Annotated in this window: 37 protein-coding genes, 3 tRNA genes and 2 pseudogenes; 29 read left to right on the forward strand and 13 right to left on the reverse strand. The window is 67.6% G+C overall.

Annotated features, from left to right (window positions below; genetic code table 11):
- The 3 genes and pseudogenes from V6M37_RS13275 to V6M37_RS13285 form a co-directional block, all read left to right on the forward strand.
- Positions 1–219, forward strand: a pseudogene (locus V6M37_RS13275) (NAD(P)(+) transhydrogenase (Re/Si-specific) subunit alpha); the annotation flags it as partial.
- A 15-nt stretch (positions 220–234) separates the two neighbouring features.
- On the forward strand, positions 235–537 hold the full coding sequence (locus V6M37_RS13280) for an NAD(P) transhydrogenase subunit alpha (protein WP_332674023.1): 303 nt from the start codon (positions 235–237) through the stop codon (positions 535–537).
- Entirely contained in the window at positions 534–1,907 is a 1,374-nt protein-coding gene (locus V6M37_RS13285) for an NAD(P)(+) transhydrogenase (Re/Si-specific) subunit beta (protein WP_332674024.1), read from the forward strand. Before V6M37_RS13280 ends, V6M37_RS13285 begins: the two co-directional genes overlap by 4 nt.
- 73 nt (positions 1,908–1,980) lie before the next feature.
- Here V6M37_RS13285 and V6M37_RS13290 read toward each other — a convergent pair whose 3' ends face one another.
- The 4 genes from V6M37_RS13290 to V6M37_RS13305 all read right to left on the reverse strand — a co-directional run bounded on the left by V6M37_RS13290 (position 1,981) and on the right by V6M37_RS13305 (position 7,252).
- Positions 1,981–3,855: an EAL domain-containing protein gene (locus V6M37_RS13290; RefSeq protein ID WP_332674026.1), complete on the reverse strand. Its 1,875-nt coding sequence runs from the start codon at positions 3,853–3,855 to the stop codon at positions 1,981–1,983.
- Between the two features lie 99 nt (positions 3,856–3,954).
- A complete protein-coding gene (locus tag V6M37_RS13295) occupies positions 3,955–5,430 on the reverse strand; it encodes a DEAD/DEAH box helicase (protein WP_332674028.1) in 1,476 nt (491 codons plus the stop codon).
- Between the two features lie 216 nt (positions 5,431–5,646).
- The gene (rlmM, locus tag V6M37_RS13300) at positions 5,647–6,753 is read right to left on the reverse strand and encodes a 23S rRNA (cytidine(2498)-2'-O)-methyltransferase RlmM (protein WP_332674030.1); all 1,107 of its coding nucleotides are present in this window, start codon (positions 6,751–6,753) and stop codon (positions 5,647–5,649) included.
- Between the two features lie 94 nt (positions 6,754–6,847).
- A complete protein-coding gene (locus tag V6M37_RS13305) occupies positions 6,848–7,252 on the reverse strand; it encodes a hypothetical protein (RefSeq protein ID WP_332674031.1) in 405 nt (134 codons plus the stop codon).
- A 230-nt stretch (positions 7,253–7,482) separates the two neighbouring features.
- Here V6M37_RS13305 and V6M37_RS13310 point away from each other — a divergent pair, with 230 nt between their 5' ends.
- The 4 genes from V6M37_RS13310 to V6M37_RS13325 all read left to right on the forward strand — a co-directional run bounded on the left by V6M37_RS13310 (position 7,483) and on the right by V6M37_RS13325 (position 10,714).
- Positions 7,483–8,793 (forward strand): extracellular solute-binding protein, encoded by a 1,311-nt coding sequence (locus V6M37_RS13310; protein WP_332674032.1) that lies wholly within the window; start codon positions 7,483–7,485, stop codon positions 8,791–8,793.
- Between the two features lie 9 nt (positions 8,794–8,802).
- Complete coding sequence (ugpQ, locus tag V6M37_RS13315; RefSeq protein ID WP_332674033.1) at positions 8,803–9,543, forward strand: glycerophosphodiester phosphodiesterase; 741 nt, start codon at positions 8,803–8,805, stop codon at positions 9,541–9,543.
- Positions 9,544–9,654: 111 nt separating this feature from the next.
- Complete coding sequence (locus V6M37_RS13320) at positions 9,655–10,623, forward strand: polyprenyl synthetase family protein (protein WP_442881016.1); 969 nt, start codon at positions 9,655–9,657, stop codon at positions 10,621–10,623.
- 14 nt (positions 10,624–10,637) lie between these two features.
- A tRNA-Pro gene (locus V6M37_RS13325) sits at positions 10,638–10,714 on the forward strand.
- Between the two features lie 447 nt (positions 10,715–11,161).
- Here V6M37_RS13325 and V6M37_RS13330 read toward each other — a convergent pair.
- The 4 genes from V6M37_RS13330 to V6M37_RS13345 form a co-directional block, all read right to left on the reverse strand.
- A tRNA-Met gene (locus tag V6M37_RS13330) sits at positions 11,162–11,238 on the reverse strand.
- 173 nt (positions 11,239–11,411) lie between these two features.
- Positions 11,412–13,589: a malate synthase G gene (locus V6M37_RS13335; RefSeq protein ID WP_332674036.1), complete on the reverse strand. Its 2,178-nt coding sequence runs from the start codon at positions 13,587–13,589 to the stop codon at positions 11,412–11,414.
- A 13-nt stretch (positions 13,590–13,602) separates the two neighbouring features.
- On the reverse strand, positions 13,603–14,379 hold the full coding sequence (locus tag V6M37_RS13340) for a sulfite exporter TauE/SafE family protein (RefSeq protein WP_332674038.1): 777 nt from the start codon (positions 14,377–14,379) through the stop codon (positions 13,603–13,605).
- Entirely contained in the window at positions 14,376–15,080 is a 705-nt protein-coding gene (locus tag V6M37_RS13345; RefSeq protein ID WP_332674039.1) for a haloacid dehalogenase type II, read from the reverse strand. Before V6M37_RS13345 ends, V6M37_RS13340 begins: the two co-directional genes overlap by 4 nt.
- A 164-nt stretch (positions 15,081–15,244) precedes the next feature.
- Between V6M37_RS13345 and V6M37_RS13350 the strand changes: the two genes are divergently transcribed.
- Positions 15,245–16,147 (forward strand): LysR family transcriptional regulator, encoded by a 903-nt coding sequence (locus V6M37_RS13350; RefSeq protein ID WP_332674041.1) that lies wholly within the window; start codon positions 15,245–15,247, stop codon positions 16,145–16,147.
- Between the two features lie 124 nt (positions 16,148–16,271).
- Positions 16,272–16,347 (forward strand) — tRNA-Thr (locus V6M37_RS13355).
- A gap of 701 nt (positions 16,348–17,048) precedes the next feature.
- On the opposite strand, the pseudogene V6M37_RS13360 reads toward V6M37_RS13355, so the two are convergent.
- Positions 17,049–17,297, reverse strand: a pseudogene (locus V6M37_RS13360) (transposase); the annotation flags it as partial.
- A gap of 391 nt (positions 17,298–17,688) precedes the next feature.
- On the opposite strand from V6M37_RS13360, the gene V6M37_RS13365 reads away from it, so the two are divergent.
- Positions 17,689–20,559: an HD domain-containing phosphohydrolase gene (locus tag V6M37_RS13365; RefSeq protein ID WP_332674043.1), complete on the forward strand. Its 2,871-nt coding sequence runs from the start codon at positions 17,689–17,691 to the stop codon at positions 20,557–20,559.
- Positions 20,560–21,335: 776 nt separating this feature from the next.
- Here V6M37_RS13365 and V6M37_RS13370 read toward each other — a convergent pair.
- On the reverse strand, positions 21,336–22,616 hold the full coding sequence (locus V6M37_RS13370) for a DUF1615 family protein (protein ID WP_332674045.1): 1,281 nt from the start codon (positions 22,614–22,616) through the stop codon (positions 21,336–21,338).
- A 296-nt stretch (positions 22,617–22,912) separates the two neighbouring features.
- Between V6M37_RS13370 and V6M37_RS13375 the strand changes: the two genes are divergently transcribed.
- The 10 genes from V6M37_RS13375 to gstA all read left to right on the forward strand — a co-directional run bounded on the left by V6M37_RS13375 (position 22,913) and on the right by gstA (position 36,291).
- Positions 22,913–23,410 (forward strand): Dps family protein, encoded by a 498-nt coding sequence (locus V6M37_RS13375; protein WP_332674047.1) that lies wholly within the window; start codon positions 22,913–22,915, stop codon positions 23,408–23,410.
- 216 nt (positions 23,411–23,626) lie between these two features.
- Complete coding sequence (locus tag V6M37_RS13380) at positions 23,627–24,091, forward strand: chemotaxis protein CheW (protein WP_332674049.1); 465 nt, start codon at positions 23,627–23,629, stop codon at positions 24,089–24,091.
- Entirely contained in the window at positions 24,088–25,539 is a 1,452-nt protein-coding gene (locus V6M37_RS13385) for a CheR family methyltransferase (RefSeq protein WP_332674051.1), read from the forward strand. Before V6M37_RS13380 ends, V6M37_RS13385 begins: the two co-directional genes overlap by 4 nt.
- Positions 25,536–26,138: a chemotaxis protein CheW gene (locus V6M37_RS13390; RefSeq protein ID WP_332674053.1), complete on the forward strand. Its 603-nt coding sequence runs from the start codon at positions 25,536–25,538 to the stop codon at positions 26,136–26,138. The genes V6M37_RS13385 and V6M37_RS13390 overlap by 4 nt, the downstream gene beginning before the upstream one ends.
- Before the next feature lie 109 nt (positions 26,139–26,247).
- Positions 26,248–27,999 carry a methyl-accepting chemotaxis protein gene (locus tag V6M37_RS13395; protein WP_332674054.1) on the forward strand — a complete coding sequence of 584 codons (1,752 nt, stop codon included), beginning with the start codon at positions 26,248–26,250 and terminating at the stop codon, positions 27,997–27,999.
- Between the two features lie 13 nt (positions 28,000–28,012).
- Positions 28,013–30,487 (forward strand): hybrid sensor histidine kinase/response regulator, encoded by a 2,475-nt coding sequence (locus tag V6M37_RS13400; protein WP_332674056.1) that lies wholly within the window; start codon positions 28,013–28,015, stop codon positions 30,485–30,487.
- Positions 30,484–31,566: a chemotaxis-specific protein-glutamate methyltransferase CheB gene (cheB, locus tag V6M37_RS13405; RefSeq protein ID WP_332674058.1), complete on the forward strand. Its 1,083-nt coding sequence runs from the start codon at positions 30,484–30,486 to the stop codon at positions 31,564–31,566. Before V6M37_RS13400 ends, cheB begins: the two co-directional genes overlap by 4 nt.
- Before the next feature lie 27 nt (positions 31,567–31,593).
- Positions 31,594–34,605: an EAL domain-containing protein gene (locus V6M37_RS13410; protein ID WP_332674059.1), complete on the forward strand. Its 3,012-nt coding sequence runs from the start codon at positions 31,594–31,596 to the stop codon at positions 34,603–34,605.
- A 92-nt stretch (positions 34,606–34,697) separates the two neighbouring features.
- A complete protein-coding gene (gene nudC, locus V6M37_RS13415; protein ID WP_332674060.1) occupies positions 34,698–35,513 on the forward strand; it encodes an NAD(+) diphosphatase in 816 nt (271 codons plus the stop codon).
- A gap of 169 nt (positions 35,514–35,682) precedes the next feature.
- The gene (gene gstA / locus V6M37_RS13420) at positions 35,683–36,291 is read left to right on the forward strand and encodes a glutathione transferase GstA (protein ID WP_332674063.1); all 609 of its coding nucleotides are present in this window, start codon (positions 35,683–35,685) and stop codon (positions 36,289–36,291) included.
- A gap of 60 nt (positions 36,292–36,351) precedes the next feature.
- Here the strand turns inward: gstA and V6M37_RS13425 are convergent, their stop codons facing one another.
- From V6M37_RS13425 to flgA, 3 genes are all read right to left on the reverse strand, one after another.
- Positions 36,352–36,825, reverse strand: a complete 474-nt coding sequence (locus V6M37_RS13425) for a flagella synthesis protein FlgN (RefSeq protein WP_332674065.1) — start codon at positions 36,823–36,825, stop codon at positions 36,352–36,354.
- Positions 36,822–37,124, reverse strand: coding sequence for a flagellar biosynthesis anti-sigma factor FlgM (gene flgM / locus V6M37_RS13430; protein WP_332674067.1), 303 nt, complete (start codon positions 37,122–37,124; stop codon positions 36,822–36,824). Before flgM ends, V6M37_RS13425 begins: the two co-directional genes overlap by 4 nt.
- Positions 37,125–37,456: 332 nt before the next feature.
- A complete protein-coding gene (gene flgA / locus V6M37_RS13435; RefSeq protein WP_332674068.1) occupies positions 37,457–38,170 on the reverse strand; it encodes a flagellar basal body P-ring formation chaperone FlgA in 714 nt (237 codons plus the stop codon).
- 263 nt (positions 38,171–38,433) lie between these two features.
- Between flgA and flgB the strand changes: the two genes are divergently transcribed.
- The 9 genes from flgB to V6M37_RS13480 all read left to right on the forward strand — a co-directional run.
- Positions 38,434–38,838 (forward strand): flagellar basal body rod protein FlgB, encoded by a 405-nt coding sequence (gene flgB, locus V6M37_RS13440; protein ID WP_332674070.1) that lies wholly within the window; start codon positions 38,434–38,436, stop codon positions 38,836–38,838.
- 16 nt (positions 38,839–38,854) lie between these two features.
- Complete coding sequence (gene flgC / locus V6M37_RS13445) at positions 38,855–39,259, forward strand: flagellar basal body rod protein FlgC (RefSeq protein WP_332674072.1); 405 nt, start codon at positions 38,855–38,857, stop codon at positions 39,257–39,259.
- Between the two features lie 14 nt (positions 39,260–39,273).
- Positions 39,274–39,951 (forward strand): flagellar hook assembly protein FlgD, encoded by a 678-nt coding sequence (locus V6M37_RS13450; RefSeq protein ID WP_332674074.1) that lies wholly within the window; start codon positions 39,274–39,276, stop codon positions 39,949–39,951.
- A 25-nt stretch (positions 39,952–39,976) separates the two neighbouring features.
- Entirely contained in the window at positions 39,977–41,239 is a 1,263-nt protein-coding gene (flgE, locus tag V6M37_RS13455; protein WP_332674076.1) for a flagellar hook protein FlgE, read from the forward strand.
- Between the two features lie 61 nt (positions 41,240–41,300).
- On the forward strand, positions 41,301–42,041 hold the full coding sequence (gene flgF / locus V6M37_RS13460; RefSeq protein WP_332674078.1) for a flagellar basal-body rod protein FlgF: 741 nt from the start codon (positions 41,301–41,303) through the stop codon (positions 42,039–42,041).
- Positions 42,042–42,172: 131 nt separating this feature from the next.
- Positions 42,173–42,955: a flagellar basal-body rod protein FlgG gene (flgG, locus tag V6M37_RS13465; protein WP_312656807.1), complete on the forward strand. Its 783-nt coding sequence runs from the start codon at positions 42,173–42,175 to the stop codon at positions 42,953–42,955.
- An 8-nt stretch (positions 42,956–42,963) separates the two neighbouring features.
- Complete coding sequence (locus V6M37_RS13470) at positions 42,964–43,638, forward strand: flagellar basal body L-ring protein FlgH (RefSeq protein ID WP_332674084.1); 675 nt, start codon at positions 42,964–42,966, stop codon at positions 43,636–43,638.
- A 66-nt stretch (positions 43,639–43,704) separates the two neighbouring features.
- The gene (locus V6M37_RS13475) at positions 43,705–44,802 is read left to right on the forward strand and encodes a flagellar basal body P-ring protein FlgI (RefSeq protein ID WP_332674088.1); all 1,098 of its coding nucleotides are present in this window, start codon (positions 43,705–43,707) and stop codon (positions 44,800–44,802) included.
- A 1-nt stretch (position 44,803) separates the two neighbouring features.
- Positions 44,804–45,045, forward strand: a 242-nt coding sequence (locus V6M37_RS13480) for a rod-binding protein (protein WP_332674086.1), incomplete at its 3' end; no start/stop codon positions are given.

The following is a 45,045-nucleotide window of genomic DNA, read 5'->3' on the forward strand; positions in this document are numbered from 1 at the left end:
ATCAACGACGTGCTCGTCATCGGCCCGACCCACATCCCGAGCCGCATGCCCGTCCACGCGTCCGAAATGATCGCGAAGAACCTGTTCAACTTCCTGTCCCCGTTCATCAAGGACGGCGCGCTCGCGCTCGACTGGGAAGACGAAGTGCTCGCGGGCGCCTGCCTCACCCACCAGGGCGAAGTCAGGCACGCGGGCGTCAAGCAGGTACTCGGACTTTAATCGGAGCACGCAATCATGGATGGCATAACGGCGCTTTACGTTTTCATGCTGGCCGCGTTCACCGGTTACGAGGTGATCTCGCGCGTGCCGGTGATTCTTCACACCCCGCTGATGTCGGGGTCCAACTTCGTCCACGGCGTCGTGCTCGTCGGCGCGATGGTCGTGCTCGGTCATGCGGATCCAGAGGATCCGGTGCAGCTCGCGATCGGCTTCGTCGCGGTGTTCCTCGGCGCGGCGAACGCGGCCGGCGGCTACGTCGTCACCGAACGCATGCTCGCGATGTTCAAGTCCGATCGCAAGGCCGGAGGTGCGCAATGAACACGCTGATCCAGTTGGCGTACTTCGGCGTCGCGGTGGTCTTCATCCTCGGCCTGAAGGCGATGAGCTCGCCGGTCACGGCGCGCAAGGGCATCGTCTGGGCGGGTTACGCGATGATCGCGGCGACCCTCGTGACGTTCTACACGCCCGGCATGCAGAACTTCGGGCTGATGATCACCGCGATCGTGCTCGGCGGGGGTGTGGCGTGGTGGTCCGGCAGGGCCGTCAAGATGACCGACATGCCGCAGATGGTCGCGATTTACAACGGCATGGGCGGCGGCGCGGCGGCGGCGATCGCGGCGCTCGAGTTCGCGCGCGGCGGCATGCACAGCCCCGGCGTCGCCACACTCGCGGTGCTCGGCGCGCTGATCGGCTCGGTCGCGTTCTCGGGTTCGTGCATCGCGTTCGCGAAGCTGCAGGGCATCATGACGAAGGCGTGGCGGCTGCCGCAGCAGAACGTCGTGAACATCGTGCTTGCGGTGCTGACCGTGCTGCTCGGCCTCGCAATCATCGTCAGCGAGACGCCGCCGTCGGCGCTCGTCATCCTGTTCTTCGTGCTCGCGCTCGCGCTCGGCGTGATCCTGACGAGCCCCATCGGCGGCGCCGACATGCCGGTCGTGATCTCGCTGCTGAACGCCTTCACCGGTCTCGCGGTCGGCTTCGAAGGCTACGTGCTCGGCAACCCGGCGCTGATCGTCGCCGGTATCGTCGTCGGCGCGTCCGGCACGCTGCTCACGCAGCTGATGGCGAAAGCGATGAACCGGCCGATCAGGAACGTGATCTTCACGCCGATCACCGGCGAGGCGGCCGGCGGCGGCGAGGCGATCGAGGGCACGATGAAGGAGTTCTCGGCGCTCGATGCGGCGTCCGTGATGCGCTACGCGTCCAAGGTCATCATCGTGCCGGGCTACGGCATGGCGGTCGCGGGCGCGCAGCACAAGGTGTGGGAGATGGCGCAGCTGCTCGAAGAAGGCGGGGTCGAAGTCGTGTTCGCGATCCATCCGGTCGCCGGGCGGATGCCGGGCCACATGAACGTGCTGCTCGCGGAGGCGGGCGTGCCCTACGACAAGATCTTCGACCTCGAGGAGATCAACGCCGACTTCCCGCAGGCGGACGTCGCGCTCGTCATCGGCGCGAACGACGTCGTCAATCCGGTCGCGCGCACCGACAAGTCAAGCCCGATCTTCGGCATGCCGATCCTCAACGTCGACATGGCGCAGAACGTCATCGTCGTCAAACGCGGCAAGGGCGCAGGCTACTCCGGCATCGAGAACGCGCTGTTCTACAAGGACAATTGCCGGATGCTGTATGGCAGTGCGCAACAGGCGATCGGCCAAGTCATCACGCACGTGAAAGCCCTCGAGGTCTGAGGAAACCCACGCTTTCGCCCGCCTCCGGAAGGGGGCGGGCGACGACATCGGCCGAGCGAGATTGCGCGTGCTTTCAGCGGCCCTTGCGGTCCCGCTGCTGCGCGAGGTAATCGCGAAATTCGTCCGCTTTCATGGGCCGGCCGAATAGCGGACCCTGTTGGAGGCGGCAGCCGAGCGCCGACAGGAAGGCTTGCTGCGGCCGACTTTCGACGCCGCGGGCGAGGACGTCGAGCCCGAGGACGCCGGCCATGCTGGCGATCGCTTCGACAATCGCTTCGCTATCTTCCCGCGTCCCGACCTCCTTCACTAGCGCGGGGTCGAGCTTCAGCGCCTGCACCGGATAACGCTTGAGGCGCGGAATCGACGCGAGCCCGCGTCCGAAATCATCGATCGCAAGCCGCACTCCGAGGTCGTGCAATGCGTTCAGGGTGGCGAGAACCTTGCCGTTCTCTTCGTTCAGCACCCGTTCGTCGAGATCGAGTTCGAGTCGCGTCGCGGGCAGCCCGGAAGTCGTGAGCGCATGGCGCACGCGCTCGGCGAGATCGCCGCGCGTCAGCTGTTCGATCGCGATATTGACGGTGACGCGAGTCGCGTCGGCGCCGTCAGGCCACGCGGTCGCGCGGGCACATGCAGCGTGCAGCACCCAGTCCCCCATCTGGTCGAGAAGGCCCGTCGCACTCGCGATGCCGACGAAACGCTGGAACGGAATCAGCCCGAGCTCCGGGTGATTCCATCGCAACAGCGCTTCGCCACTACACACCTTGTCGTCGCGGGCATCGACGAGCGGCTGGAAATGGACGTCGAGCTGGTCGAGGTCGACCGCATGCCGCATCGGGTGGTCGAACGCCGGCCGCGGCATGTCGGGAAGGTCGTGCATCAAGACGACCGCGCCGGGGCGGCTCGCCGACTCGATCGGGTAAGTCAGCACTTCGGCTTGGAAGCTGCTTCCATCCTTGCGACGGTGCCGCCACACGCCCGACTCGACGGCCGCGCGACCCGCGTCCGGATCGGCGCGGAGATCGGCGATCCGCATTCCACACAGAGCCGCTTGCGAGTAACCGTAAGCCGCGGCCGCGGCCTTGTTGGCCGCGAAGATCCGCAGGTCCGCGCCTTGGCACAGAAGCGTCGGCAGCGGGCTGTCGGCGAACATGCGTTCGAGGGAGTCGTCGCTCGCCGCGTCCGCGGCCGGTCGCGACTTCGCTCCCTTCTGTTTCGGCGCGACGCTCGGCGAGGGCGGCAGAATCAGCAGGCGCCAATCGGGTCGCGGGCCGGGGAGCACGCGGGCGGTAACGATGCCGGCGCCTTTCGGCTTCGTCAGCCGGGCGAGCGATGCTTCGCCGGGACCCGGCCAGACGATGCCGACACGGGATTCGAGCGCCTGACCGACCAGGTCCGAGCGGTCCACATCGAGCGTCTTCAGCGCGGCAGCGTTGGCTGCCGCGACTTTGCCGTTGTCGTCGATGACGATGACCGGTTGATCGAGCGCCGCGGCAAGGCGCGGCCACAGCATGTCGGACGACGTCTCCTCGGCCGACCGTTCGGCCGGGCCTGTCGAGCGGTCGCTCAGGATCAGCGCGTGGATGCCGGGACGAACGCGCGGAGCAGCGATGAAATTCAGCTCGCGGTCACCGCCGTCCGGTAACGCGAAGCGAAGGTTGCCCCGGCTTTCGCCGTTGATGAAGAGTCGCGCGCGCGCTTCGAGGAATTCACGCTCGGACGGGAACAGCCCGGCCAGCGGGCGGCCGGCGATCTGGCGGTAATCCCGGCCGAGCAGCCGGCAGGCCGCGGAATTCACCTCGAGGACGAGCTCATCGCCGGTGATGATCAGGCCTTCGTCGAACAGCTCGAGCAGCGCGAGGTAAAGCCCCGTCTCCGCCCCTTCGGAGACGTCGGGGACGAAAGGTGTTCCGGAGTCTTCGCTGCCCGGAGGGCGACGGCCTGTGTTCATCTCGACGGACATTCCACGCATTCTGAAAACTTGTCAACGCACGCTCAGAATACTTGAAGCCGCACGGCCGTATCCCCGGAAAAGCCGGGGTCGGCAGGCCTATTTCCGGCCTAGACCGCCGAGCAGCACCGCGATCGGTCGGGGGTTGCGGCGCGGCGCGCCGGACGGGAAACCGGTGCTCGCATCTGCGGCCGAAGGAGCTTCGCCGCCCGGGTGCGCCGGTTCGTACGGCTTGCTGTAGTCGAATCCGTCGCTCGCAATCGTCGACTTGGATCCGCGCCGGCGGCTTTCGGCCGGACGCGCTGTGGCTGCGGCTCTCGCCAGCCGCGCGGGCGCCGCCTCGCGCGCCGTTTCCTTCGCGATTTCGCCGGGACGCGCTGACCCGCTGCCCTTCGCATGCTTGCGACGGGCGCCGGCTTCGAAAAAGTCTGGCTCGGGCTCGAAGCCCGGCACCACTTCCTGCGGAATCTGCAGCTTGATGAGCTTCTCGATTTCCGCGAGGTGATGCTTTTCCTCGGCCGAGACGAGGGAAACCGCGTTGCCCTGCCGACCAGCGCGGCCGGTGCGACCAATGCGGTGCACGTAATCCTCGGCGGTGTGGGGCAATTCGAAGTTGATTACCGACGGCAGGTCGTCGATATCGAGACCGCGTGCGGCGACGTCGGTGGCGACCAGCACCCGCAGTTTGCCCGATTTGAACGCTTCGAGCGTCTCGGTCCGCTGCGCCTGGCCCTTGTCGCCGTGAATCGCATCCGCCGCGATGCCGTGGCGTTCGAGAAAGTGCGACAGGCGGCCGCAGGCGAGTTTGGTTGCGACGAAAACGAGCGCCTGCGTGTCCGGCTCGTGCCGCAACAGATGCGCGAGCAGGTTGCGCTTGAGTCCGGCGGAGACTGGATGCACCCGGTGCGTGATCGTTTCGGACACCATGTTGCGGCGCGCGACTTCGATCAGCTGGGGCTCTTTCAGCATCTGGTCCGCGAGCTTCTTGATCTCGTCGGAGAAGGTCGCCGAGAACAGCAGGCTCTGGCGCGCCGCCGGGAGCAGCTCGAGGATGCGGCGGATGTCCGGGATGAAGCCCATGTCGAGCATGCGATCGGCTTCGTCGAGGACGAGCATCTCGACCTGCCCGAGCTGGATCGTCTTCTGCTGCACGTGGTCGAGCAGCCGCCCCGGCGTCGCGACGACGATTTCGCAGCCGTTGCGCAGGTCCTGGATCTGCGGCTTCATGTCCACGCCGCCGTAGATGCAGGTCGAGCGCAGCGGAACGTGCTTGCTGTAAGTCTTGACCGATTCGTATACCTGCATCGCGAGCTCGCGCGTCGGCGCGAGAATCAGCGCGCGCACCGGATGACGGGCAGGGCTCGTCGAAGTGCTCGCGTGGCGCGCGAGGCGTTGCAGCAGCGGCAGCGTGAAGCCGGCGGTCTTGCCGGTCCCGGTCTGCGCGCCGCCCAAGACGTCGCGTCCGGAGAGCACGACGGGGATCGCCTGCTGCTGGATCGGGGTGGGGGTGGTGTAACCGGTTTCGGCTACCGCGCGTAACAGCTCGGGAATCAACCCGAGGTCGGCGAAGCTCATAGGCGCCTTTCTTCCGTGGAGGCCTGCCGCGCGACGCGCGCCGCCTGGAGAGGCGATTGGATGAACGATGACCGGAACGCTTCGGTTCCGGGAGGGCTCGCGCCAACCGGCAGGCCGGGTGCTTTAAAGGCGATGATTATACATCGCGTACGCGCCGTATTTGACAATGAACTCGCGTGCGGTTAGGAATGTGGGGTTCCGCAAGCACTTTCAGCGTCATCCGACCGCGTTCTTCAGCGCCAGATACCCGGTAATCTCCTCCCGGTCGTGGTAGAGATGCTTGAAGCGCAGCTCGAACTGCCCCTGCTGCGCGAGCCGTTTCGTGATCAGCGCGCGACATTGCTCGACGGCCTCCAGACGCTTCTTCATCGGCAGCTTGAGGTTGAAGATCGTTCGGCGGCAGCGCCCGGTGGCGATCCACTCGGCGACGAGCGCCGCGATGCGCGTCGGCTGCTCGACCATGTCGCAGACCATCCACTCGACGGGGCGGGGCGGCCGCCACGTGAAGCCGTCCGCGCGCACGTGCTCCACCATCTCGGTCGCCATCACCGATGGTGCCATGGGCCCGTTGTCGATCGCGGTGACGCGCAGGCCGCGGTGTGCGAGCTGCCACGTCCACCCGCCCGGCGCGGCGCCGAGGTCCACCGCGCGCAAGCCGGGACGTAGGCTCGCGTTCCGTTCGTCCTCGGTCAGCAGCGTGAAGATCGCTTCGGCGAGCTTCAGCGTCGAGCGGCTCGCCGCTTCGCGCAGCATCCGCAGGCGCGGAATGCCCATCGGCCACAGCGCGGCCCTGCCGGGGAGGGCTGCGCACAGCCACGCCGTCGTCGCGTCGGGAAAGAGGACATGCAGCTCGGGCAGGCCTTTCGCATGCTCGCGAAACACTCCGGTCTTTTCGAGCTCGCGCTGCAGCGGCCCGGCGAACCGGCGGCAGAATCCCGATTGCTGCTTCGCCGCGTCGGTATCCGGTGTCTCGAGCATCAGTTCGGCAAAGCGCTGGCTTCCCGCGCGCGCCGCCGTCACGATGGGTGTCGCCCGGTCCCGTTCCGGCAAGTCGTCGACCCGGGCGAACCAAGGCAGCAACTGGCGCGCGAAAATCAGGCTGCGCCAGTCGCAGCGTTCCGCGAGATCGGCGAACGGTACCGGTTCCTGCGTTTCGAACGTCACGAAGGCCGTGTCCGGTCGGGCGCGAACGAAGCCGATCAATCCGAGTTCGGCGGCGAACTCGTCGAGTTCGGCTGCGGTTTCCTTTTCGAAACCGGCGCGGCAAAGGGCCAGCAGGCCGTACGCGGCGAGGCCGAGACGATTGGGAGGCGCGAAACTCATCGGTGGGAACTCATGCGGTGGCTACCGTGGGGTTGGGTCGCGGCGGATGATAAGCCTCGCCCGATTCGCGGCAAAGTTTCGGCGCGGGGGGGGCTCACGGGGCGGTACGGGATCGGCGGGAGGACGTGTCTTTCACGGCTGGACCCGACACGTTGGTGTCCCGGGCGTCCGCCACATCGGCGGAGGGTGAGGTTGTCGTCGCGGTTTGCGCCGACTGACTCAACCCGGACGGCACCGTCTGCATATTGTTCTGCATCATGTAGTCGTTCATCTCCCGCCACCCAGAGAAAACGGCCGCTTTCTGCGCTTTCGCGTTCAGCAGGTAACAATCCTCCAACGCGCGCCCGGAATGCCTGCAGGCGCCGCCGATCGCCTTGCCTTCGGCCTCCATGGTTGCGGCTTCCCTCTGCGGATCCGGCAGCTCGAGCAGAGCGCCCAACTGGTCGCAGCCGGCAAGCAGGAGTAGCAGAAGCAACGGAGTCAGGCGGGTGGCGGGCATGGGGGCGTTGGCACGGCAGGGGCTTGGCTTGGACCGGTTAACGTCACGATCGGCGGAATCTTGACGGAATCTTCCGAAATCACCATCCCGATTCGGCTATATCCCGCGGCGCAACTGGCGCGGGCAAAAAATGCTGCCGCAGAACCGGTCGGGTGCGCTTATTTTGCCGCGCGCTGCATCTATACTTCGCTCGCTGAGGGCCGCTTGGTGCGGTCTGCAAAGGAAATGGAATGCGATCGGTAACTGGAACGATAGGTAAATGGGCCGCGGTGCTGCTGTGCGGAAGCGGGATTCTCGTCGCGTCGGCGGCTAGCCACGCGCAAACGGCGGCGCGCACAGCGACGGCTGCGAACTCCGCGAAGGAAATCCGGCTGGTCCACGGGTTCGCAGGCGAGCGCGAAGAGGCCCTGCGGCAACTCGCGGCGCGCTTCAACGAGCAAACCAAGGACTACCAGCTCAGCGTCGAGGCGGGAAGCTGGAGCGACGAAAACGTCCCGCACCTGCTGATCCTGCAAGACGAGGACATGGAGCGGTTTCTGACGGGTAAGCCACGCTACAAGGCGGTGTCCGCGGTGATGCGTGAAGGCGGTGCGCCGCTGCAGGCGTTGAAGGCGCCCGCAATGATGCCGCGCTCGCTGCTCGATGCGAAGGGACAGCTGCTTGCGCTTCCGGTCGGACTGTCGACCCCGGTGCTGTACATCAACCGCGCCGAATTCGCCCGCGCCGGGCTCGACCCGAACACGTCGCTGAAGACCTGGTTCGATCTCCAGCAGGCGCTCGGCCGACTCTTCGACGCGGGCTCGACCTGTCCGTACACCGTCTCGCAGCCCGGCCGCGTGATGGTCGAGAATACGAGCGCGTGGCACAACGAGCCGGTTTCCGCGCGCGAGGGCAAGGGCGAGCGGCCGTCCTTCAACGGCATGCTACAGGTCAAGCATGTCGCGATGATGGCGAGCTGGCACCGTGCGCGTTACCTGCGGATTTTCGACGGCGAAAGCGAGGCCGAGCAGAAATTCGCATCGGGCGAGTGCGCGGTGATCGCGGCCCCGTCAGCGAGCTGGACCGATTTCCGGCGCAAGGCCGGGTTCGAAGTCGGCATCGCTTCGCTGCCGTATCACGACGATTTCTCGGGCGCGCCGCAGAACACCCTTGCCGACGGCTCCGCGCTGTGGGTTGCGGCGGGCAAGAAGCCGGCGGAATACAAGGCCATCGCGCGGTTCATCGCCTTCTGGCTGCAGCCCGAGAACCAGGTCGCGTGGCAGCGCGAGTCGGGTTATCTTCCGCTCAATCGGTCCGGCGTCTTCGCTGCTCAGAGCGACACGCTGGGGCCGGACCTCGAAAACGTGAAGGTTGCCGTCGCGCAGTTGAACAATAAGCCGGTGACGCTCGATTCGGGCGCATCGTCCGTCCTCGGGCGGGCGCGCATGCTCAGCATCGTCGACGAAGAACTCAGGGCCGTCTGGGCCGACCGCAAGCCAGCCAAGGAAGCCCTCGACAACGCGGTTACGCGCGTGCGAGCCCTGGTGCCGGGCGTTCGCTGAGTCACGGCGATGGCGCGGTGGCCCCTCGCCCCGGTGCTCGCTCACCGGTGCGGCGGCGCGCTGGCGCCGGAAAACACGTTGGCGGGTCTTGCGGCCGCCGCTGCGCTGGGTTGTGGCGGGGTCGAATTCGACGTGATGCTCAGCGGCAGCGGCTCGCCGGTGCTGATTCATGACGAGACGCTCGAACGGACCACCGACGGGCGGGGCTGCGTCCCGGAGACTTCGGACGACCGGCTGAGACAACTCGACGCGGGGCGGTGGTTCGGGGAGCAATTCGCCGGCGAGCGGATACCGATGCTGGACGAAACGGCGCGCCGCTGCATTGCGCTGGGACTGTCGGCGAATCTCGAAATCAAGCCTTCCCCTGGCACCGACGAAGTAACGGGACGGGTCGTTGCGAACGCCGCGTGGTCTCTGTGGGCGAGTGCCGATGTTCCGCCGCTGCTGTCGTCCTTCTCGGTGGAGGCATTGAGCGCTGCCGCGAAGGCCGCGCCCGGTCTGCAACGTGGCTTGCTCGTCGAACAACTCCCCGCCGGCTGGCTGGAACGCTGCAGCAGCGTCGGGGCCGTCGCGCTGCACGCCGATGCGCGGTATCTAAGCCACGATGCCGTCCTGGAGGTGCGTGGCTCAGGCTTGCGGCTGGCGGCCTATACGGTGAACGACCCGGTCCGGGCGCGGGAACTCTTCGGCTGGGGCGTGGACTGCGTGATCACCGATCGCCCCGATCTCGTGCGAGCCCCGGATTCATGATCGCATGTGCGGACCGGGTGCCCCAAAAATCCGGACGGCTATCCGGGGCGCTTTCCTTGACGGCGCGCCGGCCGCCCCCCTAACATCCGCCTTTTTCCGGTGAGCGCGCCCTTGTCCCCCCAGCAGCTCTACGCACCGATAGTCGCCGACATGCAGGCGGTCGATGCGGTCATCCGTCAGCGTCTGCACTCTGACGTCGTCCTTATCCGCCAGGTTGCGGAATACATCGTTCAGAGCGGCGGCAAGCGGCTGCGACCGGCACTGGTGTTGTTCTCCGCGGGCGCGCTGGGTTACCAAGGACGCCACCATCATGAACTTGCGGCGGTGGTCGAGTTCATTCACACGGCAACCCTGCTGCATGACGACGTCGTCGACGAGTCCGAACTGCGCCGCGGCAACAAGACGGCTAACGCGCTGTTCGGCAATGCGGCGTCGGTTCTCGTCGGCGACTTCCTCTACACGCGTGCGTTCCAGATGATGGTCGGTGTCGACAACATGCGAGTGATGCGGGTGCTGGCCGACGCGACGAACGTCATCGCCGAAGGCGAGGTGTTGCAACTGCTCAATTGCCATAACGCCGACGTCGAAATCGAGGACTACCTGCGCGTGATCCGGTACAAGACCGCGAAGCTCTTCGAAGCTGCGACCCGTCTCGGCGCGATTCTCGGCGGCGCCGGTCCCGAACTCGAAGAAAAGCTTGCGGCCTTCGGCATGCATCTCGGGACCGCGTTCCAGCTCATCGACGACGTGCTCGACTACTCGTCCGACGAAGCGGCGACCGGCAAACATCTTGGCGACGATCTGGCCGAGGGCAAGCCGACGCTGCCGCTGATTCACGTGATGAAGCATGGCAGTGTCGAGCAAGCCACGATCGTGCGCAGCGCGATCGAGAGCGGTGGCCGGGACGATTTCCAACGCGTCCTCCATGCGATCCGCGAAACCGGCGCGCTCGACGAGGCGCGTCGCTACGCCCGGACCGAAGCCGCGCTCGCAACCGCGGCGTTGGATGCGGTCCCCCCTTCCATTTTCAAAGAGTCACTGCTACAATTATCGGACTTTGCAGTTGAACGAGATTATTGATTCTGCGGAGACGTCGGGGAATAGCTCAGCCTGGTAGAGCACTGCGTTCGGGACGCAGGGGCCGGAGGTTCGAATCCTCTTTCCCCGACCATAGATTCGTCAAAAAAGCCGCTCACTGGAGCGGCTTTTTTGTTTTGCGCCCAGCACGGGCGCGCTCTTGGAGGTGGAAGTCCTTCCATAAGCTGAACACGGAGAATGAAGCGAAGCGCAACTGTATGAGGGGGTCGAAGGCTCTAAAGGCGGCGAGCGCCGTCCCCGCCGATATCCGCGCCACGTGTCCTGCTGTCGGATGTGAGCCCTGGGGTTTTTGTCCTCGGGGTTAAGAAACGCTGGCGAGTGGGCAGGGTCGGCGCCGCGCCGACTATTGCCGACCCGATTGTCGTCTCGGTTTTCGGGGCGTGTGGATGTCTTACGGGTGTGTTGCGTTTTGCGCGTGCATTGAACCCGGCCGTGGGTTCCCGTTGGCGGTAATGTGCCGTCGGGATGTATCCCGGGCAAAACAAAAGGGCCTGCACGATGTGCAGGCCCTTAATGTATTTGGTTGCGGGGGTAGGATTTGAACCTACGACCTTCGGGTTATGAGCCCGACGAGCTGCCAGACTGCTCCACCCCGCGTCGGAGAAACAGAACTATAGCCCCATCGATCTTCCCGGTCAAGGACTTTGACGAACTTTCGCCTGATGGGTTCGACGTTTTGCGAAAGCACACGGCGCGGCCGGGGGCGCGACGCGGATGGCGGTGACGGGTGAGAGCGGCGGGTTGTCGGTTCGCTCCCACCCGTCGCCCTCTTACGCGCGTGCTTTCGCGATCTGGCGCCACCGATGCAGCAGCGGCTCGGTATAGCCGCTCGGTTGCGCGCAGCCCTTGAAGATCAGGTCCTTCGCGGCCTGGAATGCGACCGACTTGTCGAAGTCCGCGGCCATTGGCCGGTACAGCGGATCGTCGGCGTTCTGCTGGTCGACGATCGCCGCCATGCGCTTCAGCGTCTCCATAACCTGCGCTTCGTTCGTAACGCCGTGGCGCAGCCAGTTCGCGATGTGCTGGCTCGAGATGCGCAGCGTCGCGCGGTCCTCCATCAGGCCGATGTTGTTGATATCCGGCACCTTCGAGCAACCGACGCCCTGGTCGACCCAGCGCACGACATAGCCGAGGATGCCCTGCGCATTGTTGTCGAGCTCCTGCTGGATCGCTTCCGCGCTCCAGTCCGCCTTCGGCGCGACCGGGATCGTCAACAGGTCGTTCATCAGCTTGCCACGCTCGGCGTCGAGGCTGATCTTTTCCATCTCCTGCTGCACGGCCTGGACATCGACCTGGTGATAGTGCAGGGCGTGCAGCGTCGCACCGGTCGGCGAGGGCACCCACGCGGTCGTCGCGCCGGCTTTCGGGTGGCCGATCTTCTGCTTCAGCATTTCGGCCATCAGATCCGGCATCGCCCACATGCCCTTGCCGATCTGCGCCTTGCCGCGCAGGCCGCAGGCGAGGCCGATCAGCACGTTCTGGCGCTCGTAGGCCTGGATCCACGCGGAGGCCTTCATGTCGCCCTTGCGGATCATCGGGCCGGCTTCCATCGACGTGTGCATCTCGTCGCCGGTGCGGTCGAGGAAGCCGGTGTTGATGAACGCGACGCGCGATTCGGCGGCCTTGATGCAGGCCTGCAGGTTCACCGACGTGCGGCGTTCCTCGTCCATGATGCCCATCTTGACGGTGTTCGCCGGCAGGCCGAGCAGCTGTTCCACGCGGCCGAAGAGCTCGCTCGCGAACGCGACTTCCGCCGGGCCGTGCATCTTCGGCTTGACGATATAGACACTGCCGGTGCGCGAGTTGCCCTTGCGCTGGAGGTCGCGCAGCGCGATCAGCACGGAAACGACGCCGTCCATGATTCCTTCGGGAATCTCCGAGCCGTCGGCGAGCAGGATCGCGGGGTTCGTCATCAGGTGGCCGACGTTGCGGATGAACAGCAGTGAGCGGCCGTGCAGGCGCAGCGTGCCGCCGTTCGGCGCGGTGTACTCGCGGTCCGGGTTCATCCGGCGCTCGACGGTCTTGCCGCCCTTCTCGAAAGTCTCGACGAGCTCGCCGGTCATCAGGCCGAGCCAGCTGCGATAGGCGAGGACCTTGTCCTCGGCGTCGACGGCGGCGACCGAATCTTCGCAGTCCATGATCGTTGACACCGCCGCCTCGACGACGACATCCTTGATGCCGGCGGCGTCGGTCTTGCCGATCGGGTGGTTGCGGTCGAACTGGATTTCGAAGTGCAGGCCGTTGTTCTTCAGCAGCACTGCGGAGGGGGCATCGGGCACGCCCTGATACCCGACGAATTTCGCCCGATCCGCGAGGCCGGTCTGGCTTCCGTCCTGCAGCGTGACGACGAGTTTACCGCCGCTCACCGCGTAGGCTTTCGCGCCGTCGTGGCTGCCTTGCGCGAGTGGCGCGGCCTGGTTCAGCACGTTGCGCGCGAACGCGATGACGCGTGCGCCGCGAACCGGGTTATAGCTCGCGCCGATCTCCGCGCCGCCATCGGTCGGGATCGCATCGGTGCCGTACAGCGCGTCGTACAGGCTGCCCCAGCGCGCGTTCGCTGCGTTCAGTGCGTAGCGCGCGTTCATGATCGGCACGACGAGCTGCGGGCCGGCCTGTTCGCTGATCTCGATATCGACGTTGGAGGTGGTGACCTTGAACGGGGCCGGCACCGGCTGCAGGTAGCCGATCGACTCGAGGAAGGCGCGGTACGCGGGCATGTCCTGGACCGGGCCGGGGTGCACGCGATGCCAGTTGTCGATTTCCGCTTGCAGGCGGTCACGCTCGGCGAGCAGCGCGTGGTTTTTCACGGCGAGTTCGTTCGCCAGGTCGCTGAAGCCTTTCCAGAACGCCGCGCCGTCGACCCCGGTACCGGGCAGGGCCTCGTTCTCGATGAAGCGTTGCAGCGACGCGTCCACCTGGAGCTGATTGCATTGGATTCGTTCGGTCATGATGTCTCGCCCTTTATTGCAGGTAGGTCGTGAAGAAATAGTAGATGGTCAGGGTCGTGCCGACCGCGATGATGAAGCGCCGCAGCCACGCCGCCGGGACTTTTCTCGCCCCGATCGCGCCCCAGTAGCCCCCGACCGCCGCGGTCGTGAGCATGACGAGCGTGTGCGGCCAGCTCACCGCGCCGGCGACGACGAAGGTGACGACGGCGACGCTGTAGATGACTGCAGACAGCCAGTTCTTCAGCGCGTTGATGTCGTGGATGTCGCGATGCCCCTGGATGGCGAGCGCCGCGATCATCACGATGCCCATGCCCGCACCGAAGAAGCCACCGTAGATCGAGACGCCGAGCTGGAACAGCAGGCCGCCGGCACTTGCATGCGACGGGCCGGCTTGCGCCCGCTGGCGCATGCGCGCGAGCAGCGCGGAAATGCGGCCGCTCCCCGCGAACATCACGGTGGCAACCAGCAGCAGCCACGGGATCAGCATCGAGAACGTGTCGTCGCGCGTCGACAGCAGCAGCAATCCGCCGGCGACGCCGCCGACGAGCGCGACGGCCGTCAGCGCCGGCAACCCGACCCTGAAACGCGCGAGCTCGCGCCGGTAGGCGTAGGCGCCGGACAGGCTGGCCGGCCACAGCGCGACCGCGTTGCTCGCGTTGGCGACCACCGGCGGCACGCCGATCGCGAGCAAGGCCGGAAACGAGAAGAACGTGCCCCCGCCGGCGACCGAGTTCATCGCGCCGGCCATCGCGGCGCCAACGCCGATGATCAGGATCTCGTTCAGGGTCATGTTCGGGCTCCGGGGCGGTAGCGCGACTCGACGAATTCGATGATCTCGGTCAGCCGCTGGCCGGTCGCAGAAGGCTCGACGCCGAGCTCCTCGAGCGGCAGCCCGGCCCGGTTGATCCAGAACGTCGTATAGCCGAACCACGTCGCGCCGGCCGCATCCCAGCCGTTCGACGACACGAACAGGATCTCGCGAGCGGTGCAGCCGAATGCGTCGGCGCCGAGCTGGTAAGCGGCCGCGGACGTCTTGTATTGCCGCACGGAGTCGACCGACAGCACGTGGTCGAACAGCCCGTTCATCCCGGCGCTCTTGATCGCGACGTCGAGCATTTCGGGCGTGCCGTTCGACAGGACGGCCATCGGAATACCGAGTTCGCGCAACGCCCTGAGCGCGCCGAGGTTCTCCGGGAAGGGCGACAGGCACGCGTACTGGTTCATCAGTTGGCGGTGCTGCGCTTCGGTCATCGCGATGTCGAGCTTTTTGCCCGCGAAAACGAGCGCGTCCGCGGTCACGTCGAGGAAGGGCCGATAGCGGCCGGACAGCGTACGCAGGAAGCTGTATTCGATCTGCTTCAGGCGCCACAGCGCGGCGAGCGCATCGCCTTTGCCCGGGAACAACTGCTCGGCGAGCGCGCAGACGGAATAGACGTCGAACAACGTGCCATAGGCATCAAAGGCGATCGCGCGGATGGGTTCGTTCTTCATCAGGTCCCTTCAGCGGCGCCTTTGCAGCCGGCGAGGACCGGCTGCGGGCGTATTGGTGGTCGGGCAGTGTCTCCTCCGCCCTTCAGTTGCCGACGAGTCTATTGATATCATCCAGAAGACAGAAGACCTGCTCCGGTCAATTTATCTTTTACTAGAAGTACGAAATGGACGCGTTCAAGCAAGTCGAGAGCTTCGTCAGCGTCGCGAGTCGAGGGAGCCTTTCGGCGGCCGCCCGCGCGGAAGGGGTGACGCCGGCCGTCGTCGGGCGACGGCTCGACGCGCTCGAGCAACGCCTCGGCGTCAAGCTGCTGACCCGCACGACGCGCAGTATTTCGCTGACCTTCGAAGGCGCCGCGTTTCTCGAGGATTGCCAACGCATCCTCAACGACCTCGCGAACGCCGAGGCCTCGGTGAGCCTGGGAGGCGTGAAGGCCAGCGGACACCTGCGCATTTCCGCGCCCGCGGGCTTCGGCCGGATTCACGTCGCGCCGCTGGTCCGGGACTTCCTCGACATGAATCCGGACGTCTCGTGCAGCCTCGACCTGACGGACCGCCTCGTCGATCTGGTGAACGAGGGCATCGACTGTGCGATCCGCATCGGCGAGCTGCCCGATTCCAGCCTCGTTTCGATCCGGCTCGCGGATAACCGGCGCGTCGTCGTCGCCAGCCCCGCCTATTTCGCGCGGCATCCGCTGCCCGTGACCCCGCAGGATCTTGCGGCGCACAACTGCCTCCCGCTCGGACAGCAGCGCGGGTGGGTGTTCCGCGACGAGGAGGGTGAAGTTGCAACGGTGAAAGTCGGCGGCCGGCTGGAATGCAACGACGGCGCGGTGCTGCACGAATGGGCGCTCGCCGGCCAGGGGCTCGCGTGGCGGTCGCTGTGGGAAGTCGAAGCGGACTTGCGCGCCGGCCGGCTCGTCTCCGTGCTCGACGACTTCGCCGCTCCGGTGACCGGGATCTATGCGGTGTTTCCCCAGCGCAAGCACCTCGCGCTGCGCGTTCGCTTGCTGATCGATCATCTGAAGAACCATTACGGCCGGCCGGATTACTGGCGTCCGAGGAGCTGAAGCGCGATGTCGCCGGCCTTTCCGTCGTTCGGGTCAGCGGCGGGCGCCGATCCAACCGGAAGTTCAGTGATGTGCAAGCAACAGTTGAACCGGGCGCGGGGCTGAGGTATATTTCGCGGCCTTAGCTGCTGTAGCTCAGTCGGTAGAGCAACTGATTCGTAATCAGTAGGTCACCAGTTCGATTCCGGTCAGCAGCACCAGATAAAACAAGGGCTTGCAGCGATGCAAGCCCTTGTCGCTTATAGGCTGGGTTACGCCGGGGTTACATTCCCTCTCGCTTAGGTCGTAGGATCACGCTGCCGCCGCAGCAGACAAAGCTCATTCGAGCGGAAAAACTGTCGCCGGCGTCGGGCTGCGCGCTAGCGACGACTCTCGGGATCCGCGTACAACTACGAGATATGGGCGTACGGGCTCGATCAGCGCAATGACTCGCGTACCGCTCGGCAGAGTCACAATCGGCAAGGAGTCCAACTCGCCGCCGCTGGTGTCACGATCGGTTCGCTTTTGTCGTCGCACATGAGCGATGCGCTCCTTGATTCCGCGAGGCGCGCCGTTCAACATACGACCTCCCAGTCGGCGCCTTGGTCCATGATTGCTCGTCGGCACCTCGACAAGAATGCGCAAGGTGGATCAGCGAGCCCTTCGATGCTCTGCAATCCCGTCATGCCTGTATCGGCGGGAAGGCAACGACCGCGATCGTGCGGACGGGCGGTATCGAGCGCGGGCTTGAGGAGCGTTGCGTCGAGCTCAGCTTAGCAGGGTGGTGAGAAACTCGTGATTCCTTCCCGAATTTGCCCTTCCGCTCTTTTTTTCCCGGCGCCGAAAGCGCGCCGTTGCCCGTGTTACCGGGCGTTTTCGTCCCGCTTTCCTGTCGTTGGGCAGCCGACAGGCGGATCAATCCCTACGCGGCCTTCGGCCACATCAGGTTGAGCAGGCGCGTCAGGTTGTAGGCGGCAAAGGCGAACACCGCTTGCCGCGACAGCTTCGCCAATCCCTTGTGGCGGGTCTTGCGCAGCCCACCGATGGTCTTGATCCAGCCGAACGCCTCTTCGATCATCTTTCGGCGACGCAGACTCATCGCATAGCCCTTGCCGCGCGCCGTGCGCCCATCGACCGCACTGCCCATGCTCTTTCGCGCCACGTGGGCGCGCAGCCCCAGGCGCTCGAGGCCGCCAACGAATTTGGCTCACGTAGCTGAACATCGACGCTTGGGGATCTTCTTCGCCCCGCATGGTTTGGGAGGAAAAGTAGGTGCCGGAAATCAGCCCGTAGTGTGCCTCAGAATCCAGCCGCCGCAAGGGGCTTGGGGTTTCTCACCGTCCTGCTAGCGTGGCCGCATCGGCTGCAGTGCCGGTTCCGGCCGCCGCGGCGTTCGGACGCGCACCGCTTGTCGCCGGCACACGAACGACTAAGCTGGGAAGCGAGGCGCGCGTCGCCTCGATCGGGCGCGCCTGCCCCGACTGTCGAGGCGAGATCCCGCCATGAACAATCGTCGCTGTTATCCCCTTCGTCACCACATCGCCACCGCGTTCACCGTGCTCGTGCTCGCCGTCGGCGGCGTCACCGCCTGGGTGTCGTACTCGCGTGGCTCGCGCATTCTCGAAGCCTCGGCGGTGGAGCTGGCCATGCGCAGCACGGGCGAGGCTGGCGGCGAGCTCGAGCGCGTCCTCGCGCCTGCGCGCAGCGCCGTTCGCCTGCTCGCGCTGCAGCCGGTGGCCAGCGCCGGGACGCTCGCCGAGCGCATGGAAGGGCTGGCGTTCTTCGCCGAGGCGCTGCGCCTCACCGACACCATCTCCGCCTACTACGTGGGGTATCCGGACGGCGACTTCTTCCTCGTGCGCCGCATCGCCGCCGGCGCCGAGGCCCAGTTCGACGCGCCGCGCGGAACCCGCTTCGTGGTGCAGAGCATCGAACGCGGCGGCGGCGCGGCCGAGTCGCGCTTCATCTTTCTGGACGAGGCGCTCGCCCGGCTCGGCGCCGCACCGCGGCCCCAGGCCCTCGCCTTCGATCCGCGCGTTCGGCCCTGGTACGAGGCCGCCATGAACGCGGACGGCGTCGCCCGCACCGATCCCTACGTGTTCTTCACCACCGGCAAGATCGGCAACACCGTTGCCGTGCGTACCGCCGACGGACGCGCCGTGGTGGCGGCCGACGTGGAGCTCGACACCCTCTCGGCGGTGCTCGCCCGGCAGCGGATCACGCCGGGCACCCGCCTCGTCCTCTTCGACGACGGCCGCCGCCTGATGGGCAGCGGCGACCCCGATACGGAGGTGATCGTGCGCGAGGCGGACGGAAGCCTACGCCCGGCGGTGCTCGCCGAGCTCGGTCAGCCCAGCCTCGCCGCGCTGGCCGGCATCGATGTCGCCCGCCTGGGCACGCACGCCGAGCCCGCGGTAGAGCGGGTGCGGATCGCGGGAGAGGACCTCATGCTCACGCTCGCCCGCCTGCGCGTCGACGACCGCCGGCCGGCCTTTCTCGGTCTCGCGATCCCTACCGACGAGTTGCTCGGCGAGGCGCGCGCGCTGCGCAACCAGGCGCTGGCCGCCGCCGCCGCCCTGCTCGCGCTCGCCGTGCCGCTCGCGCTGTGGCTCGCCTACGTCATCGCGCGCCCGCTCGCGCGGCTTGCCGGCGAGGCCGAGGCGGTGCGCCGCTTCGAGTTCGACCGACCGATCGCGGTGCGCTCCTGGATCCGCGAGGTCGACGAGCTCGCGCTCACCCTCGACCAGATGAAGGACACCCTGGCGCGCTTCCTGCGGATCACCGCCGAAGTCGCTGCCGAGGCCGATTTCGAGCGCCTGCTGCCGCAGCTGCTCGACGAGACCGCGCGCGCGGTCGGCGCGGACAGCGGCGTGCTCTACCTCGTCGGCAACGACCCCGACCGCCTGTGCCCCGCCGCCGGCCTGCATCTGGGCGCGCGCGTGGACGTTGACGCCACGGCGGAGGTCGCGCTCGACGCGGCGGCGCCGTTCGAGCTCGCCACCGCGATCCGCGAACGCCGGCCGGTGACCCGGCCCCTGCGCGAGGGCGAGTGGGAGCATGCGGTGCCGGCCGGCGGCGCACCCGCCGGCGAGCTCGTCATCGCGCTGCCGCTCTTCAGCCGCGAACAGGCGCTGGTCGGCGCGCTGGTGCTGCTGACCCGCGGCGGCGCCGACCCCGCCCGCCTCGCCTTCATCGGCGCGCTGTCCGGCTTCGCCGCGGTGTCGCTCGAGACGCGCGGCCTGATCCGCGCCCAGAAGGCGCTCTTCGATGCCTTCCTGCGCCTGCTCGCCGGCGCCATCGACGCCAAGAGCCCCTACACCGGCGGTCACTGCGCGCGCGTGCCGGAGCTCGCCACGATGCTCGCCGAGGCGGCGTGCGAGGCGACCGAAGGACCGTATCGCGATTTCCAGCTCGACGCCGACGAGCGCGAAGCGGTGCATATCGCCGCCTGGCTGCACGACTGCGGCAAGGTCACCACGCCCGAATACGTCGTCGACAAGGCCACCAAGCTCGAGAACCTCTACGATCGCATCCACGAGGTGCGGATGCGCTTCGAGGTCGCCAAGCGCGAAGCGGAAGTCGCCTGCTGGCGGGCGATCGCCGAGGGCGAGGCGCGCGCGACGGCGCTCACGCGCCTGGAGGCGGCATGGCGCGAGCTCGACGACGATTTCGCCTTCGTCGCCCGCTGCAACGTCGGCGGCGAGTCGATGACCACCGCCGAGCACGAGCGCCTGCACGCGATCGGCCGGCGCACCTGGACACGCACCATCGACGACCGCCTCGGCGTCGGCCACGACGAGCTGGCGCGCATGAACGCCGTCGCGCGGGCGCCCCTGCCGGTGGCCGAGCCGTTGCTCGCCGACAAGCCCGAGCACCGCATTCCCCGGCGCGAATCGGAGCGCTTCGGCGAAGGTAACCCGTGGGGTTTCCGCATGAAAATCCCGGCGCTGCTCTACGACCGCGGCGAACTCCACAACCTCACCGTCGGCCGCGGCACCCTCACCGAGGAAGAGCGCTACAAGATCAACGAGCACATCATCCAGACCATCGTCATGCTCAGCGCGCTCCCCTTCCCGCGCCACCTGACCGCCGTGCCCGAATATGCCGGCGGCCACCACGAGACCATGGACGGCACCGGCTACCCGCGCCGGCTCACCGGCGAGATGATGAGTCCGGCGGCGCGCATGCTGGCAATCGCCGACATCTTCGAGGCGCTCACCGCGATCGACCGCCCCTACAAGCCGGGCAAGACCCTGAGCGAGACGCTGACGATCATGGCCCGCATGCGCAACGAGCGCCATATCGACCCCGAGCTTTTCGAGCTCTTCCTGCGCGCGGGCGTCTTCCGCCGCTACGCCGAGCGCTTCATGCAGCCCGAGCAGATCGACGAGGTGGACATCGAGCGCTATCTCGGCGGCGCGGCCGCGGTCTAGGGGAAGCCGCGTAAAGGTTGGCTGGGCCGGACCTTTGCGAAGGCCCCGCTGGGGCGCAGTACTGCCTTGGCGGACCGAGCGAAAGGTTCGGCCGCATTACGAAATACGTGATTGCTGGAACGTGAGCGCTTGAAATGTCGGTGTCAGCAACGGGTGAAATATGACTTTTTATGCCTCCAGCGCGCTGTTTGTTTTAGTTCTACTGGGCGCGCTCATGAAGCTAGGGCCGCGACATCGGCGCCAGCGGGTCGACGAGTATGTCCACCGGTACGTGTGCCTGACCATTTCTCTACCGTACGGTGACGAGGATGCCGGCCGGACATCAGGCGGTCGCGATCGACGGGCCGGGCGTCAAGAGGAGTAATGCCCCTGGGTTGTGGGATCAAAGTCAGTCAGCTTTACGGCGTTGGCGTGAGGGGCCCGACGTACGCTAGTGCGAGGCTTGTCCAGTTCACTGGTTTTGTCGGTTTTTAAGGTTTATATCGGTCGGTCCCGAAAACTGTTCCGAAGGGCGACGGATATGCACTTCAGCAGTTTCTCCGCATATCCGCTGTGCTTTTGGCCCCGGACGCCATGAGGCGCTCGCCGCCGCGGCGAATTCGCGTTGCGGGACGGGCATCGGGAGCGCGTCGGTGGCCGATCGAGCCGCCGGACCGTGGCGTTCTCCATTGCGTCCGGCAACAACCCTCTCAGGATTTGCGCTGGGCCATCTTCCCGCGTCGATTCCGCTCGATCGGCGGCCGTTTCCGTTCGTCGTTCCGGAGCCGCCGCCGCTTTCAGTTCGTCGTTCCGGCGCCGCGCGCGGCGCGTGTCATGCAGTTGCCGTATCGCATGTTCACCCGCTTCGCGAACCACTCGGTCGTGAGTTTGCGCTGGATCTTCGGGCTTTTCAGGTCGATGCGCGGCATCGCTTCGCGGGGCGCGCGCCCGCCCGACGTTCGGTCGGCGAGCGAGAAGACGCGCTGATACACCGGCGTGCGTGCGAAGGCGTCCGTTTTTTCCTGGCGCAGGCCGGCATTGATGTCGTCGGCGTCGAGTTTCAGGCGCTTCGATAGCGCGAGGACGGCCTTCTGTGTCGCGCTTGGGTTGGCCGATGGTCTGCCGTTGTCGTAGCGCAGCAGGTCGCCGTCGAGGACGAGCGGCTTCTTCGTGAGGCGGGCGACCGCTCGCTGGAACGCGGCGTTGCGGCTGCTGTAGTGGCCGGCGTTGAAGTCGGCAAAGCGGTAGAGCGGGGTGCTGTACGGGGCCGGGTAGTCGAGGAGGTGCGCGACGCCGAAATAGACGCCTCCGCGCCGCGTGAAGACCGCGCGCCGGACGTCCCCATCGACGACGGTCCGGGAGGACGTTTCGCGCGCGTGGGCTTCGGCGAAGGCGATGCTCACTTGCATCGGGCCGCCTGTGCGCACCGGGTTGTAGCCGCTCAGGAGGAGGCTGCCGCCGGGCAACTCGGCGATCATGTCGTCGTACAGCGCGCTCATCTGCCGTTCGGTTCGCAGCGTGTCGAGGCGCCGCTTGTAGGTCTGCCCATTCGGCGAGGTTTTCGACAGCGCCGCGTCGAGCGCGAGTTTCGGGATGCCGTAGCGTTGCCGCCGGGTTTCGATTTCACGCCATGCGATCCGCGACAGGCCGGGAACGACGGGGTCGGCCTCGAAGCCGGATTCCTGCTCGATGACGCCGATGACCGCGCAGAAGTTGCGGTCGGTGGGCGCGAGGCGCAGCGCGGTGAATGCGGCGGCGATGTCGCCCGCCCAAGCCTTGCGATCGCGTGTGAGGGTCGGCGGCAGGAGTTCGAGTACTCGGGTCTGTCCCTGGGGCGGGTGCGGGCGCATGAGCGGAGGCGCCGCTTGGCCCGGCTCCGGTAGCGGTGCCGGAGCCGGAACGTCGGGACGAAAGATTCCGGCGGGCGGGGAGGCGGGCTGCCGATCGAGGATGTCGGGCGTCTTCGTCTCGACGGGGGCCGGCGCTTGGGTGGCGACAGGTTCGGGCTGCGTCGCGCAGCCCGCGAGCAATGCGCCGGTGACGAGCGCGGCCGTTCCGCTTCGCAGTACGTTCTTCATTTCATCGATGGCTAACCGGAGTTCGCGGTGGTCCCGCGGGGGAGGACTTTACCGGAAGCGCCCGGACGCGTTGCAGTCTCCGGACACAGTTCGATCATCCCGCGGGCCGCGTCGTCCGGCCTCCTGCTTGCGCAGCGGCCTCGGCGGCGCTTTCCCGGGGAACGGTGACGCGGTCGCGTCGGGCGGAAGATCTGTGCCAGAATCCCCTCGCAGTTGGCATGAGCCGGGTGATACGAACCTAGACATCAGCGGGATCGCCGGACGTGCCCGAACCGATTTTTCATCAGGAGCGCAGCATGGCAAACAAGAATCAGAACGAACGCGCGGCGATCGACATCGGCTTGTCCGAGGACGATCGCCTGAAGATCTCCCAGGGTCTGTCCGGCCTGCTGGCCGACAGCTACACGCTTTACCTGATGACCCACAACTTCCACTGGAACGTGAAGGGTCCGATGTTCAACACGCTTCACGTGATGTTCATGCAGCAATACACCGAGCAGTGGGGCGCGCTCGATCTGATCGCCGAACGCATCCGCGCGCTCGGGCATCCCGCTCCGGGCACGTATAAGGAGTTCGTGCAGCTTGCGACGATCAGGGAAGTCGAGGGCGTGCCGAAGGCGCTTGAGATGGTCCGCTATCTCGTCGACGCACAGGAAGCGGCGGCGCGCACCGCCCGCGGCCTGTTCCCGCTCGTCGACGCGGCCAACGACCAGCCGACCGCCGACTTGCTGACGCAGCGGCTCGAAGTGCACGAAAAGACGGCGTGGATGCTGCGCAGCCTGCTCGAGGAGTGATCTGTCCACGGCCGCGGCCGGGAGCGCGGATCGCCGTCGCTAGCGTGCGCCGGCGGTGCCGATGAAAATCGGAGCCCCGTTTGTCATCGGGGCCGTGATGCCCCCGGGTTTACCCGGAGCGCCGCCCGCGCCGCGGCGCAGATGCAAGAAAACGCTGGCAAGCGGGCCGGCGGCGGTTCTATGCTTGCTGTACGTGTTCTCCACGATGGTTAAGTGATGGATACCGTTACGGTCTTTACCGTGTGCGATCGACGGTTCGGACTGCCTCCGGGTAGCGTCGAGCGCGTCCTGCGCGCAGTCGCCGTCACGCCGTTGCCGAACGCGCCCGGCGTCGTCCGCGGCGTCATCGACCTTCACGGCGAAATCGTCCCGGTCGTTGACCTGCGCTTGCGCTACGGTCTGCCGACCCGGGATATCGCCCTCGACGACCGTTTGCTTGTCGCCCGTACGCCGACCCGCACGGTCGCGATACTCGTCGAAGAGGTCGCGGGAGTCGTCGAACTCGACCGGAGCGACGTCGTCGAGGTGGGCGCCATCGTGCCGGGGACCGCACACCTGAGGGCGGTCGCGAGGCTTCCCGACGGGATCGTCCTGATCCAGGATCTCGATGCCTTCCTGTCCTTCGACGAAGAGCGTTTGCTCGACGACGCGCTCGCGGCCCGCGTAGCAAGCACGGGATGAGCGCGAAGATTCCCGAAGCGGTATTGCAGCGATTCAGCGAGTTCGTCGTCGGGCGGACGGGACTGTACTTCCCGCCGGCGCGCTGGCCGGGCCTGCTGCGCGGGCTCGAGGACGCGGCGGCCGATCTCGGCTATTCCGACGTCGAGACGTGCGCGCGGATGCTGATGGAAGCGCCGCCCGATCGTCGGCGCATCGACACACTCGCACATCACCTGACGATCGGCGAAACCTATTTCTTCCGCGAGCCGGCGGTGTGGGAGGCGCTGGAAGCCGAGATCCTGCCGGCGCTGATCGCCGCGCGGCGCGTGAGCGACCGTCACCTGAGAATCTGGAGTGCCGGCTGCAGCACCGGCGAGGAGCCCTATTCGATCGCGATCCTGCTCGCACGCCTGCTGCCGGACCTCGCGTCGTGGAACGTCGCCGTCCTCGGCACCGACATCGATTGCGCGGCGCTCGCGCGGGCGGAGCACGGCGTCTATCGCGAATGGTCGTTCCGCGGCGTGCCCGACGGGCTGCGGCAAGCCCGTTTCGAAACAGCGGAGGGCGGCCGATACCGCGTCAAGGGGGTCGGCAAGCGCCTGCCGCGATTCGCCTACCTGAACCTCGTCGATGACGTCTATCCGTCGTTCACGAACGGCACGAACGCGCTGGACATCATGTTCTGCCGCAACGTGCTGATGTACTTCGAGCGCTCCGCGGCCGAGGCCGTCGTGCGACGGCTCCATCGCGCCCTCATCGACGGCGGATGGCTGATCGTCGCTGCGGCGGAGGCCGACGCCGCGTTGTTCCCGGGTTTCGCGACGGTGCGGATCGGCGACGCGCTCCTGTACCGCAAGGAGGGGGGAGCGGCCGCCGTGCAGCCGCGGGAACGCCGAACCGGGCTGGCGATGGCTCGTGGCGGCGAGGCGGGGGCTCCGGCATCCGTAGGGCTTTCGGGCGCCGCGGCCGGTGCCGGGAAGCACCGGGAGCGCGGGACCGTCGAAGCTCCGGATCGGCGACGGACAGGCGTCGGGGGCGAATGCGTGCAGCGCGGCGTCATCGACCCTTCCTCGAGCCCGAAAACTCTCGCGCTCGCGTGCCGCGACTACGCGAATCGCGGCGCGTTCGACGAGGCACGCCGCTGGGGCGAGGCCGCGGTAGCCGCCGACAAGTCCGATCCGGGCCTGCGCTATCTGCTGGCGTCGGTGCTCGAGGAGTCCGGCCAGCCCGAAGACGCGAAGGCGGCCTTGAGACAGGCGCTCTACCTCGACCCCGATCATGTGCTCGCCCATTTCTCACTCGCCAATCTCCTGCGCCGCCTCGGCCAGCCGTCGCGCGCCGCGGCGCATTTCACGGTCGCCCAACGCCTTCTCGACGGGACCGCGGCCGACGCGCTGCTCCCGGACGGCGAGGGGATGACCGCCGGACGGTTGCGCGAAATCATCGATGCGGCGGAGCGCATTTCATGACGAACGCGGGCATCGACTGGACGCGCGCGCACGCCCGTCTCGCGGACGCGGCGCAGGCGCTCGACGAGCACGTGGTGCCGTCGCCGGCGGCGCGCGGGGCGGTCCTCGAAGCGCGCGCGCGGGCGCTCGCCGTCCCGCCGCCCGCCGCCGCGGACGCGAGCATCGAGGTGCTGGAATTCGTGCTCGCCGACGAGCGGCATGCGATCGAATCCGCATGGATCCGCGAAGTCGTCCCGCTGCGGGAGCTGACGGTGCTGCCCGGCACGCCGGCGTTCGTGCTCGGGATCATCCATCTGCGCGGGGAGATCCTGTCGGTGCTCGACGTCCGGAAATTCTTCGGGCTCGCCCGGAAAGGCCTGACCGATCTCGACAAGGCAATCGTCCTCGATGACGACAAGATGCGGTTCGGCGTCCTCGCCGACCGGATCCTCGGCATCCGGCGCATTCCGGTGGTCGACGTGCAGCCGCCACTGCCGACGCTCTCCGTGATTCGTCCCGACTACCTCCTCGGCGTCACGCGGGGGCGTACGGTGATCCTCGATGGGCGCAAGCTCCTCGCCGATCCGTCCATTGCCGTCGCGGAGGAGGTGGGCTATTGAGGCGGCAACGAAAAGTGCAATCGCTGCCGGTCCTTCGACCGGCTCAGGGTGAGCGATTGGATTTGCTTCCGGGTTACCAGGAACAGAAAAACAAGAAGAGGACGAACGAATGAACTGGCTCCTAGATCTGGCCGCGCGGACGAAATTCCTCGTCGCCTTCGGCCTGATGCTCCTGCTGCTCTGCCTCGTGATGTGGATCGCGCAGGCGGGGATGGCGAACCTGCTGCAGTCCCAGAAGACGTTGTTCGAGCGGGATTTTGCCGTTGCGACCGAACTCGTCGAGTTGCGCGCCGTCCAGAACCGGGTGCGCGCGCACATGCTTCAGCTTCAGGTGGAGCCGCGGCGGTCCGAGCAGGAGATACTGGAGAAGGAAGTCGCGAGCGGCGAGCGCGAGACCGACGAACGTATCGCGCGCCTGCGCACACTGGTGGAGGGCGCCGGGGTGCTGTCGTCGAAGCTCGACGAGGTCGCCGCGCTCACTGCTGCCGGTCGCGAGACCCGGCAGGAGGTGATCGCGATGCTTCGCAAGGGGCGGCGCGAGGAGGCGCAGCTGCTCGGGGTCGGCATCCAGAAGGAGCGCTTCGAAGCCGTCCGCGGGCTGTCCGCGGAGCTCGGCAACGAGGCGCAGGCGCGGGCGAAGGCGGCCGTTGCCGAAGCGGAGGAGCGGATCACGTCAACGATGCGCCTTTTCCTTGCGTTCGGTGCGGCCGCCGTGGTGCTAAGCATCCTCACGGCCGCGTTCCTCAACCGGGTGATCGCCGCGCCGCTGAAGACGATCGCGCTGCGCGCGGAGAGGATCGCCGCCGGAGAGATCGTCGTGGTCGGCGGTGCGAACACGCGCTCCGACGAGATCGGCGTGCTCGAAGAGAAGTTCGACCAGATGGCGCAATCGTTGCGGGAGAAGGCCGATGTCGCAACGCGCATCGCGGCCGGCGACCTCGGCATGCAGGTCAAAGTGCAGTCCGAAGAGGATGCGCTCGGCATGGCCTTCGCGACGATGGTGCGGAACCTGCGCGACATGGCGCGCGAAATCAGCGATGGGACGAACGTCCTCGCATCGTCGGCGACCGATATCCTGAGCGGCACGACGCAGGTCGCCACCGCTGCGGCCGAAACCGCGTCGGCCACCGCCGAAACCGCGACGACCGTCGAGGAAGTGAAGCAGACCGCGACGCTGTCGAGCCAGAAGGCGCGGGCGGTCGCCGACGGGGCGCACAAGGCCGCGCAGATCTCGCAGGACGGCAGGCGGGCCGTGGAGGACAGCGCCGAGGCGATGCAGCGGATCCGTGAGCAGATGGAACAGATTGCCGAAAGCATCGTGCGCCTGGCCGAACAGAGCCAGGCGATCGGCGAGATCATCGCGAGCGTGAACGACCTGTCCGAGCAATCGAACCTGCTCGCGGTAAACGCGTCGATCGAGGCCGCGAAGGCCGGCGAGTTTGGCAAGGGTTTCGCGGTCGTCGCGCAGGAAGTGAAGAGCCTCGCCGAACAGTCGAAGCAGGCGACGAGCCAGGTGCGCGCGATCCTCGGCGACATACAGAAGGCGACCAGCGGCGCGGTGATGGCGACCGAGCAGGGTTCGAAGGCCGTCGAGACCGGCGTGCTTCGCTCTCAGGAAGCCGGCGACGCGATCCGGCAGCTCGCCGACAGCATCGACGAAAGCGCGCACGCGGCGAGTCAGATTGCCGTATCGGCGCAGCAGCAACTCGCCGGGATGGACCAGCTCGCGCTCGCGACGGCGAACATCCGCGTCGCGACGACGCAGAACCTCGACAGCACGCGGCAGGCCGAAGCCGCGGCCCACAACCTGCACGCGCTCGGCCAGAAGCTCAAGGAGATGGTCGGGTGCTACCGGTTCTGACGCCCGGCTCACCATGCCGCCTCTCGACTCCGACGCGTTTCTGAATCACCTTCGGGCGACGTTCCGGCTCGAAGCCGACGAGCATCTGCGCGCGATTTCCGCGCTGCTGCGCGAACTGGAGCAACCCGTTTCGGGCGAACGCGGCAGGCAGGCCGTCGAGACGCTGTTCCGCGAGGCGCACAGCCTGAAGGGCGCGGCGCGCGCGGTGAATCTCGCCGACGTCGAGGCCGTATGCGCCGACCTCGAGACGCGCCTCGCGAAGCTGAAACGGGAGGAGGCGAGCCCGACGCCCGCGTTCGTCGAAGCGCTCGCGCTGCGCACGGACGAACTCGCGCGCCTCGTGGCCGCGGATGCCGCCGTGCCCGTCGCGCCGGCGTCGCAAGCAGGCTTCGTCGCGGCCGGACTCGCGCTCCGCTCGCCTCCGGCCAGCCCCACTGACACGGAGGGGACGACGCCGGGGGATCTCGAGCGGTCGGCGGACACGCCGGCAGCTACGCAGCCCGCGGTGAAAGGCGGGGTGGCGGACGCGGAGCGGCCGACAGCGGGGCGTGCGCCGAGGGACGCCGCGTGGAGCGCCGGCGAAACCGTCCGCATCCCGGCGGCAAGGCTCGCCGCGGTGCTCGTCCAGGCCGAAGAGCTTCTCGCGTTCAAGGTCGGGGCCGGGCAGCTTGCGGCCGAACTGCGCGCGGTCAGCGCCGAACTGACCGCGTGGAGGAAGGCGTGGAGTCGGACCGCCCGCGAAGTTCGGGCCCTTCGCCGCGCGAGCGATCGGAACGCGAACGGCACGAAGGCCGATGGGGAGGCCCGGTCGCACCAGATCGGAACAGTCCCCGGGCAACGCATGCCGACGATCGACGCTGTGCTCGATGCGGTGGAGCGGGACGAACACTACGTGAAGGCGCTGTGCGACCGCCTGAACGGGCTGCAGCGCGTGGCCGAGCGGGAACAGCGCACGCTCGGGGGCCTTGCCGACGCGATGCAGGACGACGTGAAGCAGATGCTGTTGCAGCCGTTCGGCGTCGTGTTCGAACTGCTGCCGCGACTCGCCCGCGATCTCGCGCGCGACAGCGGCAAGGAGGCGGAACTGCGCATCGACGGCGAAGCGATCGAAATCGACCGGCGCATTCTCGAACAGTTGAAGGATCCGCTGATTCACCTTGTCCGCAACGCGGTCGACCACGGCATCGAGGCGCCGGCCGAGCGCGTGCGCCGTGGCAAGGGCGCCCGCGGTCGAATCCATGTCGCGGTGGTGTCGAAGGAAGGCAACCGGGTCGAACTGCGGATCACGGACGACGGTGCGGGGATCGACGCGCGCAAGGTTGCCGCCGCGGCGGTCGCGCTGGGTCTCGTCACGCCGGCCGAGGCGGACGCGCTGCCCGACGCCGCCGCGTGCGCGCTGGTGTACGCGTCCGGCCTGTCGACGAGCCCGGTGCTGACCGGCATTTCCGGGCGCGGACTCGGGCTCGCGATCGTCCGCGAGAAGATCGAGAAACTCGGCGGCAGCATCGCGATCGAGTCGCCCGCCGAAGGGGGCACGGCGTTCCGGATCGTGCTGCCGACCTCGCTCGCGAACTTTCGAGGGCTGCTCGTCGGCGTCGGCGACAGCCGCTTCGTGATTCCCACGCGTGATGTCGAGCGGGTCGCGCGGATCGGCGCGAGCTCGGTCAGGACCGCCGGAAACCGCGACGCGATCGAACTCGGCGGCGAGGCGCTGTCGCTCGTCCGCCTCGCAGACGTGCTCGGCGTGCCGTCCGCCCCAGCATCGCGCGACGCCCGCCACCTTTGCGTCGCGGTGCTAGCGAGCGAAGGCCGGCGAATCGCGTTAGCCGTCGATGCGGTGCTCGGCGACCAGGAAGTGCTGGTGAAAGGGCTCGGGCCGCAGCTGCGGCGCGTGCGGAACGTCGCCGGCGCGACGGTCCTCGGCGCCGGCCGCGTCGTGCCGATCCTGAGCGTCCCGGACCTCATGAAGTCGGCGCTCGCGGACGCCGCGCTCGCGCCGCCGCCGGACACGGCGACGAAAGGGGCCGGCGCGAGCAGAACAAGCGGATCGGCCGAAGCCGGCTCCGGCGCGTCGGCCAGCACCCTGCGAACGGCGGCATTGGCTGCCCCGGATGACAAGCAGGCGCGGCTGTCGTTGCTCGTCGTCGAGGACTCTGTCACCTCGCGCACGCTGCTGAAAAACATCCTCGAATCTTCGGGCTACGACGTCGCGACCGCAGTGGATGGCGTGGACGCGCTGACCGCGCTGCATACCGGCCGCTTCGATCTCGTCGTGTCCGACGTCGAAATGCCGCGGATGGACGGCTTCGCGCTGACCCAGTGGATCCGGCAGGACCGGAAACTCGCCGATTTGCCGGTAGTCCTTGTGACTGCGCTGGCGTCGCGCGAACACCGCGAACGCGGCGTCGAGGCGGGGGCCAATGCCTACGTCGTCAAGAGCAGCTTCGACCAGAGCGATCTGCTGGCAGTGATCAGGAGGCTCACATGAATTCTGTCGCGGCCGGAGGAACGGTCAGGGTGCTGGTCGTCGACGATTCACCGGTCGCCCGCGAACTGCTCGCGCACGTCCTCGGCGGCGCGTCCCGCATCCAGGTTGTGGGGATGGCGAGGGACGGCGAAGAGGCGGTGCGCGAAGCCGAACGGCTCCGTCCCGACGTCATCGTGATGGACATCCACCTGCCGGGCATGGACGGCTTCGCTGCGACGCGCAGGATCATGGAAACCTCCCCGACGCGCATCGTGATGGCGACCGCGACGAGCGACGCGAACGAAGTCGCCGCGAACTTCCGTGCGATCGATGCGGGGGCGCTCGCGGTGCTGGCGAAACCGCGCGGGCCCGGACACCCGCAGTTCGCCGCCGCGGCTGACGAACTCGTTCGCACCGTGCGCGTGATGTCGGAAGTCCCAGTGGTCAAGCGCTGGCCGCGTCACGGCGCAACAGCGCGGGCGCCGGCGCCGCCGAGCGCACCGAGCCCGTCGAGCGCGGTCCGCATCGTCGTCGCCGGCGCGTCGACCGGCGGTCCGATCGCGCTGAAGGAGCTGCTGGCAGGGCTCCCGAAAGATCTGCAGGTGCCGATCCTGGTCGTGCAGCACATCTCCGACTCCTTCGTCGACGGGTTCGCGCAATGGCTAGGTGACAGCAGCGGCTATGCGGTGCGGGTCGCGACCGATGGCGAGGAGACGCGCTCGGGTGCCGCGTATGTCGCGCCGAGCGGAAGTCATATGCAGGTGCGCTCGCCGGGGACGGTCGTGCTCGTCGACGGGCCGAAGGAACACGGCGTGAAACCATCGGTGTCGGTGCTGTTCCGCTCGGCCGCCGCCGCGTTCGGGGCTGCCGCCGCGGCGGTGCTGCTCACCGGGATGGGGCGGGACGGCGCGCAGGAGCTCAAGCTCCTGCGGGACGGCGGAAGCATCACGTTTGCGCAGGACCGCGAATCCTCCGTAGTCTTCGGCATGCCCGGCGCCGCGGTCGCGCTCGGTGCGGCCCAATACGTACTGCCGCCGCAAAAAATCGCAACGGTGCTCGCCGGTCTCGTCGCCCGCGGCCGGAAGAAACCACATTCGTAGGTGGGGATGCCGAAGGAGAAGCGGTTCGTGGCGAACGAAGACAAGAGGATTCCGCGCGTGGATATCGTCATTGCCGAGGACAGCCCGACACAGGCCGAGAAGCTGCGTTTCCTGCTCGAACAGCAGGGACACACGGTGCGCGTCGCGCCGAACGGCCGGGTCGCGCTGGCCGCGGTGCGCGAGCGCCGGCCCGCGCTCGTGATCTCCGATGTCGTGATGCCGGAGATGGACGGCTACGGACTGTGCGCCGCGATCAAGTCCGACCCGGCGCTCGAGGACATCCCCGTGGTGATCGTGACGTCGCTGGCGGGCGTGCAGGACATCGCGAAGAGCCTCGAGTGCGGCGCTGACCACTTCATCCGCAAGCCGTACGAACCGAACGCGCTCCTCGCCCGCGTCGAATACATCCTGCTCAACCGCGAGCTGCGCAAGGGCGGCGCGACGGACGAGGGCATGGAAATCTACATGGGGGGCCGCAAGCACTACATCGCGTCGGGGCGCGAGCAGATCATCGACCTGCTGATCTCGACGTACGACGAAGCGGTGCACATGAACGAGGAGTTGCAGGCGCAGCAGCGCGAGATCGCGCTGTCGAACCGCATGCTCCGGATGCTCTACCGCATCGCCGGCGAGCTGAACCGCGTGACGACCGAAACCGACGCGTGCGAACAGGCGCTCGCGGGCCTGCTCGAACTGCCGGATTTCCGCGCAGGATGGGTGTGGCTCGATGACGGACACGGCGCGCTGCGCACCGTCGCGAACCGCTCGCTGCCAGCACCGCTACAGGACGTCGTCGCGCTCGCGGCGGACTGCCGATGTCGCCGCATACTGCGCGAAGGCGAGCTGGGGCACGATGTCGCGCTCGTCGAGTGCGAGCGCCTGCAGGCCGCGGCCGCGGGAGAACACCTCGCGCGGACGCACGCGGTCGTGCCACTGATGGCGCGCGAACAGAGCCTCGGCGTCATGAACATCGTGCGCGACGACAGCGGGTTTTTCAGCGGCGAGGATCTCCGCCTGCTCGAAGCGGTCGGCAGCCAGACCGCCCTCGCGATCCAGCGGGCGCAGCTCTACCGGCATCTCGAGGAGCTCGTCGCGAAGCGCACGGCCGCGTTGCAGGCCGAAGTCGTCGAGCGCACCCGCGCCGAGCAGAAGGTCGCGAGCCTGAACCGGATCTACGCGGTGCTTTCGGGCATCAACACCGCGATCGTGAGGACGCACGATCGCGGTGAGCTGTTCCGGGAGGCCTGCCGGATCGCGGTCGAGCTCGGGAAGTTCCGCCTCGCGTGGATCGGCGTGCTCGATCCCGGTTCGCAGACGATCAAACCGGCCGCGTGGGTCGCGGGCGACGGCGACCTGTCGCGTTCGGCCGACCGGGAACTGTCGGCGGCGGACAGCGCGCTGCTTGACGGACGCTCGGGACTCATCGGCCTCGCCGTGCAGCAGCGCAGCTATGCGACATGCAATGACATCGCGTCGGCGGCCTGCGAGATCTTTCCGAACGATGCGCTCGCGATGGGATGTCGTTCGAAGGCGGTATTCCCGCTGTTCGAGGACCAGCGCTTGGCCGGTGTGCTCGCGCTGTACGCCGCGCAGACCGGCGTGTTCGAGGACGAGATGGAGCTCAAGCTCCTCGTCGAGCTCGCCGGCGACATCTCGTTCGCGCTCGAATACATCAGCAAGGGCGAACAACTCGACTACCTCGCCTATTACGACGCGCTGACCAGCCTGCCGAACCGCGCGCTGTTCCACGATCGTGTCGTGCAACTCGTGCAGTCGCGCGGCGAAGCAGGATCCGGGGCGCCGGTCGCGGTGCTGCTGATCAACATCGAGCGCTTCAAGAGCATCAACGACACTTTCGGCCGTCGTGCAGGTGACGCGCTTCTCAAGCTCGTCGGCGAACGGCTCGTCACCGCGTTTTCGGGCAAGGATCGTCTGGCGCGCTTCGGCGGCGATCATTTCGCGGCGGTCGTCACGGGGTTCGACGTCGCCGCGGATGTCGCCCACCTGCTCGACCGCGCAATGGATGAGTCCCTCGGCCGGCCCTATCCGATTGGTGGCACCGAGCTGCACCTGACGTTCCGCTTCGGCGTCGCGCTGTATCCGAGTGACGGGCTCGACGCGGAGACGCTGTTCGCGAACGCCGAAACGGCGCTGCTGAAGGCGCGGACGAACGACGAGAGCTACCTCTTCTATGCGCCGGAGATGAACGCGCGAGTGTCGGAGCAGCTGTCGTTCGAAAACCGGCTGCACCGCGCGCTCGAACGCGACGAGTTCGTGCTGCACTATCAGCCGAAAGTCAGTCTGCACGACGGGACGATCGTCGGGCTCGAAGCGCTGATCCGCTGGAACCATCCGGAAAAGGGCCTGATTCCGCCGGCCGCGTTCATCCCGATCCTCGAGGAGACGGGGCTGATCGTGGAGACCGGCCGCTGGGTAGTCGAGAAGGCCCTCGCGGACGCGACGGAGTGGCTCGCGGCCGGCGTCGAGCTTCCGCGGATCGCCGTCAACGTCTCGGCCGTCCAGTTGCGCAGGAAGGATTCGCTCGCGTGGCTCGAGCAGGCACTCGAGGCTTACCCGGCCCCGCGAGCGTATCTCGACCTCGAACTTACCGAGACCGTGCTGATGGAGGATGTCGAAGCGAACATTCACCAGCTCGGCGCGATCCGCGCGATGGGCATCCGCATCGCCGTCGACGATTTCGGTACCGGGTACTCGTCGCTCAGCTACCTGACCCGCTTGCCGATCGACCTGCTGAAGATCGACCAGAGCTTCGTCCGCGACGTCACGACGGACCGCGGTGCACAGGCGGTGTGCACCGGGGTGATCGGCCTCGGCCACAATCTCGGCCTGCAGGTAATCGCCGAAGGCGTCGAGCGCGAGGAGCAGATGAATCACCTCTGGCAGCACGGTTGCGACGAGATGCAGGGCTACCTCTTCAGCCGTCCGGTGCCGGCGGCCGAATGCCTGCAACTGCTGCTCGCCCGGAAGACGCTCGCGCTTCCCGACGCGGCGGCACGGGGCGAACGCATCGCCAGGTAGGGCGGCGCCGCCGAATTTCGACGCGATCCTCCATGCGCGCGCGGCCGCAGGCACAATCGGGACTCGTCGCTTTGTCGGAGCAGCCGCGGAACATGTTTTCACCAGGCATCGTCGAGCCCGCGCAGGTCCGCGACAACGACCTGTGGTTCGTCTTTCACGAAAGCGCGCTGCTGGTTATCGCCGACGACACCGGCACGCGCGTACCGCGCCGCGGCGACCTGCAGCGGCTGGGGGTGCTTCCCGCGCGTTGCCACTATCTCGGGCGGCTCGGCGAGTGCGGATGCTTCACGGCGGAAACCGAAGGTGCTGCGCTGTTGGAGTCGACCGAGTGGCGCGGACTGCGCGCGCTCTTCGGCCGCATCCATGAGGCAACGTTCGCGCTCGCCGGGCGCGCGATCCAGGTCGTCGAGTGGGACCGGACGCACCGCTTCTGCGGCCGCTGCGGCGCACCGACCGAGCGCCACCCCTCCGAGCGCGCGCGGGTGTGCCCGTCCTGCGGGCTGACGAGCTATCCGCGGCTTGCCCCCGCGATGATGGCCCTCGTGCTGCGGGAGCGCGAGCTGCTCCTCGCGCGCTCGCCGCATTTTCCCGAAGGCATGTACAGCGCGCTGGCCGGGTTCGTCGAACCGGGGGAGACGCTGGAAGAGACGCTGGCGCGCGAAGTCCGCGAGGAAGTCGGCATCGAGGTCGCGAACCTGTGCTACTTCGGCAGCCAGCCGTGGCCGTTTCCGCATTCGTTGATGGTCGCCTTCGTCGCCGATTACGCCGGCGGCACGATCACGCCGCAGCCCGACGAGATCGAAGCGGCCGACTGGTTCGGCATCGACCGTCTGCCGCGCCTGCCGCACGCGTTCAGCATCGCGCGGCGGCTCATCGACGACACCGTTGCGCGCCTCGCCTCAGGATGACGCGTGCGGCGACGGGACGCAGCGAATACCGTGTCATCGCGAAACCTGAAAGCGGAAAGATGAAAGGGGCTTCGAACTTCGCCGGCGCGGGTCGCACTAAGGCGCAGGACGCTCGCATTCCGCAGCCGGCGGCAGGCGCGGGCGTCCGATTCGACAGGAGAAACGTTCCATGAAACTTTATTACTCGCCGGGCGCATGCTCGCTCGCGCCCCACATCGTGGCCCGTGAGGCCGGCCTCGACCTCGAGCTCGAAAAGGTCGATATCCCGAACAAGAGAACGGCGGGCGGCGACGATTACTGGAAGATCAATCCGAAGGGTTACGTGCCGGCGCTGCGCCTCGACGACGGCGCGATCCTCACCGAAGCCAACGTGGTCTGCCAGTACCTCGCCGATCGCAAGCCCGAGTCGGGCCTCGCGCCGAAGCCCGGCACGATGGAGCGTTATCGCCTGCTCGAAGCCCTGAACTTCGTGTCATCCGAAGTCCACAAGCAGATCGGCGCGCTGTTCAATCCGGCGATGACCGACGACATGAAGGAAGTCCAGAAGGGCACGATCGGGCGGCGCTTCAACGCGCTCGAGCAGATGCTCGAAGGCCGCCAGTATCTCACCGGCGACACGTTCACGATCGCCGACGCCTACCTGTTCACGGTCCTCAACTGGACCGGCATGCTGCAGATCGACACCGCGCAGTGGCCGCACATCCGCGCGTACATGGCGCGCGTCGCCCAGCGCCCGAAGGTGCTGCTGGCGATGAAGGAAGAAGGGCTGACGGGGTAACCGATCGGCCGTCCCCGGCAGAAGGGCGCGGCGTGGACGGTCGAACCGGAAAGGCCGCGCTCAGGCGCTGCCGAGGTGGCGCCCGCCGCCGGTCGGCCGGGCCATGCCTGCAGAATCGTAAAGTTGGGGCCGGTTCGCGGCGCTGAGCAACACCGACAGCGCCGCCTGGTTGTGCTGCATCCGCTCGGCGACGAGCTTGCCGTTGAGCGCGTTGCGGCGCTGCGCTTCGCGCGCGAGGCCGTGGATCTCGCCCCAGCGGGCGAGCGTATCCGGCAGCGGGGCGCAAAGCTCGCGAACCGACGCGTCGGAGTCCGGCCGGCGCATGCGGCCGAGCAGCAGCGCGCGGTCGGCATGCAGCCGCTGCAGCTTGTGGAAGCGATCGGTCTTGTCGTGCGAAAGCGCGAGCAGCGCGTCGGCGTCCCCGGCGACCAGCAGCGCTTCCTCCTGCTCGAGCAGCGCGATGAACGCGCGCAGCAGGACGGCTTCGCTGTCGATCAGCGCCGCGAGCCGCTGAAGTTCCGGCTGCAGGCTCACGAGCGCGAACCGGAGTCGAGCAACTCGCGCACGCTCTTGATCAGTCCGTCGGCGATCCGCTCGGCGTCGACCGTGAACCGCCCCTCGCTGATCGCCTGCCGGATCTCGTCGACGCGGGCGCGATCGACGACCGGCGTCGAGGCCATCGCGGCTTCCGCCTTGATCAAGCTCGCCGACAACGACGACAGTTCGACCTTTGCCGCGGCATTCGAAAAGGGCGCGGCGCTCGCATGCGATCGCGCCCGGGTTTCGCCGGTCGGCGTCGCACCGACCGGTTTCACGCTGCCTTCGATCTTCATGGCGCAACTCCCAGTAGGTATTCTCTCTGGCCCTGTCTACGGCGCAGCCCCGCTGAACTTTAGGCTTTCGACCGCCATGCGCAGGCTGGGAACGGCGCCGAAATGTAAGCTTTTGTCTTGCGCGGCCGTGACGACTTCGCGCGAGCGGGCCCGGAAGTCGAAGCGCGCGGGACATCCCCGAAGCCGCAACCCGGCAACGACGGGCGGGGCGGTTCGCATTCCCTCGCCGCGGACGAGTCGAAACGCGGGTAACGCGAGCGCCGTCGACAGGGACAGGCTCAGTCGGATGGGATCGCCTCTTTCATTGCCGGCTCCGCATCCGGTGCCGCGGATCAGAACGCGATTTCGACGACGCCGCCCGCGCGGGCCGTACCGGACACCACATGCCCGTTGCCGAGCCGCACCCGCACCGGCTCGCCTTCGGCCGCGGCGTTCAGCGCGCGGCCCTCGTTCGACACGGTGAAACCGGTGCCGCTGCCGACCACTTTCACGACCTGTCCCTGCCGCACCGCCGGCGGTAAACGCAGCATGGTGGTGTGCAGCGTGCTGCCGGCCGCGACCGCGTAGCGCACGTGATGGCCGACTGCCTGTGTTGCGTCGGTGAGGGTGTTCGGCGGCTCCGCCGCGAGGTCGCCGAATCGCCGCCCGAGGTCCGCCGGCCCGACGATCTGGCCGGCGCGCAGCGGCTGCGCGGCGACGAGAAACTCGCTCATCACCGCGACCTGCGCCGGCACGTAGACGGTCCAGGTCACCGGCGACTCGCAGCGCACGGCGACGCTGATCCGGCCCCACGCGCGCGTGCCGGGCGGCAGGAAAGGCGTCAGCTCGGCGCACGGCGGTAGCCGGTTTCCCGCGTCGAACTCGCCGACCTGCAGTTCGACCTTGCCGGGAAGGCCGGCGGTCTGCTGCACGAGAAACGCGGTCACCGCTTCGCGCACGGGTTCGGGAGCCTGTTGCGCGAGGGCGGGCAGGCTGAGCGCGGCGGCGAGCACCGGAGCGCAAAGCGCGGGCCGGAGGGTCCCGACGGGAAGACTTGGGATTGACATGACGCGATTCGAACACGTGCGCCGCTTCGCCGGCAACCCTGCTCCCGCCGCCTCGCGCGGCCCGGCAACTTTTTCCGCCCGACGGCAAGGCGCGCGTCCGCGCCCGCCGAAAGCGGCGAAATTGGCCGGTAATTCCCGGTCTTATCGGCGCAAGGTCCTTGCATCGACCCGACTACGATGGCTGGCATGGAAGGTGCGTTGAGCGCCATGCCGGCCGGCTGAAGCCACTTACGGCATCCGGCGAAAGTCCTTGAGGTGATGCGATGAAGACCCAACTCGACAATGCGCTGCGTTTCCACCAGACGGCGCTCAACGTGCAGGCCCGGCGGCAGCAGCTGCTCGCGTCGAACGTCGCGAACGCGGACACGCCGCACTACAAGGCGCGGGACATCGACTTCGCGTCCGCGCTGAAGGGCGCGCTCGGCGGCAAGATCGGTCCGCTCGCGCTGGCCGGCACGTCGGCTCGCCACCTCTCCGGCCAGGATGGCGGCCCCGGCGGCGCGCAGATCGGCTACCGCCAGGCGTTCCAGTCGAGCGTCGACGGCAACACCGTGAACATGGACATCGAGCGCGCCGCGTTCGCCGAGAACTCGATCCACTATGAGGCGAGCGTGACCTTCATAAACAGCCTGCTGCGCGGCATGCAGACCGCGATCAGCGGTCAGTGACCGGAGCGCGCACATCATGAGCATGCTCAACGTCTTCAATATCGCGGGCTCGGCGCTGCACGCGCAGTCCGCGCGACTCAACGCGACCGCGTCGAACATCGCCAACGCCGACAGCGTCGCCGGCCCCAACGGACAGCCGTATCGCGCAAAGCAGGTCGTCTTCACCGCGACGCCGCTCGCCGGGCCGAGCGGCGTCGGCGTGCAGGTCACCAAGGTCGTCGAGAGCGCCGAGGCGGGGCGGATGACCTACGACCCGACGAACCCCGCGGCGAACCCGGAAGGCTACGTCGAGATGTCGAACGTCAACGTCGTCGAGGAGATGACGAACATGATCTCCGCGTCGCGCGCGTACCAGACCAACGCCGAAGTGATGAACACGGCGAAGACGCTGATGCAGCGCACGCTGGCGATCGGCCAGTAAGCCGGGAGCGCGCCATGACAACCGTGACGAACACATCGTCTTCATCGCCCGCCGACGCGATCGCCGCGAGCCTCGCGCGCAAGACGACGACCGCGAAATCCGAGGAACTCTCCGAGTCGCGCTTCCTGACGCTGCTGACCGCGCAGCTGAAGAACCAGGACCCGATGAATCCGCTCGACAACGCCCAGGTCACGTCGCAGCTCGCGCAGATCAGCACCGTCGACGGCATCGAGCGGCTCAATACGATGCTCGGGCAGATCATGGAAGGCCAGCAGTCGGCCGAAGCGATGCAGGCCGCGTCTCTCGTCGGCCGCGGCGTGCTGATTCCCGGCAAGGGGATGCTGCTGAGCGACGCCGGCGCGATCGGCGGCTTCTCGCTCGACGCGCCCGCGGACAAGGTCACGCTGAGCATCAAGGATGCGAACGGACTCGAAGTCGCCTCCGTGCCGCTCGGCTCCTTCGACGCCGGCACGCACAACTTCCAGTGGGACGGCACGGCCGTCGACGGCAGCCGCGCGGCCAACGGCAAATACACCGTCAGCATCGAGGCGCACAGCGGCGACGAGACCGTCGCGAGCCAGATGCTCGAGTTCGGCGCGGTCACGAGCATCGTCCGCGGGCCGCAGGGCTCGGACCTCCAGATCGGCGATCTGGGCATCTTCAAGATGTCCGAGATCAAACAGATTCTCTGAACCCAGACCTTCGAGGGAGAAGATCATGGCATTCCAGCAGGGCCTCTCGGGCCTCAATTCCGCGTCGAAGGCGCTCGACGTCATCAGCAACAACGTCGCGAACTCGAACACGATCGGCTTCAAATCGGGCCGCGCCGAGTTTTCGGACGTCTATGCGGCGGCGCTCAACGGGGCGGCGGCCGGGGTGCAGGTCGGCATCGGCTCGGCGATCGGCGCGGTCACGCAGTCGTTCTCCCAAGGCAACATCACGACGACGAACAACCCGCTCGACGTCGCGATCAACGGCAACGGCTTCTTCCGCATGGCCGCCGGCGACGGCACGATCGCCTACACGCGCAACGGCCAGTTCGACGTCAGCAAGGACGGCTTCATCGTCAATTCGCAAGGCATGAAGCTCAGCGGGTATCTCGCGAACAACGGCGTGATCCTCGCCGGCGGTGATCCGCAGCCGATCCAGCTGAACTTCTCGGACGTGCAGCCGAACGCGTCGTCGAAGATGACGCTCGCGATGAACTTCGACTCGCGCGAGCCGGTCCCCGGCGTGGCCCTCGACCTGACGAACCCGGTCCCGCTCGACCGCAACAATCCGTCCGCCGGCGGCTACAACTTCTCGACGTCGGCGACCGCGTACGACACGCTCGGCAATCCGCATACGCTGACGTTCTTCTTCCAGAAGACCGCCGCGGGCGAGTGGGATGCCTTCTACCAGGTCGACGGCGCCGGCGATGCGATCGCGGTGCCGGCGCCCGGCTCGCCGCTGCAGTTCGGCACGGACGGCGCGATCACGTCGGGCGGCGAGTTCGACCTGACTTTCCCGCAGTTCGCCAGCACCGGCGCGTCGGCGACGCAGACGATCAGCTTCAATCTCGCCGACTCGACGCAGTTCGGCAGCCAGTTCGGCGTGAACACCTTGCGCCAGGACGGCTTCGCGTCCGGTCGCCTGACCGGCATCACGATCGGCGACGACGGCGTGATCCTCGGGCGCTACAGCAACGGGCAAAGCCGCGACCTCGGCCAGGTCGTGCTCGCGAACTTCCAGAGCCCGAACGGCCTGCTGTCGCTCGGCGGCAACCTGTGGGCGGAGTCGCCGGATTCCGGCCAGCCGATCGTCGGCGTGCCGGGCAGCGCAAACCTCGGCCTGATGACCGCGGGCGCGGTCGAGGAAGCGAACGTCGACCTCACGTCGGAGCTCGTGCAGCTGATCGTCCAGCAGCGCGCGTACCAGGCGAACGCGCAGTCGGTGCGTGCGCAGGACACGATCCTGCAGACGATCGTCAATCTCGGCTAAGCCATCCTGACGGCCCGGCCGGCGCGACGCCGGGCGGGTCGGACACGATACGGAGCGCAACATGGACCGCCTGATTTACACCGCGATGAGCGGCGCGAAGCACACGATGAACCAGCAGGCCGCCGTGTCGCACAACCTCGCGAACGCGAACTCGACCGGCTTTCGCGCCGAGTTGCACAAGCTGCGCGCGGTGCCGGTGCAGGGCGAGGGCCTGGCGACGCGCGCGTTCGTCGTCGATGCGAGCGTCGCGACGAACTTCGACGCCGGGCCGCTGCAGCAGACGGGCCGCGCGCTCGACGTCGCGGTCGAGGGCCGCGGCTGGCTCGCGGTGCAACTGCCCGATGGCAGCGAAGGCTACACGCGCGACGGCAGCTTCGAGCTCAGCGCGAACGGCGTCTTGCAGACGCGCAACGGCCTGCCGGTGCTCGGCGACGGCGGCCCGATCACGATCCCGCCCGACCATGAAGTCCTGATCGGCAAGGACGGCACGATCTCCGCGATGCTCGCGGGCGGCGAGCAGAAAGTCGTGAACAACCTCGGACGGCTGAAGCTCGTGAATCCGCCCGAAGAGACGCTCGTGCGCGGCGACGACGGCCTGTTCCGGCTCCGGGGCGGCGGCGAGGCGCCGGTCGACGAGGCGGTGCAGGTCGCCGGCGGCCACGTCGAAGGCAGCAACGTCGACGTCGTCGACCAGATGGTCCAGATGATCGCGCTTGCGCGGCAGTTCGAGATGCAGACGCGGATGCTGCAGAGCGCCGAGGCCAACGACCAGGCCGCGACGCGCGTGCTGTCGAACGGCTGAACGCCGCCACCGCGCCGGGAATAGCGGGTCTTTCACGTCGTGTTCCGGCGATTGAATCGAGGGGAGCCGGCCTAGACTGGCTCCGACACTGCAGGCGGCGCGCCCGCCGCGGAAAGAAAGGAGTCAGCACCATGATTCGCTCACTGTGGATCGCCCGTACCGGCCTCGACGCGCAGCAAAGCCAGCTCGACGTCATCTCGAACAACCTCGCGAACGTCTCGACGAACGGCTACAAGCGTTCGCGCGCAGTGTTCGAGGATCTGCTGTACCAGACGATCCGCCAGCCCGGCGCGCAGAACACCCAGCAGAACCAGATCGGCAGCGGCCTGCAGCTCGGCACCGGGGTGCGCATGGTCGCGACCGAGCGCATCCACACGCAGGGCAACCTGCAGCAGACCGGCAACGCGCTCGACATGGGCGTGCAGGGGCAGGGTTTCTTCCAGGTCGCGCTGCCCGACGGCACGCCGGCCTACACGCGTGACGGCGCGTTCCAGCTCGACTCGCAGGGACAGATGGTCACCGCGAGCGGCTATCCGCTCGAGCCCGCGATCATCATCCCGAACGACGCGCAGACGGTGACGATCGGCAAGGACGGCACCGTCAGCGTGCTGCAGGCCGGCCAGACCGCGCCGACCGTCGTCGGCAACATCCAGCTCGCGACCTTCGTCAATCCGGGCGGGCTGTCGAGCATCGGCGAGAACCTGTTCCGCGAGACGCCGTCCTCCGGCGTCGCGACGCCGAACCAGCCGGGCACGAACGGCGCCGGCGTGATCAACCAGCAGTACGTCGAGACCTCGAACGTCAACGTCGCCGAGGAGCTCGTCAGCATGATCGCGACGCAGCGCGCCTACGAACTCAATTCGCGCGCGATCCAGACCTCCGACCAGATGCTCGGGCGCCTGACGCAACTGTGAGCCGTATCATGAATCCCCTCCGTTTCGCACCCGCCGTCGTGCTCGCGCTGCTGTCGGGCTGCGCGTCGATCTATTCGACGCCGCCGACGGCCGTGCACCAGCCGATGACGGCGCGGCCGGAGCCGGGTCCGCCGGCGCAGCCGGCGACCGGGGCGATCTTCCAGGCGAACCAGGCGCGGCCGTTGTTCGAGGACCGCCGCGCGCGCCACGTCGGCGACACGCTGACGATCAACCTCGTCGAGAGCACGACCGCGCAGAAGGCCGCGAACAGCAGCGCGACGCGCGACTCGTCGATCAGCGGCGGCATCACCGCCGCGTCGCGCGTGCCGCTCGCCGGGCTCGCCGGGATGAACGTCGAAGCGGGCATCGACTCGGAGTTCTCCGGCAAGGGCGCGTCGGCGGCGAACAACCGCTTCAACGGCACGATCAGCGTCACCGTGATCGACGTGTATCCGAACGGCAACCTGCTGGTGTCGGGCGAAAAGCAGGTCGCGATCAACCAGGGCAACGAGTTCATCCGCTTCTCCGGCGTCGTCAACCCCACGATGGTCACCGCGGCGAACACCGTGCAGTCGACGCAGATCGCCGACGCGCGGATCGAATACAAGGGCAGCGGCTACATCGACGAGTCGAACCAGATGGGCTGGCTGCAGCGCTTCTTCAACGTCGTGCTGCCGTTCTGACGGCGGTCCGGCCGGGAGTGAAAGATGTTCCGCAATGACCGAAGCCACGTCCGCCGCCCCGGCGGGATGCTGCGCGCCGCGGCGTGCGCGTTCGCGCTGATGGTCGGCTGCGGCGGCGCGGCAGCCGAGCGCCTGAAGGATCTCGCTTCGGTCGCCGGCGTGCGCGACAACCAGCTCGTCGGCTACGGCCTCGTCGTCGGCCTCGATGGCAGCGGCGACCAGACGACGCAGACCCCGTTCACCGTGCAGAGCATCATCAACATGCTCGGCAACATGGGCGTGACGCTGCCGCCGGGCACGAACCTGCAGCTGAAGAACGTCGCCGCGGTGATGGTCACCGCGAGCTTGCCGCCGTTCGCGCGGCCCGGGCAGCAGCTCGACATCACCGTGTCGTCGGTCGGCAACGCGAAAAGCCTGCGCGGCGGCACGCTGGTGATGACGCCGCTGAAGGGCGCCGACGGTCAGGTGTATGCGATGGCGCAGGGCAACATGCTGGTCGGCGGCGCGGGGGCGTCGGCCGCCGGCTCGTCGCAGACCATCAATCACTTGTCCGCAGGGCGCGTGCCCGGGGGCGCGACCGTCGAACGGGCGGTTCCGACGATGCTCGGCCAGGGCGAGTTCGTGACCTTCGAGCTCAACGACTCCGACTTCGGCACCGCGCGCCGCGTCGTCGACGCGATCAACCTCGCGACCGCCGGCGGCACCGCGCAGGCGCTTGACGCGCGCAGCATCCAGGTGCGCGCGCCGCTCGATTCGAGCGACCGCGTCGCCTTCCTCGGCAAGCTCGAGAACCTCGAAGTCACGCCCGCGCAGCAGGCGGCGAAAGTCATCGTCAATTCGCGCACCGGCTCGGTCGTCATGAACCAGAGCGTGACGCTGCAGAACGTCGCCGTCGCGCACGGCAACCTCACCGTGACGATCGATGTCGAGCCGGTCATCAGCCAGCCGGAGCCATTCTCGCGCGGCGAGACCGTTGTCACGCAGCGCGGCGCGGTCGACATCCGCCAGGACGCGGGCATCGTGCATAACCTGCGCACCGCCGCAAACCTCGCCGACGTCGTCAAGGCGCTCAACGCGCTCGGCGCGACGCCGATGGATCTCGTCAGCATCCTGCAGGCGATGAAGGCGGCGGGCTCGCTGCGTGCCGAGCTCGAGGTGATCTGAAATGGTCGCCCCCGCGCAGATCAACACGCTCGATCCGAACGCGCTCGCCGACCTGAAGCGGCTGTCGCGCGACAACAACTCGCCGGCGGCACTGCGTGCGACCGCAAAGCAGTTCGAGGCGCTGTTCCTGCAGATGGTGATGAAGTCGATGCGCGACGCGGTGCCGTCGAACGGCGTGCTCGACACCGACCAGACGCGGCTCTTCCAGTCGCTGCAGGACCAGCAGATGTCGACGAACCTCGC

The sequence above is a fragment of the Aromatoleum sp. genome (genome assembly GCF_036675785.1).
Lineage (GTDB): Bacteria > Pseudomonadota > Gammaproteobacteria > Burkholderiales > Rhodocyclaceae > Aromatoleum.

What these genes read in the sequence shown, in the direction of transcription:
- V6M37_RS13290 (WP_332674026.1), bottom strand. Translation starts at nt 3,855, where the DNA reads ATGAACACAGGCCGTCGCCCTCCGGGCAGCGAAGACTCCGGAACACCT.
- V6M37_RS13450 (WP_332674074.1), top strand. Translation starts at nt 39,274, where the DNA reads ATGACAACCGTGACGAACACATCGTCTTCATCGCCCGCCGACGCGATC.
- flgF (WP_332674078.1), top strand. Translation starts at nt 41,301, where the DNA reads ATGGACCGCCTGATTTACACCGCGATGAGCGGCGCGAAGCACACGATG.
- rlmM (WP_332674030.1), bottom strand. Translation starts at nt 6,753, where the DNA reads ATGAGTTTCGCGCCTCCCAATCGTCTCGGCCTCGCCGCGTACGGCCTG.
- V6M37_RS13380 (WP_332674049.1), top strand. Translation starts at nt 23,627, where the DNA reads ATGGATACCGTTACGGTCTTTACCGTGTGCGATCGACGGTTCGGACTG.
- V6M37_RS13470 (WP_332674084.1), top strand. Translation starts at nt 42,964, where the DNA reads ATGAATCCCCTCCGTTTCGCACCCGCCGTCGTGCTCGCGCTGCTGTCG.
- V6M37_RS13350 (WP_332674041.1), top strand. Translation starts at nt 15,245, where the DNA reads ATGGACGCGTTCAAGCAAGTCGAGAGCTTCGTCAGCGTCGCGAGTCGA.
- V6M37_RS13385 (WP_332674051.1), top strand. Translation starts at nt 24,088, where the DNA reads ATGAGCGCGAAGATTCCCGAAGCGGTATTGCAGCGATTCAGCGAGTTC.
- V6M37_RS13400 (WP_332674056.1), top strand. Translation starts at nt 28,013, where the DNA reads ATGCCGCCTCTCGACTCCGACGCGTTTCTGAATCACCTTCGGGCGACG.
- V6M37_RS13345 (WP_332674039.1), bottom strand. Translation starts at nt 15,080, where the DNA reads ATGAAGAACGAACCCATCCGCGCGATCGCCTTTGATGCCTATGGCACG.
- ugpQ (WP_332674033.1), top strand. Translation starts at nt 8,803, where the DNA reads ATGGCGCGGTGGCCCCTCGCCCCGGTGCTCGCTCACCGGTGCGGCGGC.
- gstA (WP_332674063.1), top strand. Translation starts at nt 35,683, where the DNA reads ATGAAACTTTATTACTCGCCGGGCGCATGCTCGCTCGCGCCCCACATC.
- V6M37_RS13390 (WP_332674053.1), top strand. Translation starts at nt 25,536, where the DNA reads ATGACGAACGCGGGCATCGACTGGACGCGCGCGCACGCCCGTCTCGCG.
- V6M37_RS13305 (WP_332674031.1), bottom strand. Translation starts at nt 7,252, where the DNA reads ATGCCCGCCACCCGCCTGACTCCGTTGCTTCTGCTACTCCTGCTTGCC.
- V6M37_RS13395 (WP_332674054.1), top strand. Translation starts at nt 26,248, where the DNA reads ATGAACTGGCTCCTAGATCTGGCCGCGCGGACGAAATTCCTCGTCGCC.
- V6M37_RS13335 (WP_332674036.1), bottom strand. Translation starts at nt 13,589, where the DNA reads ATGACCGAACGAATCCAATGCAATCAGCTCCAGGTGGACGCGTCGCTG.
- flgM (WP_332674067.1), bottom strand. Translation starts at nt 37,124, where the DNA reads ATGAAGATCGAAGGCAGCGTGAAACCGGTCGGTGCGACGCCGACCGGC.
- flgG (WP_312656807.1), top strand. Translation starts at nt 42,173, where the DNA reads ATGATTCGCTCACTGTGGATCGCCCGTACCGGCCTCGACGCGCAGCAA.
- flgE (WP_332674076.1), top strand. Translation starts at nt 39,977, where the DNA reads ATGGCATTCCAGCAGGGCCTCTCGGGCCTCAATTCCGCGTCGAAGGCG.
- flgC (WP_332674072.1), top strand. Translation starts at nt 38,855, where the DNA reads ATGAGCATGCTCAACGTCTTCAATATCGCGGGCTCGGCGCTGCACGCG.
- V6M37_RS13285 (WP_332674024.1), top strand. Translation starts at nt 534, where the DNA reads ATGAACACGCTGATCCAGTTGGCGTACTTCGGCGTCGCGGTGGTCTTC.
- V6M37_RS13310 (WP_332674032.1), top strand. Translation starts at nt 7,483, where the DNA reads ATGCGATCGGTAACTGGAACGATAGGTAAATGGGCCGCGGTGCTGCTG.
- V6M37_RS13295 (WP_332674028.1), bottom strand. Translation starts at nt 5,430, where the DNA reads ATGAGCTTCGCCGACCTCGGGTTGATTCCCGAGCTGTTACGCGCGGTA.
- V6M37_RS13370 (WP_332674045.1), bottom strand. Translation starts at nt 22,616, where the DNA reads ATGAAGAACGTACTGCGAAGCGGAACGGCCGCGCTCGTCACCGGCGCA.
- cheB (WP_332674058.1), top strand. Translation starts at nt 30,484, where the DNA reads ATGAATTCTGTCGCGGCCGGAGGAACGGTCAGGGTGCTGGTCGTCGAC.
- V6M37_RS13475 (WP_332674088.1), top strand. Translation starts at nt 43,705, where the DNA reads ATGCTGCGCGCCGCGGCGTGCGCGTTCGCGCTGATGGTCGGCTGCGGC.
- V6M37_RS13280 (WP_332674023.1), top strand. Translation starts at nt 235, where the DNA reads ATGGATGGCATAACGGCGCTTTACGTTTTCATGCTGGCCGCGTTCACC.
- flgA (WP_332674068.1), bottom strand. Translation starts at nt 38,170, where the DNA reads ATGTCAATCCCAAGTCTTCCCGTCGGGACCCTCCGGCCCGCGCTTTGC.
- V6M37_RS13340 (WP_332674038.1), bottom strand. Translation starts at nt 14,379, where the DNA reads ATGACCCTGAACGAGATCCTGATCATCGGCGTTGGCGCCGCGATGGCC.
- V6M37_RS13375 (WP_332674047.1), top strand. Translation starts at nt 22,913, where the DNA reads ATGGCAAACAAGAATCAGAACGAACGCGCGGCGATCGACATCGGCTTG.
- nudC (WP_332674060.1), top strand. Translation starts at nt 34,698, where the DNA reads ATGTTTTCACCAGGCATCGTCGAGCCCGCGCAGGTCCGCGACAACGAC.
- flgB (WP_332674070.1), top strand. Translation starts at nt 38,434, where the DNA reads ATGAAGACCCAACTCGACAATGCGCTGCGTTTCCACCAGACGGCGCTC.